Below are 57,671 nucleotides of genomic sequence, written 5' to 3' on the forward strand. Positions count from 1 at the left end.
TTTGAAGTGAATTTTCTTCGTGTCATATAAGTAAATTTAAGTTTCTTTTTAAGAACTTAACCTACTGTCCTGTTTTTGGGGGGATGCTCAAACCTGTGAAAACTTGGAATCCTGTAATAATTAATTTTCAGCATTTTTGGCGGTTGTGTTTAGATGCTTATCGTACACGTAGCTTCCGTGATAAGTTTAGAATTTGGTTTATGCCCACAGGCTGGCGACCAAAAGATGTAAGGATTAAGTATCCTATAAATTCTATTAAAGATGTATATGCTTATAATAAGTATTATCCTTATAATTCTACTCTATTAAAAATATATGCGGTTTTACAGTTGCTTATTACTACAATTTTATTAATGTATATGTTTGATAACTATAGTAATTTAGGATTTAGAAACCTACTCGTTTTAGGTGGAATTCTTTTCCTTGGTGTATTTGGGTATACAGCAGTAATGGACAATAGTAAATACGGTTTCTATGTGGAATTGATACGGGGAATTTTAGGAATTACTAGTATTCTAAGTTTACAAAAATGGGTTGAATTGCCCGCTCAAATGACAGTCAATAGCACCTATTTAATTGGGTACTTACTATTTTGTATTGCAGCAGCTTACTACTTTATTTTTATTGAGAAAAAGGAAAGCATTCAAAATACTGTGGTTAGCCAATAAACTTTTTAACCTCTTTGTTTACTAAAGCAATATAGCTTTCCATAGCTTCTTCCTTACTTAGATTTTTAGCTTGGATTAATGCATTGGCTTTAAAGGCATTTATGAGTGGTGTTCGGCTTCCGGGATGGTTGTAATTATCGTTGGCTATTCTATAATATGCATAAAGCTTTAATAGTAAATCTGCTGGTAGTGGTTTGGTGTAACTGTTGACCAAATTTACCGCATCATTAAAAGCTTTATGTAATTTTTCATCACTCATCCTTATCAGCAAGCATTGCTATACAGGTTCTAGCTCCTTTCACGGTTTGATTTAATTTAACACAAACCTTGGCATCTAGCGGTAAAAATACATCTACTCTAGAACCAAATTTTATAAATCCTGCATCTTCTCCCTGCATAACACTATCTCCTTCTACGGCATAGTTCACAATTCTACGGGCTAGAGCACCCGCAATTTGTCGGTATAAAATTTCACCAAACTTTGGAGTTTTTAAGACTACAGTTGTTCTTTCGTTGTCCGTACTAGACTTTGGGTGCCACGCTACCAGATATTTTCCTGGATGGTATTTAGAGTAAGAAATTGTTCCGCTTGCTGGGTATCTTGTTACATGTACGTTAACAGGAGACATGAAAATAGATACCTGTTTTCTTTTCTCCTTAAAATATTCTGTTTCTTCAACCTCTTCTATAACCACAACCTTCCCGTCAACTGGAGCTATAATTTCATCAAAATTTGGAGTTACTGGTCTTTTAGGGTTTCTAAAAAACTGAAGTATTAAAATTAAAATAACAAGTAATCCAATTTGAAGTGCATAGCGTAACCACTCTAACCCAATGTAGTATTGTGCTGCAAGTATGCCTGCAATAACTAAAATTAAGGTTGTAAAAATTATTTTTCTTCCTTCTTTATGAAACATATGCAAATACCGTTAGGGTAGCGTAGGCAAAAGGAGCTGCAAATACCAAACTGTCTAAACGATCTAGGATACCTCCATGACCAGGTAGTATGGCGCCACTATCTTTTACACCTGCGCTTCTTTTAAATTTAGATTCCAATAAATCACCTAGATTACCACTTATTACTAAAATTACAGCAAGTATTAGCCATTCAAAACTATTAATACTGGTATCTAATAAAGATAACAAGTAGGCAGCTAGCAGTGCAAAAATAAAACCTCCTAGCGAACCTTCCACAGTTTTTTTAGGAGAAATTGAAGGAAATAATTTAGTTCTCCCCAAAGATTTTCCTACCAAATAAGCAAAACTATCATTTACCCATATAATGATGAAGACCCCCATTATTAGTAATTCATCAAAACCATCTAATCTGTAAGGTATTAGAGTTAGAAAAATACATCCGCCGCCAATATAGAAGATGCCATAAAGAAATTTAGAAACATCATTTAATTTATAATCTCTTCCGGCAAAAAGGTAAACCAAAAGAAAAAGGTCTACTAATAAGGTTGCCCCTAGCAAACCATAGATTGGCAGCATATCGGTGATAAAATAGATATACAGCCACCATAATGCCAAATAGGCAACAAATACATAGTATCCACGTATTTTTACTAATCGCTTAAACTCGTACAAGCAACCTAAACCAAATACCATAAATAGAAAGTCGAACGCATCTGAACTTAAAAAGATGGCGGCAAGTAATAAAAAGACGTAAACAATCCCGGTAATGGACCTTCTCAGCAGTTCTTTCATCAATCTAAAAATCTTCTAAGAGCAAAAGATATACATTTTTTGATGTACTGCCGTAAGAAAGAAAATCATTTTTGTTTTCTGCAGAAGGGATAAAATGTTTAATAGTAGTAATATTATCTGGGAGTTGCTTTGGATAGCGTTTTTTAATTACTTTGAGCGCCTCGCTAATATTTTCTACCATTTGGCTTGTAGTAGCAAATATTATTATGTTCGAGGGTAATTCTTTTAGTTTTTTCTCCATGATTTGATTGCTACAGACTAGTATAGAGCCATCATGAGCAATTAAATGTTCACAGGTGGTAAAAAAGATATCAGAGTCGTTTCTATTGGCAGTAAATTTTATGCGTTCTGTGGCAAAACGTTCATTAATACGTTTGTCTAAGGTATAAAAATGACTGTTTTGCCAGTTATTCTCTGCAAGTATATTTTGTAACGCTTCTTGTACTTCATCAAAATTTTCACAGTAAATAAATTTACCTCCGTTTTTCTTAAAATAGATGGTAAATTTTTCGTCTGCGGGAATCCTGATATCGGGCATATGTTCCCCACGAGTTTCCAATGTTTCTTTGGATACTTTTTTGCCACCGCCAAAAAGTCTATCAAATATGCCCATGAAATAAGTATTCCTATAAGTTAAGTATCGTTCATTTGGGGACAATGACGCAATTACTTTGTAATGTCTGTTCTGATGGTTTACTCTTAAATACTAGGAGTTTCATTAATAGTTTCCTCTGTAGGAGTGTTACTATCATTATTTTCATTTTTGTCAAATGGTCTCTTGCCAAAAATTTTCTCCAAATCGTCTTTAAAAATAACCTCTTTTTCTAATAAGCGCTCTGCTAACTCTGTAAGCTTATCCTTATTATCAATTAAAAGCTTAATAGCTCTTTGGTATTGCTCCTCAATGATTTTAGATATTTCTGTGTCAATTTTCTGCGCAGTTTCTTCACTGTAAGGTTTAGAGAAACCGTATTCATTTTGACCAGAAGAGTCATAATAGGTAATATTACCAAGAGTATCATTAAGACCATAGATAGTAACCATTGCTCTAGCTTGCTTAGTTACTTTTTCTAAATCAGATAAAGCTCCTGTAGAAATCTTATCGAACATTACTTTTTCTGCAGCTCTACCGCCCATGGTGGCACACATTTCGTCTAACATTTGTTCTGGTCTAACAATAAGGCGTTCTTCTGGAAGATACCAGGCAGCACCCAAAGACTGACCTCTTGGAACTATGGTTACTTTTACCAAAGGAGCAGCATGTTCTGTCATCCAACTAACGGTAGCGTGGCCTGCTTCATGGTAAGCAATTGTTTTCTTTTCTTCTGGAGTAATGATTTTGTTCTTTTTCTCCAAACCACCAACAATTCTATCTACGGCATCCAAGAAATCTTGCTTAGTTACCGCTTTACGTTCTTTACGTGCAGCAATTAAAGCAGCTTCATTACAAACGTTGGCAATATCTGCCCCAGAGAATCCAGGAGTTTGTTTAGCAAGGAAATCTAAATCCAATGTTTCTGCTGTTTTAATAGGTCTAAGGTGAACTTCAAATATTTCTTTACGTTCCCGGATATCCGGAAGGTCTACATAAATCTGCCTATCAAAACGACCAGCACGCATTAAAGCTTTATCCAAAACATCTGCACGGTTAGTAGCAGCCAATACAATTACGTTAGTGTTGGTGCCAAAACCATCCATTTCGGTCAGTAGCTGGTTTAAGGTATTTTCGCGCTCATCGTTAGAACCTGTAAAATTATTTTTACCTCTTGCCCTACCAATAGCATCTATCTCATCTATGAAAATGATAGCAGGCGATTTATCCTTTGCTTGTTTAAATAGGTCTCTTACTCTAGAGGCTCCTACACCTACAAACATTTCTACAAAATCAGAACCAGATAATGAAAAGAAAGGCACTTTAGCTTCACCCGCAACTGCTTTTGCAAGTAAAGTTTTACCTGTTCCAGGAGGGCCAACTAAAAGGGCTCCTTTAGGAATTTTACCTCCTAAAGAGGTATATTTATCTGGGTTTCTTAAGAATTCCACAATTTCTTGTACTTCTTCTTTAGCACCTTCTAAACCAGCTACATCTTTAAAAGAAGTTCTAGTGTCTGTTTTTTCATCAAACAACTTAGCTTTAGACTTGCCAATGTTAAATATTTGACCTCCAGCACCACCACCGGCACCTCCAGACATTCTACGCATTAGATAAATCCAAATTCCAATGATTAAAACAAAGGGGAGTAGAGACAATAGTAGGTCTCCAAAAATGTTAGATTCCGTATCAAACTCAACAATAGTATCTAAATTGTTTTCTTTTTTGATGTCTGAAATTTCATTCTGAAAAATTTGTAAATCTCCGTAATCTAAAATATACTGCGGCACCATACCTGCAGACGGAATTAAAGATTTTTCTGATACACCTTTGTGTATTTCTTTGCTTAGCGCCTCTTGCTTTAAAAATATTTTAGCCTTACGAGTGTTGGTGATGATAACAATTTTATCAATATCTCCATTACGTAAAAACTCTTGCATTTCTGATGTTGTAGTTTTCTCCGTGTTGGAAAAAGCTGCACTACCAAAAAATTGAAAGCCCAAAATTAGGGCAATGATTACACCATATATCCACCAAGAACTAAAACGGGGTTTTTTGGGTGTGTTGGGATTGTTTTCTCTAGCCATTCTTTTTTAATTATAGCTGCTCTCGACCATAGTTACTTTGGCATCTCCCCAAAGACCTTCTATATCGTAATACTCACGAACATGCTTTTGGAATACGTGAACAACAACATTAACATAATCCATTAGTACCCATTCTGCATTATCAGAACCTTCTATATGCCATGGTTTATCCTTAATGGCTTTACTTACGGTTTTTTGAATGGAAGATACTATGGCGTTGACGTGGGTGTTGGATGTTCCGTTACAGATAACAAAGTAGTCGCAAACCGTATTTTCTATTTCTCTTAAATCTAATAGGTTTATATCTATTCCTTTTACATCTTCTATACCTGCGATGATTAAGGCAATTAGTTCATCTGCACTAGCTTTGTTTTTCTGCATCCAATAATTTTAAATTTTTACAAAGTTATTATTTTTTTGTTTTGCTCAATTGAGTTTTTAACATAACATTGAAACTGCAATTAAGAGAACCACATGCAAATAATCAAACTTAGTGCCACGGAATCTACCAATTTGTATTTAAAACAACTTGTTTTGGATACCCCCGTTTCAGATTTTACTCTGGTAAGTTGTGATGAACAGACTCAAGGTAGGGGGCAAGTAGGGAATACATGGCAGTCTGAACCCTTTAAAAACCTAACATTAAGTGTGTTAAAGAATTTTGATGCTTTGCATGTTGAGGATTTTTTTTATTTAAATTGTGTGGTGTCTTTAGCAATAGCAAAGACCTTGAAAGACCTGTCAGTTGGGCGTGTCAGGGTAAAATGGCCTAACGACATTATGGCAGGCAATAAAAAAATATGTGGAATTCTCATAGAAAACCTATTGCAAACTGGCCATATTAAAAAATCGATTATTGGTATTGGCTTAAATGTTAATCAGGAATCTTTTAACAATTTGCCCAGTGCAACTTCTGTTTTACTTCAAACTGGCAAAGAAAAAGATAGAGAAGAAGTACTACAAATCCTCATTAAAAATTTAAAGGAGTGTTTTACAATTTATCCTGTATCTAAATACGAATTCTTAAAGAAGGAGTATGAAAATTTATTATTTAGAAGAGGGACGGTGTCTACCTTTAAGGACACCCATAAAAAACAATTTAGTGCTGTAATTTTAGGAGTGTCCCTCGAGGGTAGATTGCAATTGCAATTAGAAGACGATAGTATAAAAGACTATGCCTTTAAGGAGGTGCAATTGTGTTACTGACCTATTTTATCCATGTTTGTAGTAAGAGTGTCCATAAAGTTGGTGATAGGCTTTTTTATCATCATAGCCATCATCGCGTTAAATTCGCCCTCAAAGCTTAGTGTAACTTCACTCTCACGGGTCGCTATTTCTTCAATGTCTGCCGTTAAGCTAAATGGTAATTTGTCAGAGGCAGCTCCTAGAATAACTTTAGAATTAGGAATCTGCTCTTTTAATCTTAAAATAATCTCTGGCATACCTTTTAAAGCAAACTTAAAAGTGTTTTCGTCTAACACTTCAAATTTGTCAATATTATCTGGCATTAAAACTTTAAAGTTTTTGATGTCTGATAAAAAGATAAACACTTGTTCCGCACTTTGATTTACGGTTTTTTTAGGGGTCTCTATGTGCATATTGCTTAGGGTTTCCAATTAGCAGGGGCTTCTCGCCACTCTAAAAGGGTTTTTAGTTGTTCTTCTTTAACGTAATGGGTTTCTGATGCTTGCTCAATTAAATGATGATAATCACTTAATGTATGCAGTTCAAGCTCTGCAGCGTTAAAGTTTTCTGCAGCAGCGGGGAATCCGTAGGTGAATATAGCAAGCATGCCTTTTACTTCTGCACCTGCGTTTTCTAAGGCAGTTACAGCATTTAAACTGCTCTTACCTGTGCTGATTAAGTCTTCTATTACTACTACCGTTTTACCTTTCTCTAAATACCCTTCTATCTGGTTTTGTCTACCATGAGATTTGGGTTCTGGACGTACGTAGACAAAAGGCAAACCTAGCGCTTCTGCTACTAAAATGCCTATACCTATGGCGCCAGTAGCTACCCCAGCAATAACGTCTGGTTTACCATACAATTTTTCAACTTGTTTTGCCATTTCTTCCCTTACGTAATTACGTATTTTAGGGTAAGAGAGTAAAATTCTATTGTCACAATAGATGGGAGATTGCCAGCCAGATGCCCAAGTAAAGGGGTTTTCTGGACTCAACTTAATTGCATTAATTTGCAGCAAAAGTTCGGCAGTTTTTTTAGCACTGTTCTTATCCAAAATCATGCGGCAAATGTATAAAGTTTTTGTGAATGAAGCGCCCCTTTATTTAACCAATAAAAAACCCAAAAATACAACGGTAAGGGTATTTAATATAGAGGAAATTAAAATACAAGATGTTCTTCAGCACTATTTAGATGGTACCTTAAAAGAAACTTATCTTTTAGATCCTAACGGAGCAATTCTGTCAGAATTTACAAAAGAAATACCTTTTGTAGATGCTGCTGGTGGATTGGTTAAAAATCCTAAGGGCAAAGTACTTTTTATATTTAGAAATGGTGTTTGGGATTTGCCTAAGGGCAAGTTAGAAGAAGGAGAGCGTATTGAGGATGCGGCATTAAGAGAAGTAGAAGAAGAAACTGGAGTAGCTAATTTAGTTTTAGGCGATTTTTTACAAACTACCTACCATGTCTTTAAGCGAAAAGGAAAGTTTAAGTTAAAGCGGACCTATTGGTACCAAATGTCTACGGATTATGATAAAAAACTTGTTCCTCAGCTAGAAGAGGGTATTACCAAAGTAAAATGGAAAGGGCCTCGTAAGACACGAAAAGCCCTCAAAAATACCTACGAAAACATCAAATTGTTGTTTGATGCGGACTTATTGGATTAACCCTTCTAAATTGTATTTGCCTTTTGTAACACGATAAATAGGATAACTTAAGTGTGCTCTTTCGTATAATTGAGAATGTTTAAAAATATAGTCTAATTGCGCATACCAGTTATTGGCAAAACTTGATTCCCGTTGTTTTTTGGCCATTAAACTATCTTTTAGGATAGAATTATTTTCTAAAATTTCTAAGGCAGTATCCTCAAATACATAGGGAGAAAAACCTTCCTTCTGCTGTAAAATTGTGTCAAAAAAGTTCCAATTAAAAAAAGAATCTACCGCGGTAGGCTCTAAAACTTCTAACACATATCGTACTCCTAATTGGTTGGTTTTAACCAAAACATCTCCTTTTTCTAAGGCTATGCTTTTGGAGCTCTTGGTCACTCTGGTGTCGTAATGAGGATAATGACCTTCATATGCATTAGAATAAGTTTCATAACTAGCAATCTTGTATGCTTCTACCTCTAAAACACTATCTTTTGCTATGGTTTGATAGCTAATACCATTTTGTGACAAGCGTTCTAAAACAGTGCTCCAACTCTTTTTAATAAGGTAAGCCTCTGGTACCTCTACCTCTTCTGTGCCTTTATAATAATTGTAATAAGGAACTTGCTTGGTAAACGTAGAATCTCTGTTATACTTTAATCGATTAAAGCCTGTTATGGCGCTAGCGATGGTGTCTGCTTTGTAGCCTTTAAAATTTAGGGTAGTTACTTGGGTGGAATCTAGTTCCCAACGCAAAGGATATTTCTCTAAGGTTAAAGCTGTTTGTTGAGCTTCCTTTCGCAGATTTTTAATTTTTTTGTGATGCTCCTCTGTTAGAACTACTAATTGTTTCATAAGCTCATATGTTCCTTCTACCCGTTGTTTGTAAGGTTTTAGCATATGTGTTTCTACCATTAAGCCTAACGTATTCCAAAGGGTGGTGTACCCGGTGGAGTATCTTGGATTATCCAGAAATTGGGAAAAACCAGTTTCTGGAGGTTTGTTAAATACATTTACATAAGGGGTAATATCCCATTTATGTGCAGCTAATTTTTGTTCTAATTGTGGCATTAGCGTGCTATGTAAAAAATCGCCAGCGGCACCTCCAAGTTTGTTGTGTTGGGTAAATAAATGTGTTAAAGTATATTGATAATCTGCACCATTACTTACATGGTTATCAACAAAAACATCTGGTTTTACCATGTGGAATATTGTGGCAAAAGTAGCGGCGTTTTTGGTGTCCATTTTTATAAAGTCCCGGTTTAAATCAAAATTACGGGCATTGCCTCTAAACCCGTATGCCTTGGGGCCATTTTGATTGGCTCTACTAGTACTATTTCTGTTGAGCATACCACCCACGTTGTAAACTGGAATGGTTGTTAGAATGGTATTTTTAGGAGTAGGTATTTTATTATTAGCTAAATCTCTAAAAAGCATCATAGAGGCATCTATACCATCACTTTCTCCCGGATGTATACCGTTATTTATAAGTAAAATGGTTTTGTCTTCCTGAAGTTTTTTAAAGTTGAAGTTGCCATCGGGATTGTAAGTAACCAAATGAAGGGGTTTGCCACTATCTGTAGCGCCAATGTTTTGAACATGTATTTCTGGGTATTCTTTAGCTAGATTTAAATAGAAATCTATGACCTCCTGGTAGGTGGCAGTTTCCGTTCCACCGCTATTTTCAAAGGTAGTTTTAAACGTTTGCTCGTTCTTTTCCGTTTGTTCATCACAAGCAATAAGAATCAAAAAAACAATTAAACTAAGTGAGCGCCAAACCAATTTCATTTAAAAAAATTAAAGAGTTGTGACGCTAAATTAGCTATTATGCCTTACGAAGCCATATTTAATACAGACAAATCATTAATGTCTAATTTATAGATAGGTTTCGTAAGAAAATCTATACGATGCTTGGTGTTTTCTGAGAAATAATGCCATTTATCCCGGTCTGCTTTATCAATAGAGGAGGTAATAATTTTAATATTTATGAGCTTATCTATTGGTAGGGCTATAAATTCTTCTAAAAATGTCCATCCATCCATGATAGGCATATTTATGTCTAGGAAAATAAGGTTAGGAATGCTTTTATTTTGCTCAATAATTAGTTTAATAGCAGCAAGCGCATCAGCTCCGTTGCCAAAATCATCTATTTCTATAGCAAGTTGAAATTTGCCTAATATTTTTTTGAGTCCAAAGACGGTAATCATATCATCGTCTATTATAAATACTTTATTATTCTCCATGTTTAAAAATGATGCTAAATGTTGCTCCTTCATTAATTTCACTACATACCGCTAACTTTGCTCCCATAGCTTCTGCTTGGTTTTTAGCAATGAATAAACCGATGCCTTTTGCATCTGGATTATCATGAAACGTCTTATACATACCAAATAACTTATCTTGATGTTGGTAAATATCAAATCCTAAGCCGTTATCTGTAACATTAAGGAGTACTTTACTTTCAGTAATACTACTTTTTATGTCTATAACCAATGGCTTATCTGGATGTCTATACTTTATGCTGTTGCTTATAAATTGGGTGATGATATTTTCTAGATATTGTGGCACAGCTTGTACTACAATAGTATCATCTATGGTAACCTTTACATTTATGTCGGAATCTAAAATTTGTGTCCTTAAATTATTAAGTGCCTTGATGGTAGCCTCATAGAGATTTATAGGCTCGTTCTCTAATTTTAAATTGGCATTAATTTCTAAAACTTCATTAAGGTGTTCCAAGGTTTCTGATAATTTGCTAGCTGTTTCCGTTAACATATCCATCAATCTTTGCTTCTCTATACCATCACTCTCAATATTTAAGAAATTTAATAGCATGGTAAAGTTGGCAGAATGAGAACGGATATTATGGCTAACAATATGGGCGAAATTTAGAAGTTTTTTATTTTGAACTGCAGTTACTTTAATCAACTCTTGTAGTTCTGCTTCTTTACTAACCACATCAGAAATATCTAAACTGATACCTATTAAACCCTTTACTCTTCCTTTAATATCTAATAGTGGCAACTTAGAGGTTAAAAAAGATAAGCTTTCACCTGTAGCATTGCGGTAGGTAAACCTTTTGCCCAACATAGGCTCTTTGCTTTCCATTACGTCAAGGTCTTCCTTCCTTAAAATTTTTGCTAGTTCTGGCTCAAATAAGTCAAAATCATTTTTTCCTAATATCTCTTCTTCCGTTTTATTAAAAAATTTACATTCTTGTTGGTTAATCATAACCTTTCTAGATTCTAAATCTTTAATATAGATACTAGCAGGTAGGCTGTCTATCAGCGTGCGTAATAACTTTTCGTTTTCTACAATCTGTATTTTTGCATTTACTTGTTCACTTACATCTTGTACGGTGCCCACGAGCTTTACCACTTTTTTGTTTTGTGTTATTGGCCTGCACGCGGTTATAATATGTTTTTTAACGCCTTTGGCGCTATTAATTTTCATGGTTTTATGCCAAGTTATCCCTATTTCTGCACTGGTTTTGTACAGGTTTTTCATGGATTCTTTGGCTTCTTCACCATCATAAAATTTAATAAAGTTCTCTACGGTAGGTTCAAAATCTAATGGAACATCGTAAATATCTTTAGTGGTTTTAGACCATGTAATGGTTTTAGAGAACATATCGTACTCCCAAATACCCACTTTAGAAATTTCGCTTTGTATGTTTAGTAAATTATCTAGCTTATCGTATTTAAGATTAGTTTGTAATTCTTGGGTTATGTCTTCAATTTTTAGAACTGTTCCTAAAAGCTCCATGTCATCAGATAACCAAGGCGAGAAATCCCATTTAAAATATTGGTGCTCCTTATGGTCGCAAATACCTTGTTTGTGAATTCCTTTAAGTACGTCTTCAAAAATTTCTTTCTGTTGCTCGCATTGCTCCCCCTTAAATATCTCTGTTAAGTGCAAGCCAATAAAAGAATCTCCCTTAAAACCATAGAATTTTGCCCACTTTTTGGTGGCTTCAACTAACACGCCATCAGTGTTAATCATTGCCATCATAATAGGCAATTCCTTTATGGAATAAGAGTTAATAGTAGCTTTCAAAGTGTTTGGTGTTAATCGCACAAATACAAGAAATTTCTTACAATACTATAAATATAGTACTACAGAAAAGACTTTTTGTTGTGTAGCTACAAAAAAATGTGGTTTTTCCTTTAAATCCTGCTCATTCTGATTGAAAGGAGATATACTATAGGTGAATGGTTGTTAACTAAGGTTGAGCTGTATAGCGAACGGTATCTGGTACCAACCCTGTATAATCTCCCCCATTTCGTATTACATCTCTAACTATAGAACTACTAATGTAAGACTTGCCAGAAGAGGTGAGCAAAAAGACCGTCTCTATTTCTGATAATTTTCTATTGGTGTGAGCAATAGCTTTTTCGAACTCAAAATCAGCAGGATTTCTCAATCCTCTTAAAATGAAATTAGCATTAATGCTTTTACAGAAATCCACTGTTAAACCCTCATAGGTCAGCACTTTTATTTTGGGTTGGTCCTTAAACGCTTCTTCTATAAATTTCTGACGCTCTTCTAAACTGAACATATACTTTTTGTCTGCATTAATACCAATAGCAATGATTAATTCATCAAAAAGGGTAATACCTCTTTGGATAATATCATAATGTCCTAAGGTAAGAGGGTCAAAGGACCCTGGGAATATAGCGCGTCTCATTTGTTGTAAATCGTTGGTTTAAAAATAACGATTATTCTCTACTTTAAAGCCTCTATAATTGCACTTTCAAAAAGTTGAGCTAGACTTATGCCTGCAGCTTGTGCTTGTTGCGGTAAAATGCTTTCTTCTGTTAATCCAGGTGTCGTATTTACTTCTAATAAATAAGGTTGGTCCCCAATAAAAATAAATTCACTTCTGGTGTACCCTTTTAGTTTTAATACTTTATAAATTTTGGTGGCTACACTGGCCACATTTTGTAGCTGAATATCTGATATTCTTGCTGGTGTTATTTCTTGAGATTTACCTTCGTATTTAGCTTGGTAGTCAAAAAAATCGTTCTCAGAAACTATTTCAGTTACTGGTAGTACTTTAATTTCATCCTTATACGTAATTACGCCCACAGAGACTTCTGTACCTTCTAAAAAAGACTCTATTATAATTTCATCATCTTCTTTAAACGCCATTACAATCGCGATAGCAATATCTTCTTTCTTATATACTTTAGAAATTCCAAAACTACTACCTGCCTTATTTGCTTTTACAAAACATGGTAAGCCTACTGTCTCTACAATACCCTCTACATCTATAACGTCTCCTTCGTTTAAAGGGTAAGATTTAGCACATTTAATTCCATACGGTTTTAAGGTGCTTAGTAAATCACGTTTATTAAAAGTGAGAGCCGCTTGGTATGCATTACAGGCCGTTTGTGGTAACTGTAGTAGCTCAAAATATCCTTGTAATAGGCCATCTTCTCCTGGAGTACCATGGATGGCGTTAAAAACACAATCAAAAGTAATCTTGCCACTAGGTAATTCTAAAGAGAAATCGTGTTTGTCAATCTCATACTTTTTGCCACTAATATCTTGGTGATACCAAGAATTTTTTGTGATAACAATGCCGTAGGTATTGTATTTGGTAGTGTCTAAATGCTTCATTACAACACTTCCACTTTTCATGGAGATTTCTTTTTCGCTAGAAAAACCACCCATGACAACAGCTATATTTATTTTCATTCCTTAGAATTAATGTAGTGGCAAAGTAAATAAAAAAAGAGGGCGTTTTTCTATATTTGTCCGCAAACAACTTCTTATGAAGGATTTTATTGGCTTTTTAAAAAGCAAGACGTTTTTAATACAGTTGGCTATTGCAATGGTGTTAATAGTGATATTCGTGTTTGTAATCTTAGGTTGGTTAAAAAGCACTACCAATCATGGCGAGTTTGTACAGGTGCCAGACTTTTCTAAAATGTCTGTGATGGATATGCGTAAAACAGCAGAAGCAGCAGGATTGCGTTATGAGGTTTTAGATTCTACCGATTATAACCCAGAATATCCAAGATTTTCCATATTAGAACAAAACCCTAAAGCTGGATCCAAAGTAAAACACAACAGAAAAATATATTTTACGGTAAACCCTTCTGGTTATAAAAAAGTATCTGTACCTAAAATTATACAAGTTACTCGCAGAAACGCTACTGCCATGCTCCGTGCAGTTGGTTTAGATGTGCAACGCGTAACCTATATAGACGAACTTGGTAAAGACATGGTATACCGTGTAAAATACAAGGGAAAAGATATAAGTCCTGGAGAAAAATTGCCAAAAACCTCCAAGGTGGAGCTTATTTGTGGTAACGGTACTATTCCAGAAGAGATTTTAGCTACGGAGTCTGACCAATAATGTATATGGAAGAAGAGGAAGATTTTGGGCCTAACCAAGACGATTTATACGAACACCATAAGTTTGTAGCTTCTAAAGGACAAGAACCGCTAAGAGTGGATAAGTTTTTAATGAATTTTATAGAAAACGCCACCCGCAATAAAATTCAACAAGCTGCTAAAACAGGAAATATTTGGGTAAATGACACTCAAGTAAAGCAAAATTATAAAGTTAAAGCAGGGGATGTTGTAAAAGTGTTATTTGAGCATCCGCCGTATGAATTTTTGCTAACACCAGAGAACATACCGCTAGATATTGCATATGAGGATGATGAGGTTTTGGTCGTCAATAAAGAACCAGGGATGGTAGTGCATCCTGGACACGGAAATTATTCTGGCACTTTAATTAATGCTTTAGTTTATCACTTTGAAAATTTGCCAGATAATAGTTCTGGCAGACCCGGGTTGGTACACCGTATTGATAAAGATACTTCTGGATTGCTAGTTGTAGCTAAAACAGAACATGCTATGACGCATCTGGCAGAGCAATTTTTTAATAAAACTACAGAACGGGAGTATGTAGCCCTTGTTTGGGGTAATGTGGTAGAAGATGAAGGTACTATAGAAGGGCATCTGGCACGCAATCCAAAAAACCGACTGCAAATGATGGTTTTTCCAGAAGGCGATGTTGGTAAAGAAGCGGTAACGCATTATAAGGTTTTAGAACGATTTGGTTATGTAACCCTAGTGTCTTGCAAATTAGAGACAGGAAGAACACACCAAATTAGGGTGCACATGAAGTATCTAGGTCATCCTTTATTTAATGATGAGCGTTACGGCGGAGATAAAATACTTAAGGGTACCACTTATACCAAATACAAACAGTTTGTAGACAATGCCTTTAAACTATTACCAAGACAAGCTTTACACGCAAAAACTTTAGGATTTGTACACCCTACCACAGCTAAGGCGCTAAGATTTGATTCTGAAATACCGGCAGATATGCAAGCGTGCATAGAAAAATGGCGCTCTTACAGCAAAAACAGTACAGAAGAATCATAAAGATTTTCAATTCTGCTATTGAAAAGAGCATTGAAGCAAGCATTTTGTCTTTTTAAAAAGCAATGTATTTTTACCCAAAGTTTAGACGCTATGAAAATTGTAATTTCTCCTGCAAAGTCATTGGATTTTGAAACACAGTTGCCCACTAGTAAACACACAGAACCTGTATTTTTAGAAGAAGCAAGTAAGTTAAACTCGGTATTGGCAAAGAAAAAACCAAAGGCTTTATCAGACTTGATGCATATTAGTGATAGTTTGGCGCAACTTAATTGGGAACGTAATCAACAGTTTTCTACGCCTTTTACTCCGGAGAATGCAAGACCAGCAGTGTATGCGTTTAATGGCGATGTGTATCAAGGATTAGATATATATACTCTTCCAGAAAACAAAATAGATGCCCTACAGCAAAAACTTCGCATCTTATCTGGCTTATATGGTGTTCTAAAACCTTTAGATTTAATGCAGCCTTACCGTTTAGAAATGGGTACTCAGTTAAAAGTAGCGCGCAAAAAGAATTTGTATGAGTTTTGGAAAGAAACGCTGACACAACATTTGAATGATGAACTGACGGAAGACGAACTCTTTATTAATCTAGCAAGCAACGAGTACTTTAAAGCAATTGATACTAAAACTTTAAAAGTGCCCGTAATCTCTCCGGTATTTAAAGATTGGAAGAATGATAAATTGAAGATTATTAGCTTTTATGCAAAAAAAGCTAGAGGCTCTATGGTGCGTTATATAATAGATAATGATGTGGAAACGCTAGACCAATTAAAAGGCTTTGACTATGATGGATACCAGTTTAGCCAAGAACATACCCTTAAACCTAATGAACCTGCATTTATCCGGTAGACTAAATTGCAATTTGTACCGTTCTTATAGTATATAGAAAACTATGAGAAAGCTTATTTTGTCATTGGTAGTTGTTGCAGTCATTGCAGCATGTAATGATAGAGATGATAATTTAGAGGGTGTAAATCTGCGTATTCAAAATAGTAGTTCTAGTAATTTTACTACGGTTACCGTTGGGGATGAGCGACTAGTTTTTGAAAATGTTATTTCAGGTAGTTATTCTGATTATCAAGAAGTAGTAAGGGCTTACCAGCAAGACACAGTACACGTAGTTGCAGATTCTTTAGATTTACGTTTTGTTCCAGAAATACAGACAGATTCTCTTCCTTTAGGAGTGTACACTTACGAGTTGTCTATTTCAGAAGAAGGCCAACTGCAGTTTCAATTTAAAATTGATTAATCCTATCTTAATAGTATAACCTGTATTTTTCTACGATGGTTATCTCTACTATGAGCTTTTTTCTTCTTGCGCCAAACACTTATCGGTAATTTTATCTTCTCTTATATTCACATCCCTTTTACCTACACGTAAACTAATAGTTATTTTTTTATAATCATCATAAATTAATGGCACTACAACGTTTTAGTTTGTGATTTTTTTAGTTTAAATGATAGTTTTGTGAAAAATATTCATTACTTAAAGAATTATACTATACCACATACACTAACTATTAACTAATTCTAAAATTTAAGAAAATCAATGGAAATTAAAAAGGTTCTTGTTGCGAATCGCGGTGAAATCGCCATCCGTATTTTTAGAGCATGTGCAGAAATCGGATTGCAAACCGTAGGTATTTATACATATGAGGATAGATACTCTCTGCATCGGTACAAGGCAGACGAAGCGTATCAAGTTGGGGAAGATGATGAGCCTTTAAAACCTTATTTGGATATTGACGCTATCATCAATATCGCTACAGCTAACGGTGTAGATGCTATACATCCTGGATACGGATTCTTGTCAGAAAATGCAGAATTCGCTCAAAAATGTGCAGATAATAATATCATTTTTGTAGGTCCAAAAGTTTCTGTGTTAAAAGCATTAGGTGATAAGATTACGGCTAAGGAAGTAGCAGTATCTCAACAAGTGCCAATTATCCAAAGTAGTCGTGAAGATTTAACTACTCTAGAAATTGCGCTAGAAGAAGCAGATAAAATTGGTTATCCTGTTATGCTAAAAGCGGCTTCTGGTGGTGGTGGCCGGGGTATGCGTGTAATACGTACTGCAGACGATTTAAGAAAAGGCTATCCAGAAGCGCAAAGAGAAGCCTTGAAAGCTTTTGGAGATGATACTGTTTTCTTAGAAAAGTTTGTAGAAAATCCAAAGCATATAGAGGTGCAAATTGTGGCAGATACCCACGGGAACATGGTGCATTTATTTGAGCGCGATTGTTCCGTACAACGTAGATATCAGAAGGTTATTGAGTTTGCACCTTCTTTAGGCTTACCACAAACTACAAGAGATAAATTATACGAGTATGCCTTAAAAATTTGCAAGGCGGTAGATTACAATAACATTGGAACGGTAGAATTTTTAGTAGACCAAGATGGTAGCATTTATTTTATAGAAGTAAACCCTCGTATACAAGTAGAGCATACCGTAACAGAGGAGATTACCAAAATAGATTTGGTTAAAGCTCAATTATTTATTGCTGGTGGCTATAAATTGGCAGACCAGCAAATAAAAATTAAAGACCAAGCCTCTGTAGTAGCCACTGGTTATGCTTTGCAATGTAGGGTAACCACGGAAGACCCTACCAACGATTTTAAACCAGATTATGGTATTGTTACTACATACCGTAGTGCATCTGGGCATGGTATACGCTTAGACGCAGGTAGTATTTACCAAGGGGTCCGTATTTCGCCATTTTTTGACAGTATGTTGGTAAAAGTTTCTGCTTCTAGTAGAACCTTAGATGGCTGTTGTAGAAAAATGCGTAGAGCATTGGCAGAATTTAGAATTAGGGGGTTAAATACTAATATTCCTTTTTTAGATAACATTCTATTACATCCTACCTTTAGACAGGGACAGGTAACTGTAAACTTTATCAAGAACGAACCCAGCTTATTTAAAATCAGAGAGTCTAGAAACCGGGCCAATAAGTTGGTAGGTTATTTGGCAGAAACTATCGTAAATGGCAATCCAGATGTTAAAAAGGTAGATAAGGACCGTGTATTTACAAAGCCACAAATACCGAGTTTTCCTAAAAATGAACCTTATCCTAAAGGTACCAAAGACTTATTAGCAGAATTAGGTCCAGAAGGTTTTGCTAATTGGCTTAAAGACCAAAAGCAAGTACATTTTACAGATACTACCTTTAGAGATGCGCACCAGAGCTTATTAGCTACACGTATGCGTACTATAGATATGCTAAAAGTGGCAGAAGGCTATGCTAAGAATCATTCAGAAATCTTTTCCATGGAAATTTGGGGTGGAGCTACGTTTGATGTTTGCCTTAGATTCTTAAAAGAAAACCCTTGGGAGCGTTTAGCATTGTTGCGAAAAGCGATGCCTAATGTATTAACGCAAATGCTTATTCGTGGTTCTAATGGCGTGGGTTACAAGGCGTATCCAGATAACTTAATTGCAAAATTTGTAGAAAAATCTTGGGAAACAGGTTTGGATGTTTTCAGAATCTTCGATTCCCTAAATTGGATGCAATCCATAGCGCCATGTATTGAACACGTGCGTAAGCATACGGGTGGTTTGGCAGAAGCTTCTATTTGTTATACGGGCGATATCTTGAATCCGGAAAAATCCAAATATGACCTAAAGTATTATGTGCAGTTGGCTAAAGATATAGAAAATGCCGGTGCACATATATTAGGGGTAAAAGACATGGCAGGGTTGTTAAAACCTCAAGCTGCGTTTGAGTTGATTTCTGCATTAAAATCAGAACTAAATATTCCTATACATTTACATACCCACGATACTTCTTCTGTACAAGCAGCCATGTATTTAAAAGCTATAGAAGCAGGTGTGGACGTTGTAGACGTGGCACTTGGGGGCTTATCTGGCTTAACAGCACAGCCAAACTTCAATTCTATGTTAGAGATGCTTCGCTTTACGGAGCGTGAGAACAAAATGAATCGTGAAAAATTGGCAGAATATTCTAATTACTGGGAAACGGTTCGTACGTATTATTATCCATTTGAATCTGGATTAAAAGCAGGAACAGGAGAAGTGTATACTCATGAAATTCCTGGCGGACAATATTCCAATCTAAAAGGGCAAGCTATTGCTTTAGGGTTAGAGAATAAATTTCCAGAGGTAACTAAAATGTATGCAGAGGTCAACGAACTTTTTGGAGACATTATTAAAGTAACACCAAGTTCTAAAGTGGTGGGCGATATGGCGCAATACCTTATCAGTAATGGATATTCTGTAAAAGACGTATTAGAAAAAGGGGATAGCATTTCTTTTCCTGAGTCCGTAAAGAGCTTTTTTAGAGGCGATTTAGGGCAGCCTACAGGTGGTTTTCCTAAGCGTTTGCAAGAAATAATTCTAAAAGATGAAAAACCATATACGGATAGACCCAATGCACATTTGGAACCTGTAGATTTTGATGAAGAATTTAAAATCTTCCAAGCTAAATATACCAAGGGTATGGGACGGGAATTAGAAATGACAGATTTCTTGTCATATCAGTTGTATCCTAAAGTATTTGAAGATGCCTACCAGCACCATCTTTTGTATGGTAATGTCATGGTTATTCCTACCAAAAACTTCTTCTATGGAATGGAGATTGGGGAAGAAATTATGATAGAGATGGATAAAGGTAAAACCATCTTAGTACAACTTATGCTTGTTGGCGATCCAGATTCTAGTGGTAATGTTAACTTGTTTTTTAAAGTCAATGGGCAATTACGTAATGTAGTTGTTAAAGACAAGAGTATAAAGGTAGACAAGCAAGAAAACAAAAAGGTAGATGCTAATAATCCTAAAGAAATTGGCTCGCCATTGCAAGGTTTACTAAGTAATGTACTAGTTAAAAATGGGCAAGAGATTAAAAAGAATCAGCCTTTGTTCATTATAGAAGCAATGAAAATGGAAACAACGGTTACAGCTCCGGAAGAGGGTGTTGTAGACCGTGTTGAATTGCCTAGCGGTACTTTGGTCAATGGAGACGACCTAGTACTTATTTTAAAATAATATTGGTTCTGGGTCGGTTTTTCTGGCCCAGAATTATTCTTGTATTTTTAGGGCAAACCAGTACCATTGTCTCAGCCCTTTTTACATACCCATCCTTATCCACCTTTCTTATTTAATGGTGTAGAAAAATTAATTGTTGGGACATTGCCACCACCAAGATTCACAACGGGGCTTTTAAAAGAAGGCGATGTGGATTTTTGTTATGGCAGTAGAGATGGTCAACTTTGGCCAATTTTAGACCGTATTTTTCATTTAGATTTATTGTTTGAAACTACGGAAGCGGCCGTACAACAGCGTAAAGAATTTTTACGTGAGCAGAAGATTGGTGTTTGTGATATTGTTGCGAGTGCAGAAAGAGAAAAAGTGGATGCCTCTGACCTTGGTATGCAAAATGTACAATTGAGAGATTTATTGGGGTATTTGGAAGAATATACTACGGTAAACACGCTACTTTTTACCGGTGGTAATAGCAAAAATGGTCCCGAGTATTTTTTTAGGAGATTGCTTAAGACAAATAATTTACGACTACAAGTAGTGGATAGTTCGGTGCCTAGAATACATCAGTTTGTACATCCAAGCACACAAATAAATATACAAACGGTTAGCCTAACAGCTCCTAGCGGTGCTGCTAACAGGGCAGTGGGCAGCTTGCCATTGTACAAAGAATTAAAGCGTAAAAATCCAAGTTTTAATACTCTAGATTTTCGCGTACTCCAATATGCAAAGTTCTTTTAGCATCATATTGTAAGGTTAAATCCTTAAACTGCATCAATCTAAAAGTAAAAAATTAAATATACTTTATAAAAGCAAGTACTATTGTTAGGTTTGTATGGTGGTGCTAACAAATTGTTATAGTACAGCAATCCATGGTTTAAATGGTCTTATTTAACGACCTTTGAAGGGTTTCATAATTAAAATTTTATCCAGGTATATGAATAAAATGCGGCAAACAAAACGATTGGCAGAATTTCAAAAGTCGGTCACCAACAGATACAATATCTACAATAGCCTGTTTCTTAGTCTGCCTTATGCAGACATGGAAAATGTAGCAACCCTTGTTCCTTTGTTATTTGAGCAGTGTGAGAAAGGCTTAAATGCGGGTAAAAAACCAGAAGAAATATTAGAAAACTTCTTTACTGGCGTTGCAGGAATTACAGACGAGAAACAGCGAATAGATTTCATGTTTCGTATTATACAATACGTTGAACGCCAAGTGGTATTGTATGATAGTGTAGAAGATGCCGCATTTCCAAAATTGCAAAAATATACCAACTCACTTGGAATTAAAGATTATTTTGAGCTGGTAGACCAAAATAAGAATTGGGATAAAATCTCTAAAAAGCTATCTACTTTTAGTGCAAGAATAGTACTTACGGCGCACCCAACCCAATTTTATACACCCGCGGTTCTAGATATCATTTCAGAATTAAGAAAAATGATTGAAGATAACCGTATTAATGATATTGATACCACTTTGCAGCAATTAGGATTAACTTCTCTGGTAAACTCCAGAAAGCCTACGCCTTTAGACGAAGCAAAAAACATTATCCACATCCTTAGAAATACGTATTACGATGCTATTGGAGAAATGTTTCAAGACATTAAAAAGAGTATTAGGGATGAGAAATTTGATAATTACGACATTATAAAATTGGGTTTTTGGCCTGGCGGAGACCGGGATGGTAACCCATATGTAACAGAAGATATCACTAAAAAAGTAGCAGACGAATTGCGCCTTACTTTAATGAAGTGTTATTATAATGACATTAAAGTGCTACGGAAAAAACTAACGTTCCGTGGGTTGGCTGAACCGTTAGAATTGTTAAGTGATAAGCTCTATAAGGCTATGTTCCAAACGGAGTTTTTGGTAAGCTATGAAGAAATCATCCAAAGTCTAGAGCAGGTTAAAGAAGTACTTGTTAATGATTATCATGGGTTATATTTAGAAGATTTAATTAAGATGATAGATAAGGTGCACATATTTAAAGTGCACTTTGCAACGCTAGATATTCGCCAAGACCATAGTAAACATTACTTAACGGTCACAGAGGTACTTAAAAAGCATGGCGTAATTAAGGAAAGTCTTGAAGAATTATCGCAGGAGGAATTAATTAATTGTTTGCTTAAAAAGGATATCACTGTAAATGAGAGCGATTTTACGGAAGACATTGTGGTGCAAACCCTAACTAATATTTCTCACTTAAAGGAAATACAAAATAGAAATGGAGAGGCAGGCTGTAATCGCTACATCATAAGCAATAGCGAAGATATTTTTTCCGTACTATTTGTTTTTGGTTTGTTTAGATGGTGTGGTTGGAAAGCAGAGGATATAACTTTTGATATTGTTCCGTTGTTTGAGACCATGAAAGGAATGGATGCTTCTGAAGAAGTAATGCAAGCCCTATTTGATATACCAATGTACAAAGAACACCTAGCACGTAGAAAAGACGTACATACTATTATGTTAGGTTTCTCTGATGGTACAAAAGATGGCGGGTATTTAAAAGCCAATTGGTCTATTTTAAAAACAAAAGAAACTTTAAGTAAGGTGTGCAAGAAAAACGGTATAAAAGCTATTTTCTTTGATGGTAGAGGCGGACCGCCAGCACGTGGTGGTGGTAAAACACATCGTTTCTATGCCGCACAAACCAAGGATGTTGCCAACCATGAAATTCAATTAACCGTACAAGGACAAACCATTACCAGTACGTTTGGTACCAAAGAGCAGTTTAAACACAATGCGGAACAATTACTTACCGCTGGGCTAAGCAATAACCTATTTGGAAAAGAACACAAAATTTCTGGAGAACAACGCAGGTTAATAGAAAAACTTTCGCAGCTTAGTTTTAATAAATATGACGCGTTAAAACAACATGAGAAGTTTATACCTTATTTGGAGCATAGAAGTACGTTAAAATATTATACCAAGGCAAATATTGGTAGTAGACCAGGAAAACGTGGTAATAAAAAGCAACTGACGTTATCTGACCTTAGAGCGATTTCCTTTGTTGGTTCTTGGAGCCAATTAAAGCAAAATGTACCAGGCTATTTTGGATTGGGTACGGCCATAGCACAGCTTAAAGAAGAAGGTAAGATGAACGATGTGAAAAAACTGTTCAAAGAAGTGCCTTTCTTTAGAGCTTTGATGATGAATAGTATGATGTCTCTGGCAAAAACCAACTTCAATTTAACCAGTTACATGAAGGAGGATAAGGAGTTCGGTGATTTTTGGAAGATTCTACACCAAGAGTTTGAACTGTCTAAAAAGATGCTATTGCAAATTTCTGGACATAAAATCTTAATGGAAGACGAGGCGGTTTCGAGAGAATCCGTTAAGATTCGTGAGAAAATTGTTCTGCCGTTATTGGTAATTCAGCAGAATGCGCTCTTTCATATAACCAAAGATTCTGAATTTAAAGAGTTGTATGAGAAGATAGTGACACGTAGTCTCTATGGTAATATTAATGCCAGTAGAAACTCGGCTTAAATAATAGAAAAAGCCCCTGAGAAATCAGGGGCTTTCTTATACACAAAAAAGGGTTTTATTATCCTTTGTTCTGTTGCTTTTTAACGGTATCCTCGTCAATATCAAAATCGTTAGTTTTGATGTTGGTATTCCCAGTTGGGTTGGTAGGATTTGTTTGTTCTACTCTTCTTTTAAACTTCTTCTTATCTTCAATAATTCCCATAGTATTTTTTTTAAATTAATAACTATTGAGAATGTACTAAAAGCTTGAGCTAAACTCCGTTAATAGCATTTTAAAACTATGTTAGTGGATGTTAATGCGTTATTAGTTATTGCTTTACAGTCACTAAAAAGCTGAAGTCAAAGCCAGAAAAGTAATTTTTATAAAATAACGGTATTACTTCATAGGTGTGCTAAGCATGTTGTAAAAGGCACGAATTCCGTAGGCCAATTGTCCAATTTTTAAATTCTCATTTGGGCTATGCTGGTTGTTATCAGGATTTACCATAGGAACAATAAAAGCTGGAATCTTTAATTCGTTTATAAATGGAGAAATAGGAACAGTACCACCCATTATGCGTATTTGTACCACATCTTGCCCATAGGTGCTTTGTAGGGTATTGGCTAGGAACACCCCGTAAGGATTGTCCAAATCCGTACGGAAAGCATCCGTAACCCCACGTTCGTTAATGGTAATTAATTTGTCAAATTGTAAACGCTCCGCATTTGTAGGTACGTGGTCCAGTACTTTAAAGCCTTGTTTGGCAATGTGTTCTTTTACTAATTTTTTTAGTCGGTTGCCATTGCTCTCTGGTACTAAGCGTAAGTCCAATTCGGCCGTAGCACTTTCTGGAACAATAGTTCTGGCAGCATCGCCTGTCCATCCAGAGCTTAGACCACGAATGTTTAAACTAGGGAACTGTAAAGACTCTTGATAATAACTGCCAACTTTTTCCGCTGTTTTAAACTGAAGTTTTTCTTTGATTACAGCGTCGTCATCCGGCACTTTTTTCAAAACCGCTTGGATGTCATCATTTATAAAAATTCCATCATAGTACCCAGGAATGGTAACTTTGCCGTCCGTATCCTTCATACTTGCTAATAAATGGGCTAACTGGAATCCAGGATTGGGAGCATAGTTTCCATAATGGCCACTATGTTGGGGTTTAATTGGTCCGTAGGTGGTTAAACTTAATGTGGTTATACCACGGCAACCGTAAACCATAGTAGGTAATCCAGAGCCATGGCTTGGCCCGTCTGAAATCACTAAAAAATCGGCAGCCAGTAATTCTCTATATTGCTTCACCGCGTTAGGAAGGCTTTTGCTACCTTTTTCTTCTTCGCTATCTAAAATAATTTTGATGTTGTACGGAAATTCCTTGTCATCTTTTTTAAGTAAATCCAAGGCATGCAAAAACATCACTATGGGCCCTTTATCATCAGAGGTAGAACGGCCAAACAGGCGCCAATCATAATTTATATCTTCATTTAGCGCAGAAAAATCTACAGTTTCAAAACCATTCTCAACAGGTTTTTTAAGAACCGTATTGTACGGGTTTGGTTGGTCCCACTTAATTGCATCAACACCTTGGCCGTCTAAATGCATATAAAATAAGATGGTGGTTTTACCATCTTTCATTGGGGTGTTGGCAAAAAATAGAGGTAAACCTTTTGTGTCTAAGATAGCCGAATTAAATCCGCGTTTATCAAACTGTTTTTTTAACCAAAAGAGATTGTTGTCTATATCATCTGGGTTTAGGGCATCATTGGGTATGGCTACAAATTCACGTAAATCTGCAATGGCAAGGGCAACCTCAGATTTTACTTTTGTAGAATCTTGGGCGGCTAATGTTGATGAAACACCAATGACGAGTAAGGCTAAAATAGTTCTGAACATGAAGAATAAATTGGTTAGTGAAAAATATCTCAAATTGTAACCTTATCCAATTTATCCTGACTTTTTCTTTACAAGAGCAAGTGCAATTCTTCTTAGGAGTAACAAAAAAGGAAATCCGTGTAGCAGAATATCAAACCAATCCATGAATTTCATTCCTACGCCACCGCCTGCAACCCATTTAATTTTACCCCAAAGATGTGGTTCAGGAAAAAACGGGGCTAGCCCAAGCGTTAAGCATAGCAGTAATAGAATACGGAAATCGTCAATCCATTTCATATTACCTAATCTCCTTCACAAATGAATCAATTTTAGTAGTGCCGTGAGTGGTTAAATGTTTTATGAAGGCCGAGCCAATAATAGCCCCTTTAGCTCTAGAAGTGGCAGCTGTAAACGTTTCGTTATTGCTTATGCCAAAACCAACTACTTGAGGGTTTTTAAGCTTTAAACCATCAATTCGTTGAAAGTATTCTGTTTGTTCGTTTCCAAATCCGCTTTTAGCACCCGTGGTACTTGCAGAACTTACCATGTAAATAAATCCTTCAGAAGCTGCATCTATCTGGCGAATCCTAGCTTCGCTGGTTTGTGGCGTTATTAAGAACACATTAATTAAACCGTGAGCTTTAAAAATTGCTTCATATTCTTCCAAATATACATCCAAAGGTAAATCTGGGAGTATGAGTCCATCAATCCCCAGCTCCTCACATTTTTTACAGAACGCCTCTACACCATATTGCAAAACTGGGTTAAAATACCCCATAATAATCAGAGGAATGGATACCTTTTTTCTGATATCCTTTAATTGCTCAAAAAGTTTGCTCGTAGTCATACCATTTTTAAGAGCAGCGGTAGAGCTTTCTTGTATGGTAGGGCCATCTGCTAAGGGGTCGCTAAACGGTAATCCAATTTCTATCATGTCTACCCCGGCTTTTTCCAGTTCTTCAATAACCGTTACGGTATCCTCTAATTTTGGATAGCCAGCAGTGAAATATATAGAAAGTAACTTTTGTTCTTCTTGTAATTTTTGGTTTATTCTATTCATCTAAAATAGTTTTAGGTATGAAGGTTTGCCTTTTAATTCCTAAGTTTTTGTTCCCCAAATCTTAAGTGGGTATAACTACAGTTTAAAATAATCTATATACGTCTGTAAATCTTTATCCCCACGTCCAGATAGGCTAATGACCACAACATCATCGGGTTTAAACGTTTTATACTTGAATAAAGCCAATGCATGAGAGGTTTCTATGGCGGGAATGATACCCTCTAATTGGGTTAATTCTAAGCCCGCTTCCATGGCTTCATCATCTGTAGCCGAGTAAAATTCGCCCCGTCCAGATTTGTACAAATGCGAATGTAAAGGCCCAACCCCGGGATAATCTAGACCTGCAGAGATAGAATAAGGTTCTGTAATTTGCCCGTCTTCCGTTTGCATTAATAGTGTTTTACAACCGTGAATGATGCCTTCTTTACCCAATTTGGAAGTAGCGGCACTTTCACCAGAATTTACACCTTTACCAGCCGCTTCTACTGCAATAATGCCTACTTCTTCTTCATCTAAAAAGTGATAGTACGTACCAGCAGCATTACTACCGCCACCAATACAGGCTACTACATAGTCTGGAAGTTCGCGTCCTTCTTTTTCTTTTAATTGCCATTTTATTTCTTCGGATATTACCGATTGAAATCTGGTAACCATATCCGGGTAAGGGTGTGGCCCAATGGCAGAACCAATTATATAGTGGGTGTCTACTGGGTTGTTAATCCAATCTCTAATAGCTTCATTGGTAGCATCCTTTAAGGTTCTACTACCAGACAATGCAGGTTTTACCGTAGCGCCAAGCATTTTCATACGGGCTACGTTGGGTGCTTGTCTTGCAATGTCTATCTCTCCCATATACACCACACAATCAATCCCCATTAGGGCACAAACCGTTGCCGTAGCTACCCCATGTTGGCCAGCGCCAGTTTCTGCAATGATGCGTTTTTTACCCAGTTTTTTGGCCATTAAAATCTGACCTATGGTATTGTTAACCTTGTGTGCTCCAGTATGGTTTAAATCTTCTCGTTTTAGATAAACCTTACAATTGTATTTTTTTGATAAACGATTGGCGAAATACAATGGACTAGGACGGCCCACGTAGTCTTTCAAAAGCTGATGAAATTCTTTTTGAAAATCATCTTCGTACATCAACTTTAAATAATTTTGGCGTAGCTCTTCTACGTTAGGGTAGAGCATTTCTGGAATAAATGCGCCGCCAAAATCCCCATAATATCCGCGGTCATCTACGTGATACTTCATCGTCAATTCTTTTTTTAAATGCTATTAGTTTTTCAATGTCTTTTTTTCCAGGTTTGGTTTCAAACCTACTGTTCACATCTATGGCGTAACAGTATTTGGCCTCTGGCCGATATAAAAAAGTTAATACTTCATCTATATTTTCTAATCCTATACCGCCGCTTAAAAAATAGGGTTTGGTAGACGGATAGTTATCCAAGACTTCCCAATCAAACGTGTAACCGTTGCCTCCGGGATTTTTCCCTTTGGTATCAAAAAGGTAATAGTCGCACACGCCCTCGTACGGTTTCAATACAGAAAAATCAAAGCTATCTGCAATACCAAATACCTTAATTACTTTAATATTGAGGTTTCTTATGCGCTCACATAATTCTGGTGGTTCTTGCCCGTGCAATTGCACCATTTGCAACCCATGTAGGCTTACTTTTTTTAAAATTTCTTCTATGGATGCATTTACAAAAACACCTACTTTGCACACCTTTCTCGTGATTGTGGGGATAACCCCAACAAGATTACGAGGCGATTTATCATAGAATATAAATCCCATGTAGTCTGGCGCTATAGCCGCTACTTCTTTGGGGTTATATTTCATTCCACAAACCTTTAGTTTCATGGCCTAAACGTTTTGTAAAGCATTAATAAAATCTAGGGCGCTTTGCCCTGGATTTTCGGTTTTCATAAAGTTTTCACCTATTAAAAAACCTTGGTAACCGTATTGTTTTAGCTCATTTATGGCAGCTACGGAACTAATACCGCTTTCAGAGACTTTTACAAAATCGTTTGGTATTTGTGTAGCAAGTATTTTACTGGTTTCTAAGCTAACCTCAAAGGTTTTTAAATTACGGTTGTTGACGCCCAACATATCTAAACTAGGCATGATGGATTTTTGTAATTCTGCCTCATTATGTACTTCTAGCAATACGTCCATTCCTAAACTTTTTGCCAGTTCTGATAGTGATTTAATTTCTTTTTGCGAAAGCACTGCAGCTATTAAAAGGATAACATCTGCGCCGTGTGCTTTGGCTTCTAAAACTTGGTATTCGTCTATCATAAATTCCTTGCGAAGCAGGGGCATGGTAACACATGCTCTAGCCAATAACAAATCTTCAATAGAACCTCCAAAGTATTTAATATCCGTAAGTACACTCATACCACACACGCCAGCATTTTCATAACCTTTGGCAACCATTGCTACATTGGTATTTTGGTTTATGGCCTGCTTGCTGGGCGAGCGCCTTTTATGTTCTGCAATAATACCAGATTGGCTATTTCTTAACGCCGTAGACAAGGATGTACCTGTTCTATTAAAAAGAACGGATTTTTCCAATTGGGTAGTAGGAATCAACCCTTTTTTTAAATCGACTTCTTTTCTCTTGTCAGCAACTATTTTATCTAGGATGTTCATGTTTTCTTTATTTATTTCTTCTTTTTCTATTGACGAAAAAGAATTTGAGAATCTAGCTTTATTAAACAATTATTTAAAGCATCAACCAGTAATCACTAATTACTCAATGCCCTTAACTTGTTTAAAGCCAAAAGTCCCTTGCCGTTTAAAAGCGATTCCTTTGCTTTTTCAAAACCTTCTCTGGGCGAACAATTTTCTACCGTTGCAATGGCCACCCCTGCGTTGGCGCAGACTACATTATTTTGTGCTTCTGTACCTTTGCCATTTAGTATATTCAGGAATATTTGAGCAGAATCCGCAACATCATCACCACCAACAATTTCAGAAGCTTTTACCGCTTGTATACCAAAATCTACGGGTTCTAGCATGCTTTCTGTACCATTAGAAATGGTCTTGGTAGCACCTGTTAAACTAATCTCATCATAACCGTCTAACGCATGTAATACCGTAAAATTTTTATCTGTGTTTTGATACAGATAGCCGTACATACGCGCTAGCTCTAGGTTAAAAACCCCTACCATTTGGTTTTTAGGAAAGGCAGGATTTACCATGGGGCCTAGCATGTTAAAAAATGTTTTAACGGCCAATTCTTTACGGATTGGACCAACATTTTTCATGGCTGGGTGAAACAAAGGAGCGTGGAGCACGCAAATACCCGCTTCCTCCATGGATTTTTTAAGAAAATCGGCTTCATTACTAAATTTAATGCCTAAAAACTCCATGACATTACTACTTCCACATTTGGAAGAAACCCCATAATTACCGTGTTTGGTTACATGAATACCCGCACCAGCGGTAACAAATGAGGCTAGAGTAGAGATATTAAAAGTGTCTTTGCCGTCTCCGCCCGTGCCACAAAGGTCTATAGGATTGTAAGCGCTTAAATCCACAGCAACGCACAATTCTAACAAGGCGTCTCTAAAGCCTTCTAATTCCTCAATGGTGATGCTACGCATCATGTAAACAGTTAGGAAAGCCGCTATTTGACTGGTGTTATAATCGCCCTTGGCAATATTGACCAGGATTTGTTTGGCATCGTCCTTAGACAGGATTTCGTGATTAATTAATCTATTTAGTGTCTCTTTCATTCACTTTACTTTTTTTCCGCTAGGGCGGAACTTGCTTTTAGCTATTTCTTCAATTGTATGTCAAAACTTGGCGTTACATAGCTCCTTTAAATTGACCTTATTTATATCTTTTTGCCTTGCTATGAACCTGCTAACCAGTTCTGCAACATTTGTTTGCCTTCTGGAGTTAAAACGGATTCTGGGTGAAACTGAACCCCTCTAACATCATGGGTTTTATGTTTTAGGGACATAATTTGTCCATTTTCATCAAAAGAGGTGGCTTCCAAACATTCTGGTAATTCTTTGTTCACTACCCAAGAATGGTATCTGCCAACTTGTATTTTTTTGGGCAATCCTTTAAAAATATAGTCTTCTCCCGTAATTTCTATTTCTGTAGCAATACCATGGTAAACTTGGTCTAGATTCACTAAGCTTCCACCATAAACTTCTCCAATGGCTTGTTGCCCCAAACAGACCCCAAATATTTTTTTGGTGGCCCCGTACGTTTCAATAATAGGTTTTAACAAACCAGCCTCGTCTGGGATACCAGGGCCTGGAGAAAGCACAATTAATTCGTAATCAGCAACCTCTTCCAGGGTTAATTGGTCATTTCGTTTTACAATTACCTCGCAATCCAATTCTTCTAGATAGTGCACTAGGTTATAGGTGAAACTATCGTAATTGTCAATCATTAATACTTTCTTCATCTTAGATAGTTTCTGCAATTTCTAAGGCTTTGTTTAAAGCGCCAAGTTTGTTGTATGTTTCTTGTAATTCGTCTTCTGGGTTAGATGCAGCAACCAAACCGGCACCAGCTTGGTAATACAATTCGTGATTCTTGCTTAGGAACGTTCTAATCATAATAGCATGATTAAAGTTGCCGCTAAAATCCATGAATCCAATTGCACCACCATAATAGCCTCTACTGGTTTTCTCATATTTTTCTATGAGCTGCATGGCCATATGCTTGGGCGCGCCACTTAGAGTACCTGCTGGGAAAGTGTCTGCAACTATTTTTAAAGTTGGTATATCTTCCTTTTTCATCCCAGTAACCTTGGAAACCAAATGGATAACGTGAGAAAAGTATTGTACCTCTCTATAGGTGTCTACATTTACCGTATTGCCGTTTCTACTTAAATCGTTACGGGCCAAATCTACCAGCATTACATGTTCGCTGTTTTCCTTATCGTCTGCTGCCAGCTTTTTGGCTAGTTCTGCGTCTCTTTCATCGTTGCCTGTACGCTTGTACGTACCGGCTATGGGGTGAATTTCTGCTTTACCATCTTTAACGATAAGCTGTGCTTCTGGGCTACTTCCAAAGATTTTAAAATCGCCATAATCAAAAAAGAAAAGGTACGGGGATGGATTTATGGAGCGTAGCGCACGGTATACGTTAAACTCATCTCCCTTAAATTTTTGGGTGAATCGTCTAGATAGAACCAATTGAAAAACATCTCCTCTCTGGCAATGTTTTTTGGCTATCTCTACATGCTTTTTGTACTCAACATCTTCTAGATTAGAGATAGGAGCGCCAACTCGATTAAAATTGTACGAAGCAAAAGTTCTGATGTTGAACAAACGCTCTAGCTCTTCTAAGTTGTTTTCAGATTCGTAACAATGGGCAAATAAATAGGCTTCGTTTTTAAAGTGGTTAATGGCAATGATATTCTGGTATACCGCATAGTAGATATCTGGAATATTTACAGAATCATCTTTTTTTCTAAGTGCTAAATCTTCAAAATATCTTACAGCATCATATGCCATAAATCCAAACAGCCCGTTGGTTATAAATTTGAAATCATGTTCTGGCGCCTTAAAACTTTTTGCGAAAGCATCTACTTCTGCCACAACATCTGTTTCTGGGGTAATATTGGTTACGGAAATTGTGCCATCTGGATATTGTTTTTCTAAAACTTCATTTTCTACCTTAATATGTGCAATAGGGTTGCAGCAGATGTAAGAAAAGCTATTATCGTTGGCGTGGTAGTCACTACTTTCTAATAATATGCTATTAGGAAACTTATCTCTAATTTTTAAATACACACTTACCGGCGTAATGGTGTCTGCCAGTATTTGCTTGTAGTGTGTTTTAAGTTCAAATTGTTTCATTTTTAGGGTTCTTTGCGGTATGCTGTTAAAATTTTAGTTGTGATGTAAAATGGAAAAAGGCCTGTCGTGATGACAAGCCTTTTTCTAATATTGTTATAGGTAGGACTAGCTCACGACGTTATTCGTAAGTTACTCCACCACCAATTATTTTTTATAAACATTTTCATTGCCGTAAATATAGGAATGAAAATTTAATTGACCAACATTTTAATTGATCTCCTTAAATGCCGTAACTATTATCGGCATCTTGTGCGTCTTGCAAAAGTTGTTTGTCCTTTTCTAAGTAGCTTATAAGATAATCATTGCTATGCCAATTGTTATCTCTATGCAAACTGACTTCTATTTCCCTAATGTCCTGTATCTCTTCAAAATTTACATTGATAACGGGGTCTTGCAAATACCAATGGTATACAATATTACCATGATTATCAAAAACAGCTGCTAGTTTAGTAAATATTGTAAATCTAGATATGTTTGCTGTCAGATATTCTTCTATGTGATGCTGAACATCCATTTCGTTTTTAAACGATTGAATTTGAAATGGATTGAACTCAGAAGTGATTATTAATTTTAGATGCCATGGATATTTGGAGCGGTCAATCGTCTCAAAATTGTTATCGTACACATTAAAAAACACAGGTGTTTGTTGTTGTGTTAAAGACTCATTAGCTAAGTGGTAGTTGTAATCTGTATTTTGTAGCATAGTTATTGGTTTTATCTGCTACAAATATTTAAATACCCTATGATTTTTTGTTAGCTAACAGGATAAGGCAATTATAACTGTAGATGAGTGGTGCAAAAGTGTAGGTGAGGTGGATAGGAAAAAAGCCCACTCAAAAAGAGTGGGCTTTTTTAATTCATGGATAATTAGTTCTTATTAGAATACCAAATCAACAACCAAATCAAATTCGTCATAAATTGTTTTGTCTCCTAAGTTGTCAAAAAAGCTACCAGAACCATATCTGATGTCGTACTTTGTTCTATCTACCTTTAACGTAGCAGTGGCTTTGCTGCCGTAAACCGAAACATCAAAAGTTACAGGTTCTGTGGTACCTTTAATGGTTAAATCTCCTGTAACTTCATAGGAATTTTTACCCGTAGCTTTTACGCTACTAAAAACCAATTTAGAAGTGGTGTGTTCTTCTATTCCAAAGAAATCAGCTGAGCTTAAATGCCCGTCTAGTTTACCTTTCATGTCACCTTCTAAATCCGTGGTGTTTATGGTGGTCATATCAACAACAAATTCTCCACCAGTTAATTTATCATCTGTAAAAGATAAAAATCCTTCTTTTAAAGAAATGGTTCCTTCATGCGATCCAGTTACCTTGTAACCTTTCCATGTTACTTTGCTTTTTTCTGTGTCTACAGGTTTTTTACCATCGATTGGGTTTGCTAGGGCGGCGCCAAATACTAATGTTAGTGCTAAACTTAATAATGTAGTTTTCATGTGTTTACTATTAAAAATGTATTAATTTATATAAATGTAAAAAGGTCCTCTTTTGATTTACGCACTTTTTCGTAGTGTTGGGTTTGGTCTTCTGTAGACCTATAGCCAATTGGTAAAACTACCGTTGCATTTAAACCTTTAGAAGGGAGATCTAAGATTTCATTGTATGTGGCGTTGTCAAACCCTTCCATAGGGCAGCTGTCTACTTGTAATGCAGCACATGCATCTAGCGCATTGCCTAAAGCGATGTATACCTGCTTTGCGGTCCAAATATTTTTCTGTTCAGCAGAGAGCTCATTTATTTTAGACTTCATAAAATCAGCATAGCCAGTAAGCGCTTCAGTAGGTAGGTTTCTTATGGCACCTACATTTTCTAAATAAGCATCTATGTAAGCGTCATCTACGTTAGTCTTATTTGCAAAAATTAGTAGATGAGAAGCATCAACAATTTGGGATTGTCCCCAAGAAGCAGGTTGCAATTTTTGTCTAAGTTCTGCATCGGTCACCACAAATACTTCGTAAGGTTGTAAACCATAAGAGGATGCACTTAGTTGTATGGCTTCTAAAATTTGCTCTAAATCTTTTTGAGAAACTTTTTTTGTATCGTCAAACTTTTTAACGGCGTAACGCCATTTTAAGGGGGTTAAAATATCACTCATTCTAAAATTTATCTAATAGATTATTTAATTGTTTTAAATCTTCGTCCGTAAAACTTTTAGTTAAATCATTTTCTTTGTTTAAGAGGACCTTGTCAATTTCCTCTAAAGCGGCCAAACCATTCTTTGTTATGCGTATTTCAACTTTTCGTCTGTTGCTAGCGCATACTTGCCTTTCTACATATTCTTTTTTAATCAGCTTGTCTACCAATCTGGTTGTATTACTCATTTTAGATACCATGCGCTCACTTATGGTAGATAGGTTGGCTGGTTTCCCTTTTTGACCTCTTAAAATTCGAAGCACATTAAATTGTTGTAGAGAAACATCAAAAGGTTTTAAAGCATTGTTAATTTGTTCCGTAATCATATTACTCACCATCTGTAGGTGTATAATGCTACGTTGTTTTATTGGTATTTCTTTTGAAGTTTTTATTAGCTTTTCAACATTCATGTATTTACAATAATTGTATATACAAATGTATGTTCTTTTTGAATGGAAAAGATTATTTTAGCACTAATTTTGTGTTAAAATAGAATGGTAAGCTTTATAGGGCTTTTAATTTTAGGACCTTAATTAGGTTAGGATGAGGATAATATTGCTGATTTTTTTATTTGTAGGATTGAGCTCCTGTAAAAACAAAAAGGAAGAGGTTACAAATAGCATAGAAAAGAATGAAGATTTTGCAGAGGGCGTTGGTTTTCCTATCTATAATTATGAGGGATTAAAACCTTTGCTACATAAGGAAGATGATAAAACATACATTGTAAATTTTTGGGCAACTTGGTGTAAACCATGTATAGCAGAATTGCCAGATTTTGAAAAAGTGTATTTAGAGCAAAAAGAGAACAACGTAGAATTAATTCTAGTGAGTCTTGATATGCCTAATATGTGGAAAAAAAGATTGGTGCCTTTTGTGGAAGAGCATAAACTAAAAGGCAGAGTGATTATTCTGGATGACACAAAGATGAATGATTGGATGCCGCAGGTGAACGAAAATTGGGGTGGTGGCATACCAGCTACATTAATATACAACAAGGATAAACGTTTGTTTTTTGAAGAAGGTTTATCTTATAATAGGTTAACTGAAGTTCTAAACGAATTTATTAAAACCAGATAAAAAAGAATTATGAAAAAGTTATTTACTAACCTGTTAATATTGCTTTTTGTAGCGGTAGGATGGGCTCAAAATGGGTACGAGATTGGAGATAAAGCATCTGACTTTTCTCTAAAAAATGTTAATGGTAAAGTGGTTTCTTTGGTAGATTACCCAGAAGCTAAAGGTTTCTTAGTCATTTTTACGTGCAATACATGCCCATATGCACAAGCTTACGAGGACCGTATTATAGAATTGCACACAAAATATGCGCCAAAAGATGTACCCGTTATCGCTATAAATCCAAATAACCCAGTGGTGGAACCTGGTGAAAGTTTTAAAGAAATGATTGCGAGGGCAGACGCAAAAGAAATGGAATATCCATATTTAGTAGATGAAGGACAAAAAGTTTTTCCTCTATACGGAGCTACTAGAACGCCGCATGTTTTCTTGTTAGAAAAAACACAGAATGGTAATATAGTGCGTTACATAGGTGCTATTGATGATAATTACCAAAATGCTGCACTGGTAGAAGACCGCTACGTAGAAGATGCGGTAAATGCTATGCTGGCCGGTAAACAAATAGAAGTAACAACAACTAAGGCAATAGGTTGTTCAATTAAAATTTAAACATTAACGGCGTTTAGCCTAATTAATTCTCAAGATTAAAATAAAACATATGGCAAACTTATCTCAAGAAGCATGGGAAGAACAGTTGGAGAATGATTCCAACGCGTTTATACTAGATGTTAGAACACCAGAAGAAGTAGAAGAAGGATACATACCGGGTGCTACAAATATTGATTTTTATTTAGGTCCTGATTTTTTGGCAGAAGTTGAAAAGTTAGATAAAAGTAAAAATTATTATGTGTATTGCCGTTCTGGTAACAGAAGTGGACAAGCATGCGCTATAATGGAAAATGCTGGATTTAAAAGCGCCTTTAATTTAGAAGGTGGGTTTATGAACTGGCAGGGAGCGGTAGTAGAAGATTAAACTTATTTTTTTTGATGAAGCCTCGTTGCTTGTAGTTTGCTGTATATTAGCAGTATGCGAGAAGACTTACTTCATTTTATTTGGAAAAATAATAAGTTAAGAGGCAAAAGCCTTGCTACAGAAAAGGGTCAGCCAATAGAGGTGTACCAAAGTGGTACTTTAAATCTATTTTCTGGCCCTGATTTTTTTAATGCAAAACTTAATATTGGTGGACAAGTATGGGCTGGCAATGTAGAAATGCATATAAAATCTTCGGATTGGTACATACATGGGCACGAAGCCGACTTGCGGTACAATAATGTGATCTTACATGTAGTTTGGGAAAATGATGTTGAAGTCTTTAGAAAAGATGGCTCTAGTATTCCGGTTTTAGAATTGAAAACAACCGTGGATAAGGAGTTTTTAAATTCTTATAATAACCTACTACGAAACACCAAAAAGTCTTTTATTAATTGTGAATCCCAGTTATTGCAAATAGATTCTTTCATTATAAAGAATTGGCAAGAAAGGTTATACATAGAGCGTTTACAAGATAAATCGGCTTTACTTTTTCAATTATTAGAAGATTCTCAAAACGATTGGGAAAAAGTGCTTTTCTGCATGCTGCTCAAGAATTTTGGTTTAAATAGAAATGGCAATGCCTTTTTGGAATTAGGTAAAGCAATTGATTTTTCAATTATTCGTAAAGTAGCGCCTAACATATTACAGTTAGAAGCCTTGCTTTTAGGGGTTAGTGGCTTATTAGAGGGATTAGAAGGTGTCCATTCTTACGAAAAGCAGCTGATTAACGAGTATAATTTTTTAAAAATTAAATTTCAATTAAAAAGTCAGGTTGCCAAGCCAGAGTTCTTTGGGCTTCGTCCTTCTAATTTTCCTACCATCAGATTGGCACAGCTTGCTCAGTTGTATCACAAAACCCAAAATATTTTTAGAAAAGTAATTACGGATGGAGCAGGTGTAAATACTTCAGTTTTTAAAGAAGTTGCTGCATCTGACTATTGGAATACACATTATAACTTTGGTAAAGTATCAACGCATAGAAGAAAAAAAATATCAAAGACATTTATAGATTTGTTGGTCATTAACACTTTAATACCAGTAAAATTTGCTTATCAGAAGCATTTAGGTAAGTTACAGCCAGAGGTTTTAATAGTACAAATGCGCAGCTTGTCAGCAGAGAAAAATACTATAAATACCAACTATAAAAACTTGGATGTTCCGGTAGAAAATGCATTGGATTCACAAGCAAATTTACAATTGTATCACAAGTATTGTGTTAAAAATAAATGTTTGCAATGTGCGCTTGGACACCAACTTTTAAGAAGAAATAGCTAATTTTAACCATGCAATGGTTTTACGATTTACTTTATTACTTTCAAAAGCGGGGCTTTGAAGTTTGTGAACGCATAGCTGGCCTAATAGGTATTAGGGCAAGAGTGGTACGTACAACTTTTATCTATCTAACCTTTGTAACACTCGGTTTTGGTTTTGCATTATATTTATTTATTGCTTTTTGGTTAAAGATTAAGGACCTTGTATATACCAAAAGAACTTCCGTCTTTGATTTATAATTTATGATTAAATTATTTAGATCCAGACTCGCTATAGCACTTACTTTAATGTGTGTTATATTTATTATTGGGGTTTTTGGCTATCGTATCATGGCAGGGTATACGTGGATAGAAGCCATTTACATGACCATTATTACGGTAACTACTGTTGGTTTTTCAGAAGTAAGACCTTTAGATACAAATGCGCAGATATTTACTGTCTTTTTAATCATTGCTAGCGTGTTTATTTTTGGTTTTGCTATTTCTGTAATATCAGAATATATTCTAAGTAGAAATTCCCTTCAATTATTAAAAAAGAAAAAAGTAATGAACAAAATTAATAGTTTGGAGAATCATGTGGTTGTCTGTGGTTATGGGCGTAATGGTCAACAAGCAGCGGAAAAGTTAAAGGCCTATAAAAAGCCTTTTGTTGTTATAGAAAAAGACCATGCTGTGATAGAAGCTTTTGAAGATGATATACTTTTTGTGGAGGGCGATGTAAATGATGATGAAGCTCTCATGGCTGCAGGCATAAAAAAAGCGCAATATTTAGTTACAGCATTACCAGACGATGCTCTAAATCTTTTTGTGGTGCTGTCTGCAAGGCAATTAAATAAAAACTTGTTTATTATAAGTAGAGCGTCTCAAGTTAATTCCGTTAAAAAATTGCAATTTGCCGGTGCAGATAAGGTAATTATGCCAGACAAAATTGGTGGTGACCACATGGCAAGTCTGGTAGTAATGCCAGATTTAATCACATTTATGGATAAACTATCCATAGAGGGTGAGAATACTACTAATTTAGAAGAGGTAGAGATTACGGATTTTACAGATCAAATAGATTGCCAATCCATTAGAGATTTAGATTTAAGAAGAAAAACGGGATGTACAATAATTGGTTACATAGATCCACAAGGAAATTACATCATTAATCCAGAAGCAGACCAACAACTAGAGCCAAAGGGAAAGGTTATTGTATTAGGTAGACCAGAGCAAATACAAAAACTGAACCAAATGTTTGAAATTGGCGGATAAATAACAACTAAATTTGATTGAGTTGTAATTTTTTAGGATATTGTGACCTAACAAAAAATTTAAACCAAATTAACATAAGTATGAAGTACAGACTTCTTTCGCTCATGACTTTTTTATTACCCGCCATGACGTTTGCTCAAGATGCTGCAGAGAAGGGTATAGATGAAAAAATCGATAAAGTATTCGGAGATTTAACCGGATGGTTTGTGAACTTCATTTTCTACCAAATACCGTTTACAGAGAATATAAAAATTTATTGGGTGTTATTCCCTTTAATCCTCGGGGCAGGCTTTTTTACATTTTACTTTAGGTTTATCAATTTTACCGGAGTTTGGGTCGCTATTAAAGTAGTGATGGGTAAATATGAAGATATTGAAAAATATGGAGCCAAAAACCTTTATGGAGAAGACGGGATTGCCGGTGGTGTAGACATGAATAAGGTAGACAGCCTTGATAAACACCTTACAGATAACAAAGATGAAATTGTAGTAGATGGCGATATATTAGATACTATAAGAGATGAAAGTTCTGATGGTGAGGTGTCTCACTTTCAGGCACTCACTGCGGCGCTTTCAGCAACTGTAGGTTTAGGTAATATTGCTGGTGTGGCAATAGCAGTATCTATTGGTGGAGCAGGAGCAACTTTTTGGATGATAGTCGCTGGTGTTTTAGGGATGGCATCCAAGTTTGTAGAATGTACCTTGGGAGTCAAATATAGAGACGTTGGTGCAGACGGTACTGTTTTTGGCGGACCTATGTATTACTTAAATAAAGGATTAAAAAATAAAACACTTGGTAAGGTCTTAGCTGGTGCTTTTGCTGTTATGTGTATTGGGGGTTCTTTTGGCGGTGGTAATATGTTTCAAGTAAACCAAGCGGTGCAATTATTTGAAAATATGACAGGTGGTACGGAGTCTTTCTTGTATGGTTATAGATGGGTTTTTGGTCTAGTTATGGCTGTATTGGTTGGTATTGTAATTATAGGAGGTATTAAGTCTATTGCTAAGGTTACAGATAAAATTGTTCCATTTATGGTTGTTATTTATGTAGGAGCATCTTTATTTGTTCTTATTGCTAAATACGATTTGATTGGATGGGCCTTTGGCGAAATAATAAATGGAGCTTTCGCTCCAGAAGGTATTGTAGGTGGCGCTGTTGGTGTACTTATTCAAGGTTTCAGAAGAGCTGCCTTTTCTAATGAAGCAGGGGTTGGTTCAGCTTCTATTGCGCATTCCGCAGTGAGAACAAAGTATCCGGCATCCGAAGGTTTGGTGGCCTTATTAGAACCGTTTATAGATACAGTTTTAGTATGTACAATGACTGCTTTGGTACTAATTATAACCGGTAATGTAAATCCAGAAAACGCATCCTTGAATGATGCGGAAGCCATATTATTAACCTCAGGTGCATTTGAGTCTGTAATTAGCTGGTTTCCATATGTGTTGACAATTGCTGTTGTATTATTCGCATTTAGTACACAAATCTCTTGGTCTTATTATGGTTATCAAGCATGGGCTTATTTATTCGGTAGAAATAAAAAGACCGAATATACCTATAAAATCATTTTTTGCTTATTTGTAATTGTAGGTGCCTCTGCTAGTTTAAACTCAGTCATCGGGTTTTCTGATGCCATGATTTTTGGTATGATGGTCCCCAATATGATTGGTATAGTTATCCTAGCTCCTAAGGTAAAAGCAGAGTTAAAACGTTACATGGATGCTATAAAATTAAAGTTGAATGCTATAGAGGAGTAATCCTTTTGGCGTAAATACTTATGAAAAATAGTAAATCCCACTTTCGGTTCTCTAAACAAGAACGAAGTGGGATTTTTTATTTGCTCTTACTGTTAATCCTTATACTTGGAGCAAAGTGGCTATGGATAAATTATGGAACACAATCACAACCTTCATCCTTAATAATAAATCAGGAGTTACAAAAGGAACTAGATAGTTTACGGGCCTTAGCCAAACAAAAAGACACTTTAAAACTGTATCCTTTTAATCCTAATTACATTTCGGATTACAAAGCTTATTTTTTAGGGTTATCCTCGGGTGAACTAGAAAATATAATCCGATTTAGAGCTAAGGATAGCTTTATGAATAGTCCGGAAGACTTTCAAAACGTTTCTGGTATATCAGATTCAATGCTAAAAAGAAGTTTGCCTTTTTTAAGGTTTCCGAAATGGAAGACGAAAAAAAGGGGGCAAGCATCAAAAAAGGAATTGACCCCAACATGGAGCAACGTGAAAACCGTAATAGACATTAACTTGGCGACTAAGGAAGATTTAATGCAGGTTAAGGGAATAGGGGAGAAACTTGCTGCTAGAACTATTAAGTTTAGGGATAAATTAGGTGGTTTTGTAACAGAAGAACAATTTATGGATGTTTATGGGTTGCCTCCAGAGGTAGCGCAAAAAGCTATGCAAATATTCAAAGTGTTAAAAAAGCCAAGTATTACGCCTGTAAACATTAATACTGCACCCTACGAGGAGTTGGTGCAATTAATTTATATAGATAAAAAAACGGCATGGGCAATTGTGCAATATAGAGACCGCAATGGAGTGTTCAAATCCTACCAAGAACTAAAAAATCTTCACGGTTTTCCATCAGATAAACTAGATAGAATAGCCTTATATTTGTCACTATAAACAAATTGCTATGAATAGTGTCTACTTTACAGAAGAACACCAACTGTTTAGAGAGAGCCTAAGAGACTTTTTGCAAAAAGAAGTCACACCTCATATAGAAAACTGGGAAAAAACCGGAACTATTGACCGTTTTATTTGGGAAAAATTTGGAGAAATGGGCTATTTTGGGCTCAATACCCCAGAGGAATATGGAGGTTTAGAGTTAGATCTTTTTTACACCACTATTTTTTTAGAAGAGTTACAGAAAATTAACTCGGGTGGTTTTGCTGCTGCTATGTGGGCTCATGAGTATCTGGCAATGACCTATTTAAATAAAATAGCAAACCCAGACCAAAAAAAACGTTACCTAGAGCCTAGTGTCATGGGTCAAAAAATAGGATGCCTAGGGGTTACCGAGCCTTTTGGTGGTAGTGATGTGGCAGGTATGCGTACCACTGCTGTTAAAAAAGGAGATGTCTACGTCATTAATGGTTCTAAAACATTTATTACCAATGGTGTTTATGGAGATTACATTGTTTTGGCTGCTAAAACAGACCCAAGTGCAGGTAATAAAGGGATTAGTATGTTATTGGTGGATAGAAATGCAAAGGGTGTTTCTGCTAATAAATTAAATAAACTAGGCTGGCGTGCTTCTGATACAGCGGAGTTGGCTTTTGATAATGTAGAAGTGCCAGTTGGCAATTTGATGGGGGAAGAAGGCAAAGGCTTTGTTTATATAATGGAGGCTTTTGCATTGGAACGTTTGGTTATGGGGATAAATGCGCATGCTAGGTCAGAGTTTGCCTTGGAATATACTTTAAAATATATGGGAGAAAGGGAGACCTTTGGTAAGTCAATAAATCAATACCAGGCCCTGCGTCATCGTTTAGTAGATATGGTAGCAGAGGTAGAATTGATAAAACACTACAATTACCATGTAGTAGCTCAAATGCAAAAGGGTAGCTATATGGTTAAAGAGGCTACCATTTCAAAATTAAAAGGCACTCAAATTGCAGATGAAGTAATGTATAATTGTTTGCAATTTTTGGGTGGATATGGCTATATAGAAGATTATCCTCTTGCAAGAATGTTAAGAGATAGTAGATTGGGGCCCATTGGTGGTGGTACTTCAGAAATTTTAAAAGAAATTTTATCAAAAATCATAATCGATAAAAAAGAATATAAAAAGCCTACAAACTAATAACTTATAATAAAATGATTTTTTTCTTTGTACATAGGAATACATTTGTATATTTGCCGTCCAAAATATAAAAGAAAGGAGGTTGTAGCTAATGTTAATTATACCAGTAAAAGAAGGAGAAAACATTGATAGAGCGCTAAAGCGTTTTAAGCGTAAGTTCGATAGAACCGGAGCAATGAGACAATTAAGAAGCCGTCAGCAGTTTACTAAGCCTTCTGTAAAACGTAGAGCGGAAATACAAAAAGCACAGTATATCCAAAGTCTTAGAGACCAAGAAGAACTGTAGTTTTTCCAAAATAATATTAGAATCCTGCCCAAAAGGCGGGATTTTTTTGTTTGTACCATTTAGATTAACGTAAATTTAAATCATGTCTGTATCCGCATTTCTAGATTATTTGCAGTTAGAAAAAAAGTATGCCAAGCATACTGTTGTGGCCTATAAGAATGATATTAGCACATTCTTAGCTCAGAGTGGGTTAATGGAAGAAGATTTACTTACGTTGGAATATGCAGTCATTAGAAGTTGGATTGTATTTTTAATAGAATCTGGATTGTCTGCCAGAAGTATTAATAGAAAGTTATCTTCTTTAAAAGCATACTTTAAATTTCTTTTAAAGATAGAAGCACGCACTGATACACCATTCGCTAAACATAAGTCATTAAAAATTCCCAAGAAAGTACAGGTTCCTTTTTCAAAAGAAGAAATGTCACAAGTTCTAGATCAGATAGAATATCCAAATACTTTTGAGGGTAAACGAGATTATTTAATAATAAACCTGCTGTACACAACTGGAATAAGACGGGCGGAGTTGGTGAAAATAAAGCTAGTAGATTACAATGGTGTAACAGGTAATTTAAAAGTTTTAGGCAAGCGTAAAAAAGAGCGGATTGTACCTATATTGCCCACTCTTAAAGATGCTATAGAAGAGTACTTAGAGGTGAGAAACAGGCTTCCTGTCATCAAAGATTATGCCTTTTTATTTCTTACAAAAAAGGGTCTTAAATTATACGAAACTCTTGTTTATCGGGTTATAAATAAGTATCTTAGTTTGGTCTCGCCTAAGGTAAAAAAGAGTCCGCATATGCTCCGGCATACATTTGCTACTCATCTTTTAAACCAAGGGGCTGATCTAAATGCTGTGAAAGAGTTGTTAGGGCATGCTTCTTTGGCTTCAACGCAAGTGTACACGCACAATAGTATTGCAGAATTAAAGAAGATTCATAAGACTGCCCATCCTAGAAGCAAGGAGTAAGGCCTCCTTTTATGTTTAACCCGCTCGTATTTCTTACGAGCTTTAAAAAATCACTTTATGAAGGTAAATGCGCAATCCGTAAACTTTGTTGCAGACAAAAAGCTTATCAATTTTATAGAAAATAGATTGGATAAGCTAGATTTATTTTATGATAAAGTAATTAGTTCTGATGTGTATTTAAAAGTCCAAAACACAAGTGCAAAGGAGAACAAAATTGTAGAAATTAAAGTGCAAATCCCAAGGGATCAATTAATTGTAAAAAAACAATGTAAGTCTTTTGAAGAGGCTGTGGATAATGCGTGTAGTTCTTTAGAAAGACAATTGGTAAAGAAGAAACAAAAACTTAGGGCACATGCCTGATAATTTTTTTTGCAAAAAGTTTTGTTTAAATAAAAATATCTCTACATTTGCAGTCCGTTAGAAATAGCGGGCTTTTTTTGTGACTAATTTAAGTGCAAAATTGCCGATATAGCTCAGCTGGCTAGAGCAGCTGATTTGTAATCAGCAGGTCGTGGGTTCGAGTCCCTCTATCGGCTCTGAAATACTGAAAACACAAGGCGGGGAGATACTCAAGCGGCCAACGAGGGCAGACTGTAAATCTGCTGACTATGTCTTCGCAGGTTCGAATCCTGCTCTCCCCACTAAATCTTAAAGCGCGGTTTTAAGATTTGCTCTGAAGAAATATTTTTTCGCAGAGTTTTTTTGAAATATTGATAATTAATAATGCGGGAGTAGCTCAGTTGGTAGAGCGTCAGCCTTCCAAGCTGAATGTCGCCGGTTCGAACCCGGTCTCCCGCTCTAAGTCAATCCCTGTTTAGGGTAACTCTTCCAATTTTGGGGGGCTATTGAAAAAGGTAGTTGATTCAACACTTTACGCCGGTGTAGCTCAGGGGTAGAGCGTTTCCTTGGTAAGGAAGAGGTCACGGGTTCAAATCCCGTCATTGGCTCCAAAACGATTTTGACACTAATATAAACTAAGATTAAAAATCATTTAAAATGGCTAAGGAAACATTTGATCGTTCCAAACCACACCTTAATATAGGTACTATTGGACACGTGGATCACGGTAAAACAACTTTGACTGCTGCTATTACAACTGTATTAGCTAACGCTGGTCTTTCTGAGCTTAGAAGCTTCGATTCTATTGATAACGCTCCAGAGGAGAAAGAAAGAGGTATTACAATTAACACTTCCCACGTAGAGTATCAAACTGCTAACCGTCACTATGCGCACGTTGATTGTCCAGGTCACGCGGATTACGTAAAGAACATGGTAACTGGTGCTGCTCAGATGGATGGTGCTATCTTGGTTGTAGCTGCAACAGATGGTCCTATGCCTCAAACACGTGAGCACATCTTATTAGGTCGTCAGGTAGGTATTCCTAGAATCGTTGTTTTCTTGAATAAAGTTGACATGGTTGATGATGAGGAGTTATTAGAATTGGTAGAAATGGAAGTAAGAGAATTACTTTCTTTCTATGAGTATGATGGGGATAACGGTCCTGTTATTGCGGGTTCTGCTTTGGGTGCTTTAAATGGTGAGCAAAAGTGGGTTGACACGGTAATGAGTTTGATGGATGCTGTTGATGAGTGGATTGAATTACCTGCTAGAGATGTTGATAAGGATTTCTTAATGCCAATCGAGGATGTATTTACAATTACTGGTCGTGGTACTGTAGCAACTGGTCGTATCGAGACTGGTGTTGCTAATACAGGTGATGCTGTAGATATCATTGGTATGGGTGCAGAGAAATTGTCTTCTACTATTACTGGGGTAGAGATGTTCCGTAAAATTCTTGATAGAGGTGAGGCTGGTGATAATGTTGGTATCTTATTAAGAGGTATTGAAAAGTCTGACATCAAGAGAGGAATGGTTATCTGTAAGCCAGGTTCTGTAAAGCCACACGCTAAATTTAAGGCAGAGGTTTATATCTTGAAAAAAGAAGAAGGTGGCCGTCACACGCCATTCCATAATAACTATCGTCCGCAGTTCTACGTAAGAACTACAGATGTAACTGGTAATATTAATCTTCCTGATGGAGTGGAGATGGTAATGCCAGGTGATAACTTGACAATTACCGTAGATTTGATTCAGCCAATCGCATTAAACGTAGGTTTGCGTTTTGCAATCCGTGAGGGTGGTAGAACAGTAGGTGCTGGTCAGGTAACTGAAATTTTAGATTAATTTATTTTATAAAATAATTTACACGAAGGGGTGTTCTGTTTTAACAGGATACCTTTCAGTGTAAATACGGGTGTAGCTCAGTTGGTAGAGCACTGGTCTCCAAAACCAGGTGTCGGGAGTTCGAGTCTCTCCTCCCGTGCGATTAAAGTTTTAAGTATGTTGACTTACGTAAAAGAATCTTGGGAAGAACTTAAGAATAATGTAACATGGTTAAGCCGTGAGCAGGCATCTAACTTAATGGTGGTTGTAGCGGTATTTTCCATTTTGTTTGCTTTAACTACGTGGGGAATTGATATGTTCTTTTCTGATGCAATTACTGGCAAGTTGGTGGATGGTTCTTATTATTCCGCCTTATTAGATTCTGGTTTTTGGGGTGTTTTACGTATAGTTTGGTATGTGCTTTTGGTATTGGCTATTGCTGTAGGAGTGAATTCATTTTTTGTAAAGAAAAAATAGAGGTCAATGTCAGAGGTTTTAGAAAAGAAATGGTATGTAGTTAGGGCTGTAAGTGGTCAGGAGAATAAAATTAAAGGCTACATAGAGAATGAAGTAGAACGTGCTGGTTTTTCGGATTACCTAGAGGAGGTTTTGGTGCCTACTGAAAAAGTGGTTCAAATCAGAAACGGAAAAAAAATAAATAAAGAGCGTACTTATTTCCCGGGATACATAATGGTTAAGGCTAATTTAGGTGGGGAAATGGTGCATATTATTAAATCTATAACCAATGTGATAGGTTTTTTAGGGGAAACTAAAGGTGGTGATCCTGTTCCTCTAAGAAAATCTGAAGTGAATAGAATGTTAGGAAAGGTTGATGAGTTAGCTGTGAATACAGATAATGTTGCCATTCCTTTTGTTCTTGGTGAGACGGTTAAGGTTATAGATGGTCCTTTTAATGGATTTAACGGTACTGTTGAAAAAATTAATGAGGAAAAGCGTAAGCTTGAAGTAATGGTTAAAATTTTCGGTAGAAAAACACCATTGGAGTTAAGTTATATGCAAGTTGAGAAAATTTAGAGTAAGAGCTGTTACAAGTAAATTGTGTGCTTCCAATAAACACAATTAAAATTTTAATTATATAAAATGGCAAAAGAAGTAGATAAGGTTGTAAAACTACAAGTTAGGGGAGGTGCTGCGAATCCGTCGCCACCGGTTGGACCCGCCTTAGGTGCTGCTGGTGTTAACATCATGGAGTTCTGTAAGCAATTTAATGCTAGAACACAGGACAAGCAGGGTAAAGTATTGCCTGTTGTTATCACCGTTTACAAAGACAAATCGTTTGAGTTTGTTGTAAAAACACCACCTGCGGCCGTTCAATTGATGGAAGCTGCTAAGATTAAAAAAGGATCTGGCGAGCCTAACAGGGTAAAATCGGGGTCAGTATCTTGGGACCAAGTAAGAAGCATTGCAGAAGAGAAAATGGTAGATTTAAACGCATTTACTATTGAGTCTGCAATGATGATGGTTGCTGGTACTGCGCGTTCAATGGGGCTAAAAGTTTCAGGAACTAAACCTTTTTAATCTAAAAAGCAATTTAGAATGGCAAAATTGACGAAAAAGCAAAAAGAAGCTCAAGCTAAAATTGACAGGAATAAGTTGTATTCTTTGCAAGAGGCTTCTGCTTTAGTAAAAGAGATTACAAATGCAAACTTTGATGCATCTGTAGATTTAGCAGTAAGATTGGGTGTTGATCCAAGAAAAGCGAATCAAATGGTACGTGGGGTAGTAACGTTGCCTCACGGAACAGGTAAGGATGTTAAAGTTTTAGCTTTAGTAACGCCAGATAAAGAAGCGGAGGCTAAAGAGGCTGGAGCTGATTATGTTGGTTTGGATGAGTATTTGGATAAAATCAAAGGTGGTTGGACAGACGTTGACGTTATTGTAACTATGCCTAGTGTTATGGGTAAATTAGGGCCATTGGGTAGAATTTTAGGTCCAAGAGGTTTAATGCCTAATCCTAAAACTGGTACTGTAACTATGGAAGTAGGTAAGGCGGTAGCAGATGTTAAAGGTGGTAAAATCGATTTTAAAGTTGATAAGACTGGTATTGTACATGCTGCAATTGGTAAAGTTTCATTCTCTGCAGATAAAATTGCAGGTAACGCTAAAGAACTAATTGATACTTTGGTGAAATTAAAACCAGCTGCTGCAAAAGGTGTTTATATGAAAAGCATCTACATAAGTAGTACAATGAGTCCAAGTGTTCAACTAGACCCAAAAGCAGTTTAATAACGAGTAGCTCAAATTCAAAACAATGACAAGAGAAGAAAAAGCAACCGTAATTGAAGATTTGACTGCTCAGTTAGCGGAGAACTCCATCATCTATTTGGCGGATATTTCTGGTCTAGATGCAGTGCAAACTTCAGATTTAAGAAGAGCTTGTTTTAAAGCTAATATTAAATTAGCAGTTGTAAAAAATACGTTGCTTGCAAAAGCAATGGAGGCTTCTGATAAAGAATTTGGTGAGCTTCCAGGTGTACTTAAGGGAAATACTTCCTTAATGTTATCAGATACTGGTAATGCGCCTGCTAAACTTATCAAAAACTTTAGAAAGAAAGCAGCAAAACCTATTTTAAAAGGTGCCTTTGTAGAAGAGGCGGTTTATGTAGGTGATGAAAACCTTGATGCATTAGTAAGCATCAAATCTAAGGAAGAAGTTATTGGAGATATTATCGGATTGTTACAATCTCCTGCTAAAAACGTTATTTCTGGACTTAAGTCTGGTGGCGGAAAACTAGCTGGTATCTTAAAAACGCTTTCAGAGAAATAATTAGTACGCACTAAAACCTTTATATTTTAAAAATTTATTAAACGATAGAAAAATGGCAGATTTAAAAGATTTTGCAGAACAGTTGGTTAATCTTACCGTTAAAGAGGTAAACGAATTAGCTGATATTTTAAAAGAAGAGTACGGTATTGAGCCTGCTGCTGCGGCTGTTGCTGTTGCTGCTGGTGGTGCTGGCGGTGGTGATGCTGCTGCTGCAGAAGAGAAAACCGAGTTTGATGTAATCCTTAAAGCGGCTGGAGCTTCTAAATTAGCTGTAGTTAAGTTGGTGAAAGAACTAACTGGTCTTGGATTGAAAGACGCTAAAGAAATCGTTGATAGCGCACCTAAAGCTATTAAAGAAGGTGTTTCTAAAGACGAAGCAGAAGGTATCAAAAACTCTTTGGAAGAAGCTGGAGCAGAAGTTGAGCTTAAATAATAGCAAAAACTATAATATTGAGGTTAAGGTCTTACCGTAAATCGGTTAAGACCTTAGCCCGTTTTATAAAGCAACGTGTAATGGTGCACGTAACCTGTTTAGAGATTTCACTATAAAATTCGTCCATAGATGTTCACAAATCAGACTGAAAGAGTAAACTTTGCATCGGCTAAGAACATACCGGATTACCCGGATTTCTTGGACATTCAGATTAAATCTTTTCAAGATTTTTTTCAACTTGAGACTAAATCTGACGAGAGAGGCAACGAAGGTTTGTATAATACCTTCATGGAAAATTTTCCAATCACCGATACAAGAAATCAATTTGTATTAGAGTTCTTAGATTACTTCATTGATCCACCTAGATATTCCATACAAGAGTGTATTGAAAGGGGATTAACTTATAGTGTGCCACTTAAGGCAAGATTAAAATTATATTGTACTGATCCAGAACACGAGGATTTTGAAACAATTGTACAGGATGTTTATTTGGGTACTATTCCATATATGACTCCTAGCGGTACCTTTGTAATTAATGGTGCAGAAAGAGTAGTTGTTTCTCAGTTACACCGTTCACCAGGTGTATTTTTTGGCCAGTCTTTTCATGCTAATGGTACAAAATTATATTCTGCTAGGGTAATTCCTTTTAAAGGTTCTTGGATAGAATTTGCAACAGATATCAATAGCGTTATGTACGCTTATATTGATAGAAAGAAAAAATTACCGGTAACTACACTTTTTAGAGCTATAGGTTTTGAAAGGGATAAGGATATTCTTGAAATTTTCGATTTATCGGAGGAAGTAAAAGTATCTAAAGCCGGATTAAAGAAGGTGCTTGGTCGTAAACTTGCTGCTAGGGTGTTAAATACCTGGCACGAGGATTTCGTGGATGAAGATACAGGAGAGGTAGTTTCTATAGAAAGAAACGAGATTGTATTAGATCGTGATACCATTCTTGAAAAAGAGCATATTGACGAAATTTTAGATGCTGATGTAAAAACTATTCTTCTTCATAAAGAGAACAATAGTCAGTCTGATTACGCCATCATCCACAATACTTTACAAAAGGATCCTACCAACTCAGAAAAAGAAGCGGTAGAGCACATCTATAGACAATTACGTAATGCAGAACCGCCAGATGAGGAGACTGCACGTGGAATCATAGACAAATTGTTCTTCTCTGATCAACGTTATAACTTAGGTGAAGTAGGGCGTTACAGAATGAACAAAAAGCTTGGGTTGGATATTGGAATGGACAAACAAGTTTTGACCAAAGAAGATATCATTACAATTATCAAGTATTTAATTGAGTTGATTAACTCCAAAGCGGAGATTGATGATATTGATCACTTATCTAACCGTCGTGTTAGAACTGTAGGGGAACAACTGTCTTCTCAATTTGGAGTTGGTTTAGCTCGTATGGCTCGTACCATACGTGAGCGTATGAATGTGCGTGATAACGAGGTGTTTACCCCAATAGATTTGATTAATGCAAAGACATTGTCTTCTGTAATTAATTCATTTTTTGGTACTAACCAGTTGTCTCAGTTCATGGATCAGACCAACCCATTAGCAGAGATTACACACAAGAGACGTTTATCTGCCTTAGGGCCTGGTGGTCTTTCTAGAGAAAGAGCCGGTTTTGAGGTGCGTGACGTTCACTATACGCACTATGGTAGACTTTGTCCTATAGAAACTCCTGAAGGTCCAAACATTGGTTTGATATCTTCATTAGGAGTATTTGCCAAAGTGAATCAAATGGGCTTCTTAGAAACTCCTTACCGAAAAGTGGAAGAAGGTAAAGTAGATGTTCATAATCACATTTACCTAAGTGCGGAGGAAGAAGAAGGAATGAAAATTGCGCAAGCAAATATTCCTTTAAAAGATGATGGTACTATAGATACTGATAAAGTAATTGCAAGGGAAGAAGGAGATTTTCCTGTGGTAGACCCAGCAGAAATCCAGTATACGGATGTGGCTCCTAACCAAATTGCTTCTATCTCAGCATCTTTAATTCCTTTCCTAGAACATGATGATGCGAACCGTGCCTTGATGGGATCAAACATGATGCGCCAAGCAGTACCATTATTGCGTCCACAGTCTCCAATCGTAGGTACTGGTTTAGAAGCACAAGTTGCTAAAGACTCAAGAGTATTAATCAATGCTGAAGACGACGGGATTGTTGATTATGTTGATGCACAAAAAATCATCATAAAATATACCCGCTCCGAGGAAGAAAGGTTAATCAGTTTTGATGATGATTATAAGTCTTACAATCTGATAAAGTTCCGTAAAACGAACCAAGGTACTTCTATTAACCTAAAACCTATCGTAAGAAAAGGTGATTCGGTTAAAAAAGGACAGGTACTTTGTGAAGGTTATGCGACAGAAAAAGGAGAGTTAGCTCTTGGTAGGAATATGAAGGTAGCTTTCATGCCATGGAAAGGGTACAACTTTGAGGATGCAATTGTAATCTCAGAAAAAGTTGTAAGGGAAGACATCTTTACGTCTATACATATTGATGAATATTCTTTAGAGGTTAGAGATACTAAATTAGGTGCCGAAGAATTAACTAACGATATTCCAAACGTTTCGGAAGAAGCAACAAAAGATTTGGATGAGTATGGTATGATTCGTATCGGAGCAGAAGTTAAGCCAGGCGATATTTTAATTGGTAAGATTACGCCTAAAGGCGAATCTGATCCAACTCCAGAAGAGAAATTATTACGTGCTATTTTTGGAGATAAAGCAGGTGATGTTAAGGATGCATCTTTAAAAGCATCCCCTTCTTTAAGAGGTGTGGTAATTGATAAAAAGTTATTCTCTAGGTCTATTAAAGATAAGAGAAAACGTTCTGAAGATAAAGAGGCAATCTCTAAGTTAGAATTGGAGTACGAAGTTAAATTCCAACAACTTAAAGATGTTCTTATAGAAAAGTTATTTCACTTAGTAAACGGTAAAACATCTCAAGGTGTACAAAATGACTTGGGAGAAGAAGTATTGCCGAAAGGGAAGAAGTACACGATAAAGATGTTGAATTCTGTAGATGATTTTGCACACTTGGTGAGCGGAACATGGACTACAGATGAAGAAACCAACGTATTAGTTGCAGACTTGCTTCACAACTATAAGATTAAATTAAACGACCTTCAAGGTAACCTTAGGAGAGATAAATTTACCATTTCCGTTGGTGATGAACTACCTGCGGGTATCATGAAATTGGCTAAAGTTTACATTGCTAAAAAGCGTAAGCTTAAAGTAGGTGATAAAATGGCTGGTCGTCACGGTAATAAGGGTATAGTTGCAAGAATTGTGCGTCAAGAAGACATGCCATTCTTAGAAGACGGAACACCAGTAGATATTGTACTTAATCCACTTGGGGTACCATCCCGTATGAATATTGGTCAGATTTATGAAACAGTTCTTGGTTGGGCTGGTCTTAAATTGGGCCAAAAATATGGTACACCAATTTTTGACGGTGCTACCTTAGACCAAATTAATGAACTTACAGATAAAGCTGGTGTTCCAAGGTTTGGGCATACACATCTTTATGATGGTGGTACTGGTGAGCGTTTTGATCAAGCAGCAACGGTAGGTGTTATTTATATGCTTAAGCTAGGCCATATGGTAGATGATAAGATGCACGCACGATCTATTGGTCCATACTCGTTAATCACGCAGCAACCACTTGGCGGTAAGGCACAATTTGGTGGTCAGCGTTTTGGAGAAATGGAGGTTTGGGCGTTGGAAGCTTACGGTGCTTCTGCAACCTTACGTGAGATATTGACAGTGAAGTCTGATGATGTTATCGGTAGGGCTAAAACGTATGAGTCTATCGTTAAGGGTGAGACCATGCCAGAACCTGGGTTGCCAGAATCTTTCAATGTATTGATGCATGAGCTTAAGGGCTTGGGCTTAGATATTAGGTTGGAAGAGTAATTTTATAGTTGAGAAACTATTTTTAAGAGAACATAGTTAAACATTTCATCTTTATAGCATCATGGCTAGAGCAAAAGATAATAACACACAAAAAAGGTTTAATAAGATTTCCATCGGTCTGGCTTCTCCGGAGTCTATTTTGGCAGAATCTAGAGGTGAGGTCTTAAAACCTGAAACTATAAACTATAGAACGCACAAACCTGAGCGAGACGGGCTTTTCTGTGAGCGTATTTTTGGTCCTGTCAAGGATTATGAGTGTGCTTGTGGTAAGTATAAGCGTATCCGTTACCGAGGTATTGTTTGTGATCGTTGTGGGGTAGAGGTTACAGAGAAAAAAGTACGTAGAGATAGAGTAGGTCACATTAACTTAGTGGTACCTGTAGCTCACATCTGGTACTTCCGTTCTTTACCAAATAAAATAGGATACCTATTAGGTTTACCATCCAAGAAATTGGATATGATTATCTATTATGAAAGATATGTGGTAATCCAGCCTGGTATTGCTAAAGGTCCGGAAGGAGAAGAGTTGAATAAAATGGACTTCTTAACAGAAGAAGAATATTTAAACATCTTAGAATCCATTCCTGTAGAAAACCAATATTTAGAAGATAATGACCCAAATAAATTCATCGCTAAGATGGGTGCTGAGTGTCTTATCGATTTATTGGCGCGTATTGATCTTGAGCAACTTTCTTACGAATTGCGTCACAAGGCTAACACAGAGACTTCCAAACAACGTAAAACAGAAGCCTTAAAAAGACTTCAAGTTGTAGAGGCTTTGCGTGAATCACAAGAGAATCGTGAAAATAGACCAGAGTGGATGATTATGAAGGTAATTCCGGTGATTCCGCCAGAATTGCGTCCATTAGTACCGTTAGACGGTGGTCGTTTCGCAACGTCAGATTTAAATGACCTGTATAGAAGGGTAATTATTAGAAACAATCGTTTAAAGCGATTGATGGAAATCAAAGCTCCAGAAGTAATTCTTAGAAATGAAAAAAGAATGCTTCAGGAAGCAGTAGATTCATTATTTGATAATACAAGAAAAGCCTCTGCTGTTAAGACTGAATCTAATAGACCTTTAAAATCATTGTCAGATTCCTTAAAAGGTAAGCAAGGTCGTTTCCGTCAAAACTTATTAGGTAAACGTGTGGATTATTCAGCACGTTCTGTTATCGTAGTAGGTCCAGAAATGAATCTATACGAATGTGGTTTGCCTAAAGATATGGCGGCAGAGTTATACAAACCATTCATTATCAGAAAACTGATTGAACGTGGTATTGTAAAAACAGTGAAGTCGGCTAAGAAAATTATTGATAAAAAAGAGCCAGTAGTTTGGGATATTTTGGAGAATGTATTGAAAGGTCACCCAGTTCTTTTGAACCGTGCTCCCACATTACACCGTTTAGGTATTCAAGCATTCCAGCCTAAATTGATTGAAGGTAAAGCCATACGTTTGCACCCACTAGCATGTACTGCATTTAATGCGGATTTTGATGGTGACCAGATGGCAGTGCACTTACCTTTGGGGCCAGAAGCAATCTTAGAAGCACAGTTATTAATGCTAGCTTCTCAGAACATACTAAATCCTGCTAACGGTTCTCCAATTGCGGTACCTTCTCAGGATATGGTATTGGGTCTGTATTATATGACCAAAAAGAGAGTTTCTGATGATACTATTACGGTAAAAGGCGAAGGGCTTACTTTTTATTCGCCAGAAGAAGTAGAAATTGCTTTCAATGAGAAGAAGGTTGATCTTAATGCGGGTATTAAAGTAAGAACTAAAGACTTTAATGAAGAAGGTGAGTTAGTTACAATGATTGTAGATACTACTGTTGGTAGGGTATTGTTTAACCAAATGGTGCCAGAAGAAGCAGGTTTTATCAATCAAGTACTAACTAAGAAAGCCTTACGTAATATCATTGGTGACATTTTAGCAGTTACTGATGTTCCAAGAACCGCGGCATTCTTAGATAAGATTAAAACCATGGGATACACCTTTGCATTTAAAGGTGGCTTATCCTTTAGTTTAGGTGATATTATTATCCCTGCAGAAAAGCATGAAATGATTGCTGAAGCAAATGAGCAGGTAGATGGTATTATGATGAACTATAACATGGGTCTTATTACCAATAACGAACGTTATAATCAGGTAATTGATGTTTGGACCTCTACTAATGCTATGCTAACAGAGTTAGCTATGAAGCGTATTCGTGAGGATCAACAAGGTTTTAACTCTGTATATATGATGCTTGACTCTGGAGCAAGGGGTTCTAAAGAGCAGATAAGGCAGTTAACAGGTATGCGTGGATTGATGGCTAAGCCTAAAAAATCTACCGCAGGCGGTGGTGAGATTATTGAGAACCCAATTCTTTCTAACTTTAAAGAAGGACTATCAATTCTTGAATATTTTATTTCAACACACGGTGCCCGTAAGGGTCTTGCAGATACTGCTCTTAAAACTGCGGATGCAGGATATCTAACAAGAAGATTAGTAGATGTATCTCAGGATGTAATTATCAATTCAGAGGATTGCGGTACGTTAAGAGGTATTGAGGTAGAAGCTTTACGTAAGAACGAAGAGGTAGTAGAATCTCTTGGAGAACGAATCCTTGGTAGAGTTTCTTTACACGATGTGTACAATCCTTTGAATGAAGAATTACTTGTGGCTGCAGGTCAAGAAATTAATGACGCCATTGTTAAGAAAATTAATGCATCACCAATTGATAAAATGGAAGTGCGTTCGCCATTAACATGTGAGGCAGAAAAAGGTATTTGTGCCAAATGTTATGGTAGGAACCTTGCAACCAACAAAATGGTGCAAAGAGGTGAAGCTGTGGGTGTAGTTGCTGCTCAGTCTATTGGGGAGCCTGGAACACAGCTTACGCTACGTACATTCCACGTAGGTGGTATTGCAGGTAACATTTCAGAAGAAAATAGACTTGAAGCTAAATTTGCTGGTAGAGCGGAAATTGAAGATTTACGTTTAGTAACTGGTGAAAATGCTGAAGGTGAAAAAGTTGACATCGTTATCTCTAGAACGTCTGAGATTAAAATAATAGACGAGAAAACAGGTATCACATTAAGCACAAACAACATTCCTTACGGTTCTCAATTGAGTATTAAGGATGGTGCTAAAGTATCTAAAGGTGATACTATTTGTACTTGGGATCCATATAACGGTGTTATTGTCTCTGAATTTACTGGTGAAATTGCTTATGAAAATATTGAGCAAGGGATTACTTACCAAGTTGAGATAGATGAACAGACAGGATTCCAAGAAAAAGTTATCTCTGAATCTAGAAACAAGAAACTAATACCAACCTTACTTATTAAAGATGGTAAAGGAGATGTGTTGCGTTCTTACAACTTACCAGTTGGATCACACATCATGGTAGATGATGGAGAGAAAATAAAAGAAGGTAAGATTTTGGTTAAGATACCACGTAAGTCTGCAAAAGCAGGGGATATTACGGGTGGTCTTCCAAGGGTAACCGAATTGTTCGAAGCGCGTAACCCATCTAACCCGGCTGTTGTTTCTGAAATAGACGGTGTAGTTTCTTTTGGTAAAATTAAGCGTGGAAATCGTGAGATTATCATTGAGTCTAAACTAGGAGAAATCAAAAAATACTTGGTTAAACTATCTAATCAGATTCTTGTTCAAGAGAATGATTATGTTAGAGCTGGTATGCCATTATCTGATGGATCAATTACTCCAGAGGATATCTTGAAAATTAAAGGACCATCTGCTGTACAACAATATTTGGTGAATGAGGTTCAAGAAGTTTACCGTTTACAAGGTGTAAAAATCAATGATAAACACTTTGAGGTAGTTGTAAGACAAATGATGCGTAAGGTAAGAATTCAAGATGCGGGTGATACTATTTTCTTAGAGAACCAATTGGTTCATAAAGATGACTTTATCAAAGAAAACGATGAAATCTTTGGTAAGAAAGTG

The 57,671-nt window shown here is 36.4% G+C and carries 57 protein-coding genes, 5 tRNA genes and 1 pseudogene (1 of these 63 running past the window's edge); 36 read left to right on the forward strand and 27 right to left on the reverse strand.

Features of this window, described 5'->3' with window-relative positions; all coding sequences use genetic code 11:
• The first annotated feature begins 95 nt into the window (after positions 1-95).
• On the forward strand, positions 96-668 hold the full coding sequence (locus FBT53_RS14095; protein WP_136951837.1) for a hypothetical protein: 573 nt from the start codon (positions 96-98) through the stop codon (positions 666-668).
• Here FBT53_RS14095 and FBT53_RS14100 read toward each other — a convergent pair.
• The 6 genes from FBT53_RS14100 to rsfS form a co-directional block, all read right to left on the reverse strand.
• Positions 658-927 (reverse strand): acyl-CoA-binding protein, encoded by a 270-nt coding sequence (locus tag FBT53_RS14100; protein WP_136951838.1) that lies wholly within the window; start codon positions 925-927, stop codon positions 658-660. The genes FBT53_RS14095 and FBT53_RS14100 overlap by 11 nt on opposite strands.
• Entirely contained in the window at positions 920-1,585 is a 666-nt protein-coding gene (locus FBT53_RS14105; RefSeq protein ID WP_136951839.1) for a phosphatidylserine decarboxylase family protein, read from the reverse strand. The genes FBT53_RS14100 and FBT53_RS14105 overlap by 8 nt, the downstream gene beginning before the upstream one ends.
• Complete coding sequence (locus FBT53_RS14110) at positions 1,575-2,378, reverse strand: phosphatidate cytidylyltransferase (RefSeq protein WP_136951840.1); 804 nt, start codon at positions 2,376-2,378, stop codon at positions 1,575-1,577. Before FBT53_RS14110 ends, FBT53_RS14105 begins: the two co-directional genes overlap by 11 nt.
• A gap of 4 nt (positions 2,379-2,382) precedes the next feature.
• Positions 2,383-2,991: an LUD domain-containing protein gene (locus tag FBT53_RS14115; RefSeq protein WP_136951841.1), complete on the reverse strand. Its 609-nt coding sequence runs from the start codon at positions 2,989-2,991 to the stop codon at positions 2,383-2,385.
• Between the two features lie 86 nt (positions 2,992-3,077).
• On the reverse strand, positions 3,078-5,057 hold the full coding sequence (gene ftsH / locus FBT53_RS14120; protein WP_136951842.1) for an ATP-dependent zinc metalloprotease FtsH: 1,980 nt from the start codon (positions 5,055-5,057) through the stop codon (positions 3,078-3,080).
• Between the two features lie 6 nt (positions 5,058-5,063).
• Positions 5,064-5,438 (reverse strand): ribosome silencing factor, encoded by a 375-nt coding sequence (rsfS, locus tag FBT53_RS14125; RefSeq protein ID WP_136951843.1) that lies wholly within the window; start codon positions 5,436-5,438, stop codon positions 5,064-5,066.
• A 93-nt stretch (positions 5,439-5,531) separates the two neighbouring features.
• Here rsfS and FBT53_RS14130 point away from each other — a divergent pair, with 93 nt between their 5' ends.
• Complete coding sequence (locus FBT53_RS14130) at positions 5,532-6,263, forward strand: biotin--[acetyl-CoA-carboxylase] ligase (RefSeq protein ID WP_136951844.1); 732 nt, start codon at positions 5,532-5,534, stop codon at positions 6,261-6,263.
• Here the strand turns inward: FBT53_RS14130 and FBT53_RS14135 are convergent.
• On the reverse strand, positions 6,257-6,655 hold the full coding sequence (locus FBT53_RS14135) for an SRPBCC family protein (RefSeq protein WP_136951845.1): 399 nt from the start codon (positions 6,653-6,655) through the stop codon (positions 6,257-6,259). The two genes, FBT53_RS14130 and FBT53_RS14135, sit on opposite strands and share 7 nt — an antisense overlap.
• Before the next feature lie 5 nt (positions 6,656-6,660).
• Entirely contained in the window at positions 6,661-7,302 is a 642-nt protein-coding gene (gene pyrE, locus FBT53_RS14140) for an orotate phosphoribosyltransferase (protein WP_136951846.1), read from the reverse strand.
• Positions 7,303-7,309: 7 nt separating this feature from the next.
• Between pyrE and FBT53_RS14145 the strand changes: the two genes are divergently transcribed.
• On the forward strand, positions 7,310-7,906 hold the full coding sequence (locus FBT53_RS14145; RefSeq protein WP_136951847.1) for an NUDIX hydrolase: 597 nt from the start codon (positions 7,310-7,312) through the stop codon (positions 7,904-7,906).
• Here the strand turns inward: FBT53_RS14145 and FBT53_RS14150 are convergent.
• The 5 genes from FBT53_RS14150 to FBT53_RS14170 form a co-directional block, all read right to left on the reverse strand.
• Entirely contained in the window at positions 7,895-9,676 is a 1,782-nt protein-coding gene (locus FBT53_RS14150) for a M14 family metallopeptidase (RefSeq protein WP_136951848.1), read from the reverse strand. The two genes, FBT53_RS14145 and FBT53_RS14150, sit on opposite strands and share 12 nt — an antisense overlap.
• A gap of 44 nt (positions 9,677-9,720) precedes the next feature.
• Positions 9,721-10,131, reverse strand: coding sequence for a response regulator (locus tag FBT53_RS14155; RefSeq protein ID WP_136951849.1), 411 nt, complete (start codon positions 10,129-10,131; stop codon positions 9,721-9,723).
• Positions 10,121-11,944 (reverse strand): PAS domain-containing protein, encoded by a 1,824-nt coding sequence (locus FBT53_RS14160; RefSeq protein WP_136951850.1) that lies wholly within the window; start codon positions 11,942-11,944, stop codon positions 10,121-10,123. The genes FBT53_RS14155 and FBT53_RS14160 overlap by 11 nt, the downstream gene beginning before the upstream one ends.
• Before the next feature lie 166 nt (positions 11,945-12,110).
• The gene (coaD, locus tag FBT53_RS14165; RefSeq protein ID WP_136951851.1) at positions 12,111-12,575 is read right to left on the reverse strand and encodes a pantetheine-phosphate adenylyltransferase; all 465 of its coding nucleotides are present in this window, start codon (positions 12,573-12,575) and stop codon (positions 12,111-12,113) included.
• A 38-nt stretch (positions 12,576-12,613) separates the two neighbouring features.
• Complete coding sequence (locus FBT53_RS14170; protein ID WP_136951852.1) at positions 12,614-13,588, reverse strand: D-alanine--D-alanine ligase; 975 nt, start codon at positions 13,586-13,588, stop codon at positions 12,614-12,616.
• A 76-nt stretch (positions 13,589-13,664) separates the two neighbouring features.
• Here FBT53_RS14170 and FBT53_RS14175 point away from each other — a divergent pair, with 76 nt between their 5' ends.
• The 7 genes from FBT53_RS14175 (at position 13,665) to FBT53_RS14205 (ending at position 23,784) form a co-directional block, all read left to right on the forward strand.
• Positions 13,665-14,252, forward strand: a complete 588-nt coding sequence (locus tag FBT53_RS14175) for a PASTA domain-containing protein (RefSeq protein WP_136951853.1) — start codon at positions 13,665-13,667, stop codon at positions 14,250-14,252.
• A gap of 5 nt (positions 14,253-14,257) precedes the next feature.
• Positions 14,258-15,292: an RluA family pseudouridine synthase gene (locus FBT53_RS14180; RefSeq protein ID WP_370324141.1), complete on the forward strand. Its 1,035-nt coding sequence runs from the start codon at positions 14,258-14,260 to the stop codon at positions 15,290-15,292.
• 90 nt (positions 15,293-15,382) lie between these two features.
• A complete protein-coding gene (gene yaaA, locus FBT53_RS14185) occupies positions 15,383-16,144 on the forward strand; it encodes a peroxide stress protein YaaA (protein WP_136951855.1) in 762 nt (253 codons plus the stop codon).
• Positions 16,145-16,187: 43 nt separating this feature from the next.
• Entirely contained in the window at positions 16,188-16,544 is a 357-nt protein-coding gene (locus FBT53_RS14190) for a hypothetical protein (protein WP_136951856.1), read from the forward strand.
• 300 nt (positions 16,545-16,844) lie between these two features.
• Positions 16,845-20,297: a pyruvate carboxylase gene (locus tag FBT53_RS14195; protein ID WP_136951857.1), complete on the forward strand. Its 3,453-nt coding sequence runs from the start codon at positions 16,845-16,847 to the stop codon at positions 20,295-20,297.
• Positions 20,298-20,363: 66 nt separating this feature from the next.
• Complete coding sequence (locus tag FBT53_RS14200) at positions 20,364-21,032, forward strand: uracil-DNA glycosylase family protein (protein ID WP_136951858.1); 669 nt, start codon at positions 20,364-20,366, stop codon at positions 21,030-21,032.
• 205 nt (positions 21,033-21,237) lie between these two features.
• On the forward strand, positions 21,238-23,784 hold the full coding sequence (locus FBT53_RS14205) for a phosphoenolpyruvate carboxylase (RefSeq protein ID WP_136951894.1): 2,547 nt from the start codon (positions 21,238-21,240) through the stop codon (positions 23,782-23,784).
• A gap of 58 nt (positions 23,785-23,842) precedes the next feature.
• Here the strand turns inward: FBT53_RS14205 and FBT53_RS16135 are convergent, their stop codons facing one another.
• The 14 genes from FBT53_RS16135 to FBT53_RS14270 all read right to left on the reverse strand — a co-directional run bounded on the left by FBT53_RS16135 (position 23,843) and on the right by FBT53_RS14270 (position 35,088).
• Positions 23,843-23,986 (reverse strand): hypothetical protein, encoded by a 144-nt coding sequence (locus FBT53_RS16135; protein WP_167988148.1) that lies wholly within the window; start codon positions 23,984-23,986, stop codon positions 23,843-23,845.
• A gap of 174 nt (positions 23,987-24,160) precedes the next feature.
• Positions 24,161-25,660: a M20/M25/M40 family metallo-hydrolase gene (locus tag FBT53_RS14210; protein WP_136951859.1), complete on the reverse strand. Its 1,500-nt coding sequence runs from the start codon at positions 25,658-25,660 to the stop codon at positions 24,161-24,163.
• 51 nt (positions 25,661-25,711) lie between these two features.
• Positions 25,712-25,936, reverse strand: coding sequence for a hypothetical protein (locus tag FBT53_RS14215; RefSeq protein WP_136951860.1), 225 nt, complete (start codon positions 25,934-25,936; stop codon positions 25,712-25,714).
• 1 nt (position 25,937) lies between these two features.
• On the reverse strand, positions 25,938-26,699 hold the full coding sequence (trpA, locus tag FBT53_RS14220; RefSeq protein ID WP_136951861.1) for a tryptophan synthase subunit alpha: 762 nt from the start codon (positions 26,697-26,699) through the stop codon (positions 25,938-25,940).
• A 75-nt stretch (positions 26,700-26,774) separates the two neighbouring features.
• The gene (gene trpB, locus FBT53_RS14225) at positions 26,775-27,956 is read right to left on the reverse strand and encodes a tryptophan synthase subunit beta (RefSeq protein ID WP_136951862.1); all 1,182 of its coding nucleotides are present in this window, start codon (positions 27,954-27,956) and stop codon (positions 26,775-26,777) included.
• Entirely contained in the window at positions 27,937-28,566 is a 630-nt protein-coding gene (locus FBT53_RS14230; protein ID WP_136951863.1) for a phosphoribosylanthranilate isomerase, read from the reverse strand. Before FBT53_RS14230 ends, trpB begins: the two co-directional genes overlap by 20 nt.
• Positions 28,567-28,569: 3 nt before the next feature.
• Entirely contained in the window at positions 28,570-29,358 is a 789-nt protein-coding gene (gene trpC / locus FBT53_RS14235) for an indole-3-glycerol phosphate synthase TrpC (RefSeq protein WP_136951864.1), read from the reverse strand.
• A 95-nt stretch (positions 29,359-29,453) separates the two neighbouring features.
• Positions 29,454-30,446 carry an anthranilate phosphoribosyltransferase gene (gene trpD, locus FBT53_RS14240; protein ID WP_136951865.1) on the reverse strand — a complete coding sequence of 331 codons (993 nt, stop codon included), beginning with the start codon at positions 30,444-30,446 and terminating at the stop codon, positions 29,454-29,456.
• 119 nt (positions 30,447-30,565) lie between these two features.
• Entirely contained in the window at positions 30,566-31,132 is a 567-nt protein-coding gene (locus tag FBT53_RS14245) for an aminodeoxychorismate/anthranilate synthase component II (RefSeq protein ID WP_136951866.1), read from the reverse strand.
• A 1-nt stretch (position 31,133) separates the two neighbouring features.
• The gene (locus tag FBT53_RS14250; RefSeq protein WP_010519832.1) at positions 31,134-32,534 is read right to left on the reverse strand and encodes an anthranilate synthase component I family protein; all 1,401 of its coding nucleotides are present in this window, start codon (positions 32,532-32,534) and stop codon (positions 31,134-31,136) included.
• Between the two features lie 220 nt (positions 32,535-32,754).
• The gene (locus tag FBT53_RS14255; protein WP_136951867.1) at positions 32,755-33,237 is read right to left on the reverse strand and encodes a hypothetical protein; all 483 of its coding nucleotides are present in this window, start codon (positions 33,235-33,237) and stop codon (positions 32,755-32,757) included.
• A gap of 174 nt (positions 33,238-33,411) precedes the next feature.
• Positions 33,412-33,981, reverse strand: coding sequence for a YceI family protein (locus FBT53_RS14260; protein WP_136951868.1), 570 nt, complete (start codon positions 33,979-33,981; stop codon positions 33,412-33,414).
• A gap of 26 nt (positions 33,982-34,007) precedes the next feature.
• Positions 34,008-34,640, reverse strand: coding sequence for an NAD(P)H-dependent oxidoreductase (locus FBT53_RS14265; RefSeq protein WP_136951869.1), 633 nt, complete (start codon positions 34,638-34,640; stop codon positions 34,008-34,010).
• A 1-nt stretch (position 34,641) separates the two neighbouring features.
• Positions 34,642-35,088: a MarR family winged helix-turn-helix transcriptional regulator gene (locus FBT53_RS14270; RefSeq protein WP_136951870.1), complete on the reverse strand. Its 447-nt coding sequence runs from the start codon at positions 35,086-35,088 to the stop codon at positions 34,642-34,644.
• A 133-nt stretch (positions 35,089-35,221) separates the two neighbouring features.
• On the opposite strand from FBT53_RS14270, the gene FBT53_RS14275 reads away from it, so the two are divergent.
• From FBT53_RS14275 to rpoC, 26 genes and pseudogenes are all read left to right on the forward strand, one after another.
• On the forward strand, positions 35,222-35,755 hold the full coding sequence (locus tag FBT53_RS14275; protein WP_136951871.1) for a TlpA disulfide reductase family protein: 534 nt from the start codon (positions 35,222-35,224) through the stop codon (positions 35,753-35,755).
• A 9-nt stretch (positions 35,756-35,764) separates the two neighbouring features.
• Positions 35,765-36,361: a thioredoxin family protein gene (locus FBT53_RS14280; RefSeq protein WP_136951872.1), complete on the forward strand. Its 597-nt coding sequence runs from the start codon at positions 35,765-35,767 to the stop codon at positions 36,359-36,361.
• Between the two features lie 49 nt (positions 36,362-36,410).
• A complete protein-coding gene (locus tag FBT53_RS14285; protein ID WP_136951873.1) occupies positions 36,411-36,725 on the forward strand; it encodes a rhodanese-like domain-containing protein in 315 nt (104 codons plus the stop codon).
• Positions 36,726-36,779: 54 nt separating this feature from the next.
• Positions 36,780-38,060 carry a DUF2851 family protein gene (locus tag FBT53_RS14290; RefSeq protein WP_136951874.1) on the forward strand — a complete coding sequence of 427 codons (1,281 nt, stop codon included), beginning with the start codon at positions 36,780-36,782 and terminating at the stop codon, positions 38,058-38,060.
• Positions 38,061-38,068: 8 nt separating this feature from the next.
• Complete coding sequence (locus FBT53_RS16330; protein ID WP_136951875.1) at positions 38,069-38,296, forward strand: PspC domain-containing protein; 228 nt, start codon at positions 38,069-38,071, stop codon at positions 38,294-38,296.
• 3 nt (positions 38,297-38,299) lie between these two features.
• Complete coding sequence (locus FBT53_RS14300) at positions 38,300-39,310, forward strand: TrkA family potassium uptake protein (RefSeq protein ID WP_136951876.1); 1,011 nt, start codon at positions 38,300-38,302, stop codon at positions 39,308-39,310.
• An 80-nt stretch (positions 39,311-39,390) separates the two neighbouring features.
• Positions 39,391-41,064, forward strand: coding sequence for a sodium:alanine symporter family protein (locus FBT53_RS14305; protein ID WP_136951877.1), 1,674 nt, complete (start codon positions 39,391-39,393; stop codon positions 41,062-41,064).
• A 20-nt stretch (positions 41,065-41,084) separates the two neighbouring features.
• Positions 41,085-41,957, forward strand: a complete 873-nt coding sequence (locus tag FBT53_RS14310; RefSeq protein WP_136951878.1) for a helix-hairpin-helix domain-containing protein — start codon at positions 41,085-41,087, stop codon at positions 41,955-41,957.
• Between the two features lie 10 nt (positions 41,958-41,967).
• A complete protein-coding gene (locus FBT53_RS14315) occupies positions 41,968-43,137 on the forward strand; it encodes an acyl-CoA dehydrogenase family protein (RefSeq protein WP_136951879.1) in 1,170 nt (389 codons plus the stop codon).
• Between the two features lie 91 nt (positions 43,138-43,228).
• Positions 43,229-43,423, forward strand: a complete 195-nt coding sequence (gene rpsU, locus FBT53_RS14320) for a 30S ribosomal protein S21 (protein WP_136951880.1) — start codon at positions 43,229-43,231, stop codon at positions 43,421-43,423.
• Positions 43,424-43,505: 82 nt separating this feature from the next.
• Positions 43,506-44,390, forward strand: coding sequence for a tyrosine-type recombinase/integrase (locus tag FBT53_RS14325; protein WP_136951881.1), 885 nt, complete (start codon positions 43,506-43,508; stop codon positions 44,388-44,390).
• 57 nt (positions 44,391-44,447) lie between these two features.
• Complete coding sequence (gene hpf, locus FBT53_RS14330; RefSeq protein ID WP_136951882.1) at positions 44,448-44,750, forward strand: ribosome hibernation-promoting factor, HPF/YfiA family; 303 nt, start codon at positions 44,448-44,450, stop codon at positions 44,748-44,750.
• Positions 44,751-44,852: 102 nt separating this feature from the next.
• A tRNA-Thr gene (locus tag FBT53_RS14335) sits at positions 44,853-44,926 on the forward strand.
• A gap of 23 nt (positions 44,927-44,949) precedes the next feature.
• Positions 44,950-45,031: transfer RNA gene (locus tag FBT53_RS14340), tRNA-Tyr, on the forward strand.
• Positions 45,032-45,115: 84 nt separating this feature from the next.
• Positions 45,116-45,188: transfer RNA gene (locus tag FBT53_RS14345), tRNA-Gly, on the forward strand.
• 77 nt (positions 45,189-45,265) lie between these two features.
• Positions 45,266-45,340: transfer RNA gene (locus tag FBT53_RS14350), tRNA-Thr, on the forward strand.
• 46 nt (positions 45,341-45,386) lie between these two features.
• Entirely contained in the window at positions 45,387-46,574 is a 1,188-nt protein-coding gene (gene tuf / locus FBT53_RS14355; protein WP_136951883.1) for an elongation factor Tu, read from the forward strand.
• Positions 46,575-46,640: 66 nt separating this feature from the next.
• Positions 46,641-46,713, forward strand: a tRNA-Trp gene (locus FBT53_RS14360).
• A gap of 17 nt (positions 46,714-46,730) precedes the next feature.
• Complete coding sequence (secE, locus tag FBT53_RS14365; protein ID WP_136951884.1) at positions 46,731-47,030, forward strand: preprotein translocase subunit SecE; 300 nt, start codon at positions 46,731-46,733, stop codon at positions 47,028-47,030.
• Positions 47,031-47,036: 6 nt separating this feature from the next.
• Positions 47,037-47,588: a transcription termination/antitermination protein NusG gene (nusG, locus tag FBT53_RS14370; protein WP_136951885.1), complete on the forward strand. Its 552-nt coding sequence runs from the start codon at positions 47,037-47,039 to the stop codon at positions 47,586-47,588.
• A gap of 66 nt (positions 47,589-47,654) precedes the next feature.
• Positions 47,655-48,092 (forward strand): 50S ribosomal protein L11, encoded by a 438-nt coding sequence (rplK, locus tag FBT53_RS14375; RefSeq protein WP_136951886.1) that lies wholly within the window; start codon positions 47,655-47,657, stop codon positions 48,090-48,092.
• An 18-nt stretch (positions 48,093-48,110) separates the two neighbouring features.
• Positions 48,111-48,800, forward strand: a complete 690-nt coding sequence (gene rplA / locus FBT53_RS14380) for a 50S ribosomal protein L1 (protein WP_136951887.1) — start codon at positions 48,111-48,113, stop codon at positions 48,798-48,800.
• Positions 48,801-48,825: 25 nt separating this feature from the next.
• The gene (gene rplJ / locus FBT53_RS14385) at positions 48,826-49,341 is read left to right on the forward strand and encodes a 50S ribosomal protein L10 (protein ID WP_136951888.1); all 516 of its coding nucleotides are present in this window, start codon (positions 48,826-48,828) and stop codon (positions 49,339-49,341) included.
• Positions 49,342-49,387: 46 nt separating this feature from the next.
• A pseudogene (gene rplL, locus FBT53_RS14390) lies at positions 49,388-49,774 on the forward strand (50S ribosomal protein L7/L12); the annotation flags it as partial.
• Between the two features lie 129 nt (positions 49,775-49,903).
• The gene (gene rpoB / locus FBT53_RS14395) at positions 49,904-53,713 is read left to right on the forward strand and encodes a DNA-directed RNA polymerase subunit beta (protein WP_136951890.1); all 3,810 of its coding nucleotides are present in this window, start codon (positions 49,904-49,906) and stop codon (positions 53,711-53,713) included.
• A gap of 61 nt (positions 53,714-53,774) precedes the next feature.
• A protein-coding gene (gene rpoC, locus FBT53_RS14400) for a DNA-directed RNA polymerase subunit beta' (RefSeq protein WP_136951891.1) crosses the window boundary here: on the forward strand, positions 53,775-57,671 show its 5' portion. Its footprint extends 402 nt past the window's final position; only the first 3,897 of its 4,299 coding nucleotides appear in the window; its start codon is at positions 53,775-53,777; its stop codon lies beyond the right edge, outside the window.

This window comes from Flavobacterium sp. ASW18X (assembly GCF_005144745.1).
Taxonomy (GTDB): domain Bacteria; phylum Bacteroidota; class Bacteroidia; order Flavobacteriales; family Flavobacteriaceae; genus Croceivirga.

Excerpts from the sequence above, each read along its gene's own strand:
- FBT53_RS14100 (WP_136951838.1), bottom strand. The coding sequence starts at position 927 with ATGAGTGATGAAAAATTACATAAAGCTTTTAATGATGCGGTAAATTTG.
- FBT53_RS14105 (WP_136951839.1), bottom strand. The coding sequence starts at position 1,585 with ATGTTTCATAAAGAAGGAAGAAAAATAATTTTTACAACCTTAATTTTA.
- FBT53_RS14110 (WP_136951840.1), bottom strand. The coding sequence starts at position 2,378 with ATGAAAGAACTGCTGAGAAGGTCCATTACCGGGATTGTTTACGTCTTT.
- FBT53_RS14115 (WP_136951841.1), bottom strand. The coding sequence starts at position 2,991 with ATGGGCATATTTGATAGACTTTTTGGCGGTGGCAAAAAAGTATCCAAA.
- ftsH (WP_136951842.1), bottom strand. The coding sequence starts at position 5,057 with ATGGCTAGAGAAAACAATCCCAACACACCCAAAAAACCCCGTTTTAGT.
- rsfS (WP_136951843.1), bottom strand. The coding sequence starts at position 5,438 with ATGCAGAAAAACAAAGCTAGTGCAGATGAACTAATTGCCTTAATCATC.
- FBT53_RS14130 (WP_136951844.1), top strand. The coding sequence starts at position 5,532 with ATGCAAATAATCAAACTTAGTGCCACGGAATCTACCAATTTGTATTTA.
- FBT53_RS14135 (WP_136951845.1), bottom strand. The coding sequence starts at position 6,655 with ATGCACATAGAGACCCCTAAAAAAACCGTAAATCAAAGTGCGGAACAA.
- pyrE (WP_136951846.1), bottom strand. The coding sequence starts at position 7,302 with ATGATTTTGGATAAGAACAGTGCTAAAAAAACTGCCGAACTTTTGCTG.
- FBT53_RS14145 (WP_136951847.1), top strand. The coding sequence starts at position 7,310 with ATGTATAAAGTTTTTGTGAATGAAGCGCCCCTTTATTTAACCAATAAA.
- FBT53_RS14150 (WP_136951848.1), bottom strand. The coding sequence starts at position 9,676 with ATGAAATTGGTTTGGCGCTCACTTAGTTTAATTGTTTTTTTGATTCTT.
- FBT53_RS14155 (WP_136951849.1), bottom strand. The coding sequence starts at position 10,131 with ATGGAGAATAATAAAGTATTTATAATAGACGATGATATGATTACCGTC.
- coaD (WP_136951851.1), bottom strand. The coding sequence starts at position 12,575 with ATGAGACGCGCTATATTCCCAGGGTCCTTTGACCCTCTTACCTTAGGA.
- FBT53_RS14170 (WP_136951852.1), bottom strand. The coding sequence starts at position 13,588 with ATGAAAATAAATATAGCTGTTGTCATGGGTGGTTTTTCTAGCGAAAAA.
- FBT53_RS14175 (WP_136951853.1), top strand. The coding sequence starts at position 13,665 with ATGAAGGATTTTATTGGCTTTTTAAAAAGCAAGACGTTTTTAATACAG.
- FBT53_RS14180 (WP_370324141.1), top strand. The coding sequence starts at position 14,258 with ATGGAAGAAGAGGAAGATTTTGGGCCTAACCAAGACGATTTATACGAA.
- yaaA (WP_136951855.1), top strand. The coding sequence starts at position 15,383 with ATGAAAATTGTAATTTCTCCTGCAAAGTCATTGGATTTTGAAACACAG.
- FBT53_RS14190 (WP_136951856.1), top strand. The coding sequence starts at position 16,188 with ATGAGAAAGCTTATTTTGTCATTGGTAGTTGTTGCAGTCATTGCAGCA.
- FBT53_RS14195 (WP_136951857.1), top strand. The coding sequence starts at position 16,845 with ATGGAAATTAAAAAGGTTCTTGTTGCGAATCGCGGTGAAATCGCCATC.
- FBT53_RS14205 (WP_136951894.1), top strand. The coding sequence starts at position 21,238 with ATGCGGCAAACAAAACGATTGGCAGAATTTCAAAAGTCGGTCACCAAC.
- FBT53_RS16135 (WP_167988148.1), bottom strand. The coding sequence starts at position 23,986 with ATGGGAATTATTGAAGATAAGAAGAAGTTTAAAAGAAGAGTAGAACAA.
- FBT53_RS14210 (WP_136951859.1), bottom strand. The coding sequence starts at position 25,660 with ATGTTCAGAACTATTTTAGCCTTACTCGTCATTGGTGTTTCATCAACA.
- FBT53_RS14215 (WP_136951860.1), bottom strand. The coding sequence starts at position 25,936 with ATGAAATGGATTGACGATTTCCGTATTCTATTACTGCTATGCTTAACG.
- trpA (WP_136951861.1), bottom strand. The coding sequence starts at position 26,699 with ATGAATAGAATAAACCAAAAATTACAAGAAGAACAAAAGTTACTTTCT.
- trpB (WP_136951862.1), bottom strand. The coding sequence starts at position 27,956 with ATGAAGTATCACGTAGATGACCGCGGATATTATGGGGATTTTGGCGGC.
- FBT53_RS14230 (WP_136951863.1), bottom strand. The coding sequence starts at position 28,566 with ATGAAACTAAAGGTTTGTGGAATGAAATATAACCCCAAAGAAGTAGCG.
- trpC (WP_136951864.1), bottom strand. The coding sequence starts at position 29,358 with ATGAACATCCTAGATAAAATAGTTGCTGACAAGAGAAAAGAAGTCGAT.
- trpD (WP_136951865.1), bottom strand. The coding sequence starts at position 30,446 with ATGAAAGAGACACTAAATAGATTAATTAATCACGAAATCCTGTCTAAG.
- FBT53_RS14245 (WP_136951866.1), bottom strand. The coding sequence starts at position 31,132 with ATGAAGAAAGTATTAATGATTGACAATTACGATAGTTTCACCTATAAC.
- FBT53_RS14250 (WP_010519832.1), bottom strand. The coding sequence starts at position 32,534 with ATGAAACAATTTGAACTTAAAACACACTACAAGCAAATACTGGCAGAC.
- FBT53_RS14255 (WP_136951867.1), bottom strand. The coding sequence starts at position 33,237 with ATGCTACAAAATACAGATTACAACTACCACTTAGCTAATGAGTCTTTA.
- FBT53_RS14260 (WP_136951868.1), bottom strand. The coding sequence starts at position 33,981 with ATGAAAACTACATTATTAAGTTTAGCACTAACATTAGTATTTGGCGCC.
- FBT53_RS14265 (WP_136951869.1), bottom strand. The coding sequence starts at position 34,640 with ATGAGTGATATTTTAACCCCCTTAAAATGGCGTTACGCCGTTAAAAAG.
- FBT53_RS14270 (WP_136951870.1), bottom strand. The coding sequence starts at position 35,088 with ATGAATGTTGAAAAGCTAATAAAAACTTCAAAAGAAATACCAATAAAA.
- FBT53_RS14275 (WP_136951871.1), top strand. The coding sequence starts at position 35,222 with ATGAGGATAATATTGCTGATTTTTTTATTTGTAGGATTGAGCTCCTGT.
- FBT53_RS14280 (WP_136951872.1), top strand. The coding sequence starts at position 35,765 with ATGAAAAAGTTATTTACTAACCTGTTAATATTGCTTTTTGTAGCGGTA.
- FBT53_RS14285 (WP_136951873.1), top strand. The coding sequence starts at position 36,411 with ATGGCAAACTTATCTCAAGAAGCATGGGAAGAACAGTTGGAGAATGAT.
- FBT53_RS14290 (WP_136951874.1), top strand. The coding sequence starts at position 36,780 with ATGCGAGAAGACTTACTTCATTTTATTTGGAAAAATAATAAGTTAAGA.
- FBT53_RS16330 (WP_136951875.1), top strand. The coding sequence starts at position 38,069 with ATGCAATGGTTTTACGATTTACTTTATTACTTTCAAAAGCGGGGCTTT.
- FBT53_RS14300 (WP_136951876.1), top strand. The coding sequence starts at position 38,300 with ATGATTAAATTATTTAGATCCAGACTCGCTATAGCACTTACTTTAATG.
- FBT53_RS14305 (WP_136951877.1), top strand. The coding sequence starts at position 39,391 with ATGAAGTACAGACTTCTTTCGCTCATGACTTTTTTATTACCCGCCATG.
- FBT53_RS14310 (WP_136951878.1), top strand. The coding sequence starts at position 41,085 with ATGAAAAATAGTAAATCCCACTTTCGGTTCTCTAAACAAGAACGAAGT.
- FBT53_RS14315 (WP_136951879.1), top strand. The coding sequence starts at position 41,968 with ATGAATAGTGTCTACTTTACAGAAGAACACCAACTGTTTAGAGAGAGC.
- rpsU (WP_136951880.1), top strand. The coding sequence starts at position 43,229 with ATGTTAATTATACCAGTAAAAGAAGGAGAAAACATTGATAGAGCGCTA.
- FBT53_RS14325 (WP_136951881.1), top strand. The coding sequence starts at position 43,506 with ATGTCTGTATCCGCATTTCTAGATTATTTGCAGTTAGAAAAAAAGTAT.
- hpf (WP_136951882.1), top strand. The coding sequence starts at position 44,448 with ATGAAGGTAAATGCGCAATCCGTAAACTTTGTTGCAGACAAAAAGCTT.
- tuf (WP_136951883.1), top strand. The coding sequence starts at position 45,387 with ATGGCTAAGGAAACATTTGATCGTTCCAAACCACACCTTAATATAGGT.
- secE (WP_136951884.1), top strand. The coding sequence starts at position 46,731 with ATGTTGACTTACGTAAAAGAATCTTGGGAAGAACTTAAGAATAATGTA.
- nusG (WP_136951885.1), top strand. The coding sequence starts at position 47,037 with ATGTCAGAGGTTTTAGAAAAGAAATGGTATGTAGTTAGGGCTGTAAGT.
- rplK (WP_136951886.1), top strand. The coding sequence starts at position 47,655 with ATGGCAAAAGAAGTAGATAAGGTTGTAAAACTACAAGTTAGGGGAGGT.
- rplA (WP_136951887.1), top strand. The coding sequence starts at position 48,111 with ATGGCAAAATTGACGAAAAAGCAAAAAGAAGCTCAAGCTAAAATTGAC.
- rplJ (WP_136951888.1), top strand. The coding sequence starts at position 48,826 with ATGACAAGAGAAGAAAAAGCAACCGTAATTGAAGATTTGACTGCTCAG.
- rpoB (WP_136951890.1), top strand. The coding sequence starts at position 49,904 with ATGTTCACAAATCAGACTGAAAGAGTAAACTTTGCATCGGCTAAGAAC.